49 protein-coding genes and 1 pseudogene (1 of these 50 cut by a window edge) are annotated in these 56,134 nt (G+C 68.4%); 26 read left to right on the top strand and 24 right to left on the bottom strand.

Going from position 1 to position 56,134, the window contains the following annotated elements; all coding sequences use genetic code 11:
- Positions 1–540, bottom strand: the 5' portion of a protein-coding gene (locus AC1DQJ_RS07370) for a TonB-dependent receptor plug domain-containing protein (RefSeq protein ID WP_477601766.1). 2,397 nt of this gene lie to the left of the window's left edge; the window shows 540 of its 2,937 coding nt (coding positions 1–540); the start codon lies at positions 538–540; the stop codon falls past the left edge of the window.
- A 309-nt stretch (positions 541–849) separates the two neighbouring features.
- Entirely contained in the window at positions 850–1,857 is a 1,008-nt protein-coding gene (locus AC1DQJ_RS07365) for a threonine aldolase family protein (protein ID WP_477601764.1), read from the bottom strand.
- Between the two features lie 91 nt (positions 1,858–1,948).
- Between AC1DQJ_RS07365 and AC1DQJ_RS07360 the strand changes: the two genes are divergently transcribed.
- On the top strand, positions 1,949–4,261 hold the full coding sequence (locus AC1DQJ_RS07360; protein ID WP_477601762.1) for a PAS domain-containing hybrid sensor histidine kinase/response regulator: 2,313 nt from the start codon (positions 1,949–1,951) through the stop codon (positions 4,259–4,261).
- 122 nt (positions 4,262–4,383) lie between these two features.
- Here AC1DQJ_RS07360 and AC1DQJ_RS07355 read toward each other — a convergent pair whose 3' ends face one another.
- Together AC1DQJ_RS07355 and AC1DQJ_RS07350 are read right to left on the bottom strand one after the other, a co-directional pair.
- Positions 4,384–5,532: an epoxide hydrolase family protein gene (locus AC1DQJ_RS07355; RefSeq protein ID WP_477601760.1), complete on the bottom strand. Its 1,149-nt coding sequence runs from the start codon at positions 5,530–5,532 to the stop codon at positions 4,384–4,386.
- A 193-nt stretch (positions 5,533–5,725) separates the two neighbouring features.
- Positions 5,726–6,331, bottom strand: a complete 606-nt coding sequence (locus AC1DQJ_RS07350; protein WP_477601758.1) for a TetR/AcrR family transcriptional regulator — start codon at positions 6,329–6,331, stop codon at positions 5,726–5,728.
- A gap of 82 nt (positions 6,332–6,413) precedes the next feature.
- Here AC1DQJ_RS07350 and AC1DQJ_RS07345 point away from each other — a divergent pair, with 82 nt between their 5' ends.
- From AC1DQJ_RS07345 to AC1DQJ_RS07330, 4 genes are all read left to right on the top strand, one after another.
- Positions 6,414–7,463: a DUF2855 family protein gene (locus AC1DQJ_RS07345; protein WP_477601756.1), complete on the top strand. Its 1,050-nt coding sequence runs from the start codon at positions 6,414–6,416 to the stop codon at positions 7,461–7,463.
- A 23-nt stretch (positions 7,464–7,486) separates the two neighbouring features.
- Entirely contained in the window at positions 7,487–8,875 is a 1,389-nt protein-coding gene (locus tag AC1DQJ_RS07340; protein WP_477601754.1) for a carotenoid oxygenase family protein, read from the top strand.
- A 188-nt stretch (positions 8,876–9,063) separates the two neighbouring features.
- Entirely contained in the window at positions 9,064–10,044 is a 981-nt protein-coding gene (locus AC1DQJ_RS07335) for an NADPH:quinone reductase (RefSeq protein ID WP_477601752.1), read from the top strand.
- Positions 10,041–10,415 carry a nuclear transport factor 2 family protein gene (locus AC1DQJ_RS07330; RefSeq protein ID WP_477601750.1) on the top strand — a complete coding sequence of 125 codons (375 nt, stop codon included), beginning with the start codon at positions 10,041–10,043 and terminating at the stop codon, positions 10,413–10,415. The genes AC1DQJ_RS07335 and AC1DQJ_RS07330 overlap by 4 nt, the downstream gene beginning before the upstream one ends.
- Here the strand turns inward: AC1DQJ_RS07330 and AC1DQJ_RS07325 are convergent, their stop codons facing one another.
- Genes AC1DQJ_RS07325 through AC1DQJ_RS07315 form a run of 3 tightly spaced genes read right to left on the bottom strand, consistent with a single transcriptional unit; the run spans position 10,416 to position 13,961 of the window.
- Positions 10,416–11,168 carry a carbon-nitrogen hydrolase family protein gene (locus AC1DQJ_RS07325; protein WP_477601748.1) on the bottom strand — a complete coding sequence of 251 codons (753 nt, stop codon included), beginning with the start codon at positions 11,166–11,168 and terminating at the stop codon, positions 10,416–10,418. It lies immediately after the preceding gene.
- Between the two features lie 52 nt (positions 11,169–11,220).
- The gene (locus AC1DQJ_RS07320; protein ID WP_477601746.1) at positions 11,221–11,925 is read right to left on the bottom strand and encodes an energy transducer TonB; all 705 of its coding nucleotides are present in this window, start codon (positions 11,923–11,925) and stop codon (positions 11,221–11,223) included.
- A 2-nt stretch (positions 11,926–11,927) separates the two neighbouring features.
- Complete coding sequence (locus tag AC1DQJ_RS07315) at positions 11,928–13,961, bottom strand: TonB-dependent receptor domain-containing protein (RefSeq protein ID WP_477601744.1); 2,034 nt, start codon at positions 13,959–13,961, stop codon at positions 11,928–11,930.
- 188 nt (positions 13,962–14,149) lie between these two features.
- Between AC1DQJ_RS07315 and AC1DQJ_RS07310 the strand changes: the two genes are divergently transcribed.
- Both AC1DQJ_RS07310 and AC1DQJ_RS07305 read left to right on the top strand, forming a co-directional pair.
- Entirely contained in the window at positions 14,150–14,941 is a 792-nt protein-coding gene (locus AC1DQJ_RS07310) for a DUF4198 domain-containing protein (RefSeq protein WP_477601742.1), read from the top strand.
- A gap of 3 nt (positions 14,942–14,944) precedes the next feature.
- A complete protein-coding gene (locus tag AC1DQJ_RS07305; RefSeq protein ID WP_477601740.1) occupies positions 14,945–15,406 on the top strand; it encodes an EF-hand domain-containing protein in 462 nt (153 codons plus the stop codon).
- Between the two features lie 2 nt (positions 15,407–15,408).
- Here AC1DQJ_RS07305 and AC1DQJ_RS07300 read toward each other — a convergent pair whose 3' ends face one another.
- The 4 genes from AC1DQJ_RS07300 to AC1DQJ_RS07285 all read right to left on the bottom strand — a co-directional run bounded on the left by AC1DQJ_RS07300 (position 15,409) and on the right by AC1DQJ_RS07285 (position 22,031).
- A complete protein-coding gene (locus AC1DQJ_RS07300) occupies positions 15,409–16,896 on the bottom strand; it encodes a serine hydrolase domain-containing protein (RefSeq protein WP_477601738.1) in 1,488 nt (495 codons plus the stop codon).
- Between the two features lie 70 nt (positions 16,897–16,966).
- Positions 16,967–17,770 (bottom strand): class I SAM-dependent methyltransferase, encoded by an 804-nt coding sequence (locus AC1DQJ_RS07295; RefSeq protein WP_477601736.1) that lies wholly within the window; start codon positions 17,768–17,770, stop codon positions 16,967–16,969.
- Between the two features lies 1 nt (position 17,771).
- On the bottom strand, positions 17,772–20,534 hold the full coding sequence (gene secA, locus AC1DQJ_RS07290; RefSeq protein WP_477601734.1) for a preprotein translocase subunit SecA: 2,763 nt from the start codon (positions 20,532–20,534) through the stop codon (positions 17,772–17,774).
- A 324-nt stretch (positions 20,535–20,858) separates the two neighbouring features.
- Positions 20,859–22,031, bottom strand: a complete 1,173-nt coding sequence (locus AC1DQJ_RS07285; protein WP_477601732.1) for an acetyl-CoA C-acyltransferase — start codon at positions 22,029–22,031, stop codon at positions 20,859–20,861.
- A 149-nt stretch (positions 22,032–22,180) separates the two neighbouring features.
- Here AC1DQJ_RS07285 and AC1DQJ_RS07280 point away from each other — a divergent pair, with 149 nt between their 5' ends.
- Both AC1DQJ_RS07280 and argJ read left to right on the top strand, forming a co-directional pair.
- On the top strand, positions 22,181–23,182 hold the full coding sequence (locus AC1DQJ_RS07280; protein WP_477601730.1) for a peptidylprolyl isomerase: 1,002 nt from the start codon (positions 22,181–22,183) through the stop codon (positions 23,180–23,182).
- Positions 23,179–24,600 carry a bifunctional glutamate N-acetyltransferase/amino-acid acetyltransferase ArgJ gene (gene argJ, locus AC1DQJ_RS07275; protein ID WP_477601728.1) on the top strand — a complete coding sequence of 474 codons (1,422 nt, stop codon included), beginning with the start codon at positions 23,179–23,181 and terminating at the stop codon, positions 24,598–24,600. Before AC1DQJ_RS07280 ends, argJ begins: the two co-directional genes overlap by 4 nt.
- Before the next feature lie 148 nt (positions 24,601–24,748).
- Here the strand turns inward: argJ and AC1DQJ_RS07270 are convergent, their stop codons facing one another.
- Positions 24,749–26,239, bottom strand: a complete 1,491-nt coding sequence (locus AC1DQJ_RS07270) for a DEAD/DEAH box helicase (RefSeq protein ID WP_477601726.1) — start codon at positions 26,237–26,239, stop codon at positions 24,749–24,751.
- 320 nt (positions 26,240–26,559) lie between these two features.
- On the opposite strand from AC1DQJ_RS07270, the gene mutT reads away from it, so the two are divergent.
- From mutT to AC1DQJ_RS07245, 5 genes are all read left to right on the top strand, one after another.
- Positions 26,560–26,970: an 8-oxo-dGTP diphosphatase MutT gene (gene mutT / locus AC1DQJ_RS07265; protein WP_477601724.1), complete on the top strand. Its 411-nt coding sequence runs from the start codon at positions 26,560–26,562 to the stop codon at positions 26,968–26,970.
- A 186-nt stretch (positions 26,971–27,156) separates the two neighbouring features.
- Positions 27,157–28,227, top strand: a complete 1,071-nt coding sequence (gene rsgA, locus AC1DQJ_RS07260) for a ribosome small subunit-dependent GTPase A (protein WP_477601722.1) — start codon at positions 27,157–27,159, stop codon at positions 28,225–28,227.
- 373 nt (positions 28,228–28,600) lie between these two features.
- Positions 28,601–29,686, top strand: a complete 1,086-nt coding sequence (locus tag AC1DQJ_RS07255) for a sensor histidine kinase (RefSeq protein WP_477601720.1) — start codon at positions 28,601–28,603, stop codon at positions 29,684–29,686.
- Positions 29,683–30,465, top strand: a complete 783-nt coding sequence (locus AC1DQJ_RS07250) for a LytR/AlgR family response regulator transcription factor (protein WP_477601718.1) — start codon at positions 29,683–29,685, stop codon at positions 30,463–30,465. Before AC1DQJ_RS07255 ends, AC1DQJ_RS07250 begins: the two co-directional genes overlap by 4 nt.
- Positions 30,449–31,321, top strand: a complete 873-nt coding sequence (locus AC1DQJ_RS07245; RefSeq protein ID WP_477601716.1) for a kinase — start codon at positions 30,449–30,451, stop codon at positions 31,319–31,321. The genes AC1DQJ_RS07250 and AC1DQJ_RS07245 overlap by 17 nt, the downstream gene beginning before the upstream one ends.
- 52 nt (positions 31,322–31,373) lie before the next feature.
- On the opposite strand, the gene AC1DQJ_RS07240 is transcribed toward AC1DQJ_RS07245, so the two are convergent.
- A complete protein-coding gene (locus tag AC1DQJ_RS07240; protein WP_477601714.1) occupies positions 31,374–31,754 on the bottom strand; it encodes a DUF4168 domain-containing protein in 381 nt (126 codons plus the stop codon).
- Positions 31,755–31,922: 168 nt separating this feature from the next.
- Positions 31,923–32,834 carry a methyltransferase domain-containing protein gene (locus AC1DQJ_RS07235; protein ID WP_477601712.1) on the bottom strand — a complete coding sequence of 304 codons (912 nt, stop codon included), beginning with the start codon at positions 32,832–32,834 and terminating at the stop codon, positions 31,923–31,925.
- On the opposite strand from AC1DQJ_RS07235, the gene AC1DQJ_RS07230 reads away from it, so the two are divergent.
- From AC1DQJ_RS07230 to AC1DQJ_RS07210, 5 genes are all read left to right on the top strand, one after another.
- A complete protein-coding gene (locus AC1DQJ_RS07230; protein ID WP_477601710.1) occupies positions 32,833–33,618 on the top strand; it encodes a ComF family protein in 786 nt (261 codons plus the stop codon). The genes AC1DQJ_RS07235 and AC1DQJ_RS07230 overlap by 2 nt on opposite strands.
- Positions 33,619–33,651: 33 nt before the next feature.
- On the top strand, positions 33,652–33,909 hold the full coding sequence (grxC, locus tag AC1DQJ_RS07225; protein WP_477601708.1) for a glutaredoxin 3: 258 nt from the start codon (positions 33,652–33,654) through the stop codon (positions 33,907–33,909).
- Positions 33,910–33,941: 32 nt separating this feature from the next.
- Positions 33,942–34,775 (top strand): carbon-nitrogen hydrolase family protein, encoded by an 834-nt coding sequence (locus AC1DQJ_RS07220; protein ID WP_477601706.1) that lies wholly within the window; start codon positions 33,942–33,944, stop codon positions 34,773–34,775.
- Positions 34,772–35,203: a DUF1178 family protein gene (locus tag AC1DQJ_RS07215; RefSeq protein WP_477601704.1), complete on the top strand. Its 432-nt coding sequence runs from the start codon at positions 34,772–34,774 to the stop codon at positions 35,201–35,203. Before AC1DQJ_RS07220 ends, AC1DQJ_RS07215 begins: the two co-directional genes overlap by 4 nt.
- A gap of 73 nt (positions 35,204–35,276) precedes the next feature.
- Positions 35,277–36,689, top strand: coding sequence for a M20/M25/M40 family metallo-hydrolase (locus tag AC1DQJ_RS07210; RefSeq protein ID WP_477601702.1), 1,413 nt, complete (start codon positions 35,277–35,279; stop codon positions 36,687–36,689).
- 123 nt (positions 36,690–36,812) lie between these two features.
- Here the strand turns inward: AC1DQJ_RS07210 and AC1DQJ_RS07205 are convergent, their stop codons facing one another.
- Entirely contained in the window at positions 36,813–38,129 is a 1,317-nt protein-coding gene (locus AC1DQJ_RS07205; RefSeq protein ID WP_477601700.1) for an OmpP1/FadL family transporter, read from the bottom strand.
- A 145-nt stretch (positions 38,130–38,274) separates the two neighbouring features.
- Between AC1DQJ_RS07205 and AC1DQJ_RS07200 the strand changes: the two genes are divergently transcribed.
- Positions 38,275–40,509 carry an arylsulfatase gene (locus AC1DQJ_RS07200; RefSeq protein ID WP_477601698.1) on the top strand — a complete coding sequence of 745 codons (2,235 nt, stop codon included), beginning with the start codon at positions 38,275–38,277 and terminating at the stop codon, positions 40,507–40,509.
- Positions 40,510–40,683: 174 nt separating this feature from the next.
- Complete coding sequence (gene clpB / locus AC1DQJ_RS07195; RefSeq protein ID WP_477601696.1) at positions 40,684–43,266, top strand: ATP-dependent chaperone ClpB; 2,583 nt, start codon at positions 40,684–40,686, stop codon at positions 43,264–43,266.
- Positions 43,267–43,439: 173 nt separating this feature from the next.
- On the opposite strand, the gene AC1DQJ_RS07190 is transcribed toward clpB, so the two are convergent.
- A complete protein-coding gene (locus AC1DQJ_RS07190; protein ID WP_477601694.1) occupies positions 43,440–43,979 on the bottom strand; it encodes a hypothetical protein in 540 nt (179 codons plus the stop codon).
- An 80-nt stretch (positions 43,980–44,059) separates the two neighbouring features.
- Positions 44,060–44,692, bottom strand: coding sequence for an alternative ribosome rescue aminoacyl-tRNA hydrolase ArfB (gene arfB, locus AC1DQJ_RS07185; RefSeq protein ID WP_477601692.1), 633 nt, complete (start codon positions 44,690–44,692; stop codon positions 44,060–44,062).
- On the opposite strand from arfB, the gene AC1DQJ_RS07180 reads away from it, so the two are divergent.
- Positions 44,691–45,176, top strand: coding sequence for a GNAT family N-acetyltransferase (locus tag AC1DQJ_RS07180; protein WP_477601690.1), 486 nt, complete (start codon positions 44,691–44,693; stop codon positions 45,174–45,176). The genes arfB and AC1DQJ_RS07180 overlap by 2 nt on opposite strands.
- Here AC1DQJ_RS07180 and AC1DQJ_RS07175 read toward each other — a convergent pair.
- Positions 45,173–45,655 carry a Fur family transcriptional regulator gene (locus tag AC1DQJ_RS07175; RefSeq protein WP_477601688.1) on the bottom strand — a complete coding sequence of 161 codons (483 nt, stop codon included), beginning with the start codon at positions 45,653–45,655 and terminating at the stop codon, positions 45,173–45,175. The genes AC1DQJ_RS07180 and AC1DQJ_RS07175 overlap by 4 nt on opposite strands.
- Positions 45,656–45,799: 144 nt before the next feature.
- Here AC1DQJ_RS07175 and AC1DQJ_RS07170 point away from each other — a divergent pair, with 144 nt between their 5' ends.
- The 4 genes from AC1DQJ_RS07170 (at position 45,800) to AC1DQJ_RS07155 (ending at position 51,404) form a co-directional block, all read left to right on the top strand.
- Positions 45,800–47,776, top strand: a complete 1,977-nt coding sequence (locus AC1DQJ_RS07170) for a TonB-dependent receptor (protein ID WP_477601686.1) — start codon at positions 45,800–45,802, stop codon at positions 47,774–47,776.
- 158 nt (positions 47,777–47,934) lie between these two features.
- A complete protein-coding gene (locus AC1DQJ_RS07165; protein ID WP_477601684.1) occupies positions 47,935–49,092 on the top strand; it encodes a PepSY-associated TM helix domain-containing protein in 1,158 nt (385 codons plus the stop codon).
- Positions 49,089–49,268: a hypothetical protein gene (locus AC1DQJ_RS07160; RefSeq protein ID WP_477601682.1), complete on the top strand. Its 180-nt coding sequence runs from the start codon at positions 49,089–49,091 to the stop codon at positions 49,266–49,268. The genes AC1DQJ_RS07165 and AC1DQJ_RS07160 overlap by 4 nt, the downstream gene beginning before the upstream one ends.
- 21 nt (positions 49,269–49,289) lie before the next feature.
- Positions 49,290–51,404, top strand: a complete 2,115-nt coding sequence (locus AC1DQJ_RS07155) for a TonB-dependent siderophore receptor (RefSeq protein WP_477601680.1) — start codon at positions 49,290–49,292, stop codon at positions 51,402–51,404.
- A 45-nt stretch (positions 51,405–51,449) separates the two neighbouring features.
- On the opposite strand, the gene AC1DQJ_RS07150 is transcribed toward AC1DQJ_RS07155, so the two are convergent.
- From AC1DQJ_RS07150 to AC1DQJ_RS07125, 6 genes and pseudogenes are all read right to left on the bottom strand, one after another.
- Positions 51,450–52,244 (bottom strand): class I SAM-dependent methyltransferase, encoded by a 795-nt coding sequence (locus AC1DQJ_RS07150; RefSeq protein ID WP_477601678.1) that lies wholly within the window; start codon positions 52,242–52,244, stop codon positions 51,450–51,452.
- Between the two features lie 124 nt (positions 52,245–52,368).
- Entirely contained in the window at positions 52,369–52,587 is a 219-nt protein-coding gene (locus AC1DQJ_RS07145; RefSeq protein WP_477602195.1) for a hypothetical protein, read from the bottom strand.
- Between the two features lie 681 nt (positions 52,588–53,268).
- Positions 53,269–53,451: pseudogene (locus AC1DQJ_RS07140) on the bottom strand (DUF4167 domain-containing protein); the annotation flags it as partial.
- Between the two features lie 267 nt (positions 53,452–53,718).
- Positions 53,719–54,588, bottom strand: a complete 870-nt coding sequence (gene prmC, locus AC1DQJ_RS07135; RefSeq protein WP_477601676.1) for a peptide chain release factor N(5)-glutamine methyltransferase — start codon at positions 54,586–54,588, stop codon at positions 53,719–53,721.
- Entirely contained in the window at positions 54,585–55,361 is a 777-nt protein-coding gene (locus tag AC1DQJ_RS07130) for an MOSC domain-containing protein (protein ID WP_477601674.1), read from the bottom strand. Before AC1DQJ_RS07130 ends, prmC begins: the two co-directional genes overlap by 4 nt.
- Positions 55,362–55,401: 40 nt before the next feature.
- Positions 55,402–56,134 (bottom strand): alpha/beta hydrolase family protein (locus tag AC1DQJ_RS07125; protein WP_477601672.1); only part of this gene is annotated, 733 nt, incomplete at its 5' end.

Genomic DNA, 56,134 nt, shown 5'->3' with positions numbered 1-56,134 from the left:
GGTCCCGACTTGGCCCTCGATCTGGAAGCCGTCGTATTCCTTCTTCATGATCAGGTTGACCACGCCGGCGATGGCTTCGGAGCCGTAGACCGCCGAGGCGCCGCCCGCGACCGTTTCAACCCGATCGACCATCATGGCCGGCAGCAGGTTCAGGTCGACGGCGGGCGAGGAGGCGTCGGAGAACACGATCCGACGGCCGTCCTGCAGGACCAGGGTGCGCGTCGGGCCGAGGCCGCGGATGTCGGCGCGGGCCTGACCAGCCAGGAACAGCGTGCTGGAGGTGTTCTGGGCGTTGCTGGCCGCGTTGATCATCGGCAGGTCGAGCAGCATGTCGCCGAGCGAGACGTTGCCGGAAGCGACGATCTGGGCGGAGTCGACTACGGAGACCGGCACCGGGGCGTTGAAGGTGTCGCGGCGGATGCGCGAACCGGTGACGACGATCTCTTCGACGTTCACTTCCTGGGCGGAAACTAGGGTTGGCATGGCGACACTGGCCGCCGCCACCGAACCGAGCAACGCGGTTCGAAGCGTGTTCTTCATTAAAATGTTCTCTGGCCCCCCGGCCGCTAGTTGAGACAACAAGACGCCGGGTGGGGCCCGGCGTCGGCGCCGTGACACGCATCGTTCGCGGATCGTCTGTGCTCAGACGACCTAGTGTGCGTGTCGTTACGGCGAAGCCCCACGCTGTCACGCGGCTGTTACATCGGCAACGGAAAATGACCGATGTGTAATCAGTTTGTATCGGCGTTCGCGTGAGAGGTCATATGTGCGCCCCACAGGTCACACCTTCGCGCCGAGGCAGAAATTTCTGCCTCGGTTATGACGGAATGGCGGAGAATTTGCCGGGCGTCAGACGATGGCGCGGAGCGCGGCGCCCAGTTCGTCGACGCTCTCGGCCGTAACAGCCCAGGAGCACATGAAGCGCACCGAACCATCGAGGAATCGGTAGGCGAACCAGCCGGCGGCGTGCAGGCGGGCGAGGGCCGCGTCGTCCATTTCCACGAAGACGCCATTGGCTTCGACCGGGTGGCGCAGCGGGAACGGCGAGAGGTCGGCCAGTCGCCGGGCCATGGCGTTGGCGTGGGCGGCGCGGTCGAGGAAGGCGCCGCTCTCGAGCATGCCGATGAATGGCGCGGCGTAGAACCGGCCCTTGGACGGCAGTTGCCCGGCCTGCTTCAGGCGGGCGTCGAATCGGCGGGCGAGCTGGCGGTCGAAGATCACCACCGCCTCGCTGGGGGTCATGCCGGCCTTGGTCCCGCCGACCACCAGGATGTCGACGCCGAGCCCGGCGATTCCCGTCAGGTCGAAGCCGGCCGCCGCGGCGTTGGCCAGGCGCGCCCCGTCGAGGTGGACGCCCAGGCCCTTGGCCTTGGCCGGCTCGATCAGCGCCTTGAGGGCGGCGTTCGAATAGACGGTGCCGTACTCGGTGGCGTTGGTCAGCGAGAGCGCGGCCAGCGACTGGCGGTGGGAGACGTCGGGCTGGGCCAGCGGCGCGGCGAGCGCCTCGGGATCGATGCGGCCTGACGGGCCGGGCAGCGGCGCCAGGCCCAGGCCCTGGCCGAAGAAACCCGGAGCGCCGGTCTCGTCTGTGCAGATGTGAGCGTGCTCGTGGGCCAACACCGCCTCGAACGGTCGGCAGAGGGCGGCGAGGGAAATGGCGTTGGCCGCGGTGCCGGAGGCGACGAAGCGCACCTCGGCGTCGGCGTCCAGCAGGGCGCGGACGGCGTCGGCGGCGCGGGCGCTGACCTGGTCGGTCCCATAGCCGGAGGTGAAGCCGCTGTTGGCGACGATCAGCGCCTCCAGAGCCTCGGGCGCGGCTGGGGCGGTGTTATCGGATGCGAAGTCGTAGCGAGCCATGGGGCCTTACTAGCTCGACCTTGCCCTGCGACGAAGGGGGCGAGTGCTTTCTTCATAGAAGCGGACCATCCTGATCCTCCAGGGGAAGTGGATGGGCGATTCCAGTACAGCAGACCTCACGTCACGCCTGGCGAGCGTCGCCCGCCTGACGCCGCATTCCGTGGTGCTGTGCGATCCGATCGGCCGCATCGACTGGGTCAATGACGGCTTTACCGCGATGACCGGCTACCGGTTGGCCGAGATCAAGGGCTGCACCCTGGCTGGAGTGCTGCGGTGCCCCGAGGCCGATCCTCAGACCCTTGCGATGATGGCTGCGGCGGTGGCCGCCGGCGAGGGCTTCCGCGTCGAGGTCATGAACCAGACCAAGGACGGGCGACGGATCTGGGTCGATGTCGACATGCGCCCCAGCTTTGCGGAGGACGGGACCCTGGACGGCTTCATCGCCATCCAGGCCGACGTGACGTCCGCCTACGAAACACAGGGTCGGCTGAACGCGACGTCGCTGGCGCTGAAATCGGCCGGACGGCTGGCGCGGCTGGGCGGCTGGGAAGTCGACCTGGACGAAGAAGTGGTGCGCTGGAGCCCGGAACTAGGCGAGCTGTTCGGCCGCCCCAGCCTGGTCGAGAACCACGTGGCCTCGCTCGCGGTCTATTTCGAGGAAGACCGTGAGGAGGTGCTGGCGCATGTGCGCCGCGCGATCGAAACCGGCGAGCGGCTGGAGTTCGAGGCCCGGGCGCTGACCGGAGCCGGAGAGCCCATCTGGCTGCGGGTGATGGGCGAACCGCGGATGGTCGATGGCCGCTGCGTAACGCTGCATGGGGCCAGCCAGGACGTCACGGCTCAGCGCAGCGCCGTGGCGGAGCTGCGCGAGTCCGAGCGGTTCGGCCGGGGGGTGATCGACGGCCTGGCCGCGCTGCTGACCGTCATCGACGAGACCGGCGCGATCATCGCGGCCAACTCTGCGTTTAAGGAGCTCGGCGTCGAGCTGGTGAAGGCCGACGTCTATCCGATGGGCCGCAACCTGTTCACCGTGTTCGAGCGGCTGCCTGGCGGGCGCGGCAAGCACCTGACCCGCGGCGTGAAGTCGGTGCTGGAAGGCCGGGCCGAGACCTTCGTGCGCGCCTACCAGGCGATGAGCGGCGAGTGGTTCCGCCTGACCGCGGCGCGGTTCCAGGGCGAGGGCCCGGTGCGCTGCGTGGTCATCACCCAGTCGATCGAGGACGTGAAGCGCACCGAGCGGCGGCTGAAGCTGAGCAACGCTTCGCTGAAGAAGGCCCGCGACGAGGCCAACGCCGCCAACGTCGCCAAGTCGGCCTTCCTGGCCACCATGAGCCACGAGATCCGGACGCCGCTGAACGGGGTGCTGGGCATGGCCCAGGCGATGAGCCGCGATGAGCTGACTCCGCGTCAGCGCGAGCGGCTGACCGTGGTGCGCCAGGCGGGCGAGACGCTGCTGGCGCTGCTCAACGACCTGCTGGACCTGTCGCGGATCGAGGCCGGCCGGCTGGAGTTGGAGAACGGTCAGTTCGACCTGACGCAACTGATGCAGGGGGTCCAGGCGACCTTCATCACCCTGGCCAGCGAGAAGGACGTCAGCTTCGACCTGGAGCTGGATGACAGCGCCGACGGCGTGTGGGCCGGCGACCCGACCCGGGTGCGCCAGATCGTCTACAACCTGGTCTCCAACGCCGTGAAGTTCACGGCGCGGGGGAGCGTCAAGGTGCGCGCGGGCTATGAGGCCGGCCAGCTGATCTTCGAGGTCGCCGACAGCGGGCCGGGGATCGCGCCGGAGCGGTTGGGCTCGCTGTTCGAGAAGTTCGTGCAGGAGGACGCTTCCACCACGCGGCGCTATGGCGGATCCGGCCTAGGGCTGTCGATCTGCCGCGACCTGTCCGAGCTGATGGGCGGGGCGATTTCCGTGCGCTCGACCCTCGGCGAGGGCTCGGTGTTCACCGTCCGGCTGCCGCTGTCGCGCGCCAGCGGCCCGCGCGCCGCCGCCCTGGACCAGGAGCTGGGGGTGGCCCGCACGGACCTGCGGGTGCTGGCCGCCGAGGACAATCCGATGAACCAGCTGGTGCTGAAAACCCTGCTGGCCCAGCTCGGCGTCGAGGTGCGCTGCGTCAACGACGGCCAGGCCGCGGTCGATGCGGTTCACGCCCAGGAGTGGGACGTCATCCTGATGGACGTGCAGATGCCGGTGATGGACGGCCCGACCGCCACCCGGCTGATCCGCGAGCGCGAAGCCGCGGAGGGACTGCGCCGCACGCCGATCATCGCCCTGACCGCCAACGCCATGTCCCACCACGAGGCCGAGTACGCTAAGGCCGGCATGGACGTGCTGGTGCCTAAGCCGCTGCAGCTGGAACGGCTGATCGGCGCGATAGCGGCGGTGGTCGAGGACTAGGGAAGCGTCATTGCTCCCCTTGTGGGGGAGCTGTCAGCCGAATTTGAGGGGGACCGCCGAGTCAGCAAGTCCCCTCCGTCTCGGCGCATTGCGCCGATCCACCTCCCCCAGGAGGGGAGGAACTAAGCGCCGTGGTTTCGCCCCCAGGCCTGGACGTCGGCGACGAACAGGTCCGGCTCCTCCATGGCGGCGAAGTGGCCGCCGCGGGGCTGGTCGCTCCAGCGGACGATGTTGTAGGCGCGCTCGGCCCAGCTGCGCGGCGGCGCGGTGTATAGCGGCTCGCCCGGAAAATTGGCGAAGCTGGTCGGCGTCTCGCAGCGCTGGCCCTCGGCTAGGGCGACGCCGCCCTCCTCGAGAAAGCCGCGGTAGTACCAGGCGCCGGTCGCGAAGCTGTCGGTCATCACATAGAGCATGATGTTGGTCAGCAGCCGGTCCTTGGGGTGGACCTGTTCGAACGGCTTCTCGCGCAGGTCCGACCAGTCGTGAAAGCGCTCGGCGATCCAGGCGGCCTGACCGACCGGGTTGCCGGCGCCCATCCAGGCCAAGGACTGCGGCTTGGAGGCCTGGAGCCGGAAGTAGGCGCCCATCATCTCCATCATCGCGCCCTGGCGGGTGATCCAGGCGATCTCGGCCTCGTCCTTGGGACCGCCGTGGGGCCGGAACGCCATCATGTTGAGGTGGATGGCCGAGACGTGTTGGCCGTGGTCCTGGCCGAGCCAGGAGGTGACCATCGAGCCCCAGTCGCCACCCTGGGCGAGGTAGCGGTCATAGCCGAGCACCTGGGTCATCAGGGTGTTGAACAGCCGCGCGGTGGTGCGCTGGCCGATCGGCCGCACGGGCTTGGACGAGAAGCCGAAGCCGGGCAGGGACGGTATCACCAGGTCGAAGGCGTCCGCGGGCGATCCGCCGAAGCGGGTGGGGAAGGCCAGCTTCTCGATCACGCCCCAGAACTCGTAGTGCGAGCCCGGCCAGCCGTGGGTCAGGATCAGGGGCCGCTTGCCGCCAGCCTCGCCGACCACGTGCAAGAAGTGGATGTCGTAGTCCTCGACCTTGGCGACGAACTGCGGATAGCGGTTGAGGTCAGCCACCGCGGCGCGCCAGTCATAAGCCTCGGTCCAGTGGGCGCAGAGGTCCTTGAGGTAGGCGCCGTCGCAGCCATAGGCCCAACCGTCCGGAACTTCCGGGATCGGCGGCCAGGGATAGGCGCGGACCTGGTCGAGCACGGCCTGAACGGCGGCGTCGCTCCAGGCGACCTCGAACGGTTGGACCATGCGACGCTCCCTCTCCCTTATCGTTGATAAGGAAGATGGCGGCCTTGCCCCTGGGGACGTCAAGCGCCACGCGTGTCATCCCGGAAGACGCGCAGCGGCTATCCGGGACCCATTCGCGCCGAGAAGGGGAGTAGGCGCTGCCGCTGCTTGCGGGGTCCCGGTCTTGCTTCGCAACCGGGATGACACTCGAGCGCTAAGCCCCGGGGCGCAGGCCCTTGGCGAGGGCGCCGTTCAGGTGGTGGTGCAGAGTGCGGGCGGTTCCGGCCGGGATCTTGCCCGACAGCTCCAGGACCACGGAGCCGTGGGCCGCGGCCCAGAACATGCGGCCGATTTCTTCCGGGTCGCCGACCAGGACCCCGTCAGCCACCAGATCCTCGACGTACTGGGTCTGGGTCGCTCGGGCGCGCAGGGCGGCCGCCACCAGCTCGGGATAGTTTTCCTCGTGCGGCTGGTTGAGGTCGAACATCGCCTTGTAGGTCTGCGGATGCTCAAACGCGAAATTCAGATAGGCCTCGCCGACCGCTGCGCCGCGGGCGCGGGGGGGCAGGCTGGCCGCCCCGGCATAGGCCTGCTCAAGCGCCAGGGCGAAACGGTTGAAGCCGTTGGCCCGCACGGCGGCCAGGATGTCTTCCTTGTCGGCGAAGTAGCGGTAGGGGGTCATCGGGCTGACGCCCAGCTCGGCGGCGAGCTGGCGCATGGTCACAGCGTCCGGCCCCTTCTCGGCGAACAGCTTCTCGGCGGCGTCGCAGAGGCGTTCGCGGAAGTCGGCGACGTCGGATTCGGACAGGACGCGGGGCATGGACGAAACTCGATGGAATAAAGTGCTTGTCCTGGGTTAGCTCTTACGCAATAAATTTACAACGTAAAAAGGCGAGGATGCGATGTCGCACTGGGATGTGCTCGTTGCGCGGGACGATCTGAGCAAGGTCGAACTGCGCCATGCCGCCGATAAGGCGCCGCTGACCGAAGGGGAGGTCCGGCTGGAGGTCGAGCGCTTCGCGCTGACCGCCAACAATATCACCTACGGCGCGATGGGCGACGCCTTCGGCTATTGGAAGTTCTTCCCGGCGGAGGGCGGCTGGGGCCGCATCCCGGTCTGGGGTTTCGCGCGGGTGGTGGAGAGCCAGGCGCCGGACGCGCCGGTGGGCCTGCGGCTGTTCGGCTATCTACCGATGTCCAGTCACATGACCGCGCGTCTGAAGAAGGGCCGTGGCGGCTATGTCGACACCTCGGCCCACCGCGCCGAGCTGCCGCCGACCTACAACGCCTATTCCGAGGCGCCCGAGGACGAGCTGGACGACCACCGCGCGCTGCTGCGGCCGCTGTTCATGACATCGTGGCTGCTGGACGACTTCCTGGCCGAGGACGCTGGGCTCAAGGCTCTGGTGCTGTCGAGCGCCTCGAGCAAGACCGCGATGGGCCTGGCCTGGTTCGCGCGGCGGCGTGGCGTGGAGGTGGTCGGCCTGACCTCGCCGGCCAACGCCAAGGTGCTGGAGGGCCTGGGGCTCTACGACCGCATCGTGCCCTATGCGCAGGCGGCTGAGCTGAAGACCGCGACGCCGGCCGCCTATGTCGATTTCGCCGGCGATCCGAAGGTGACGTTAGACGTCCATACGGCGCTGGGCGAGGAGCTGGCGCGCAGCGTCATCGTCGGCGGCACCCACTGGCAGGCGGATCGCACGCCGCGACAGCTGCCTGGTCCGACGCCGGCCTTGTTCTTCGCCCCCGACCAGATCCGCAAGCGGGCGGCCGAATGGGGACCCGAAGCGCTCGACGAACGGTTCATGAAGGCGCTGCGCGAGTTCGCCGACGCGGCGAGTTGGCTGAAGCTGAAGCGGCAGTCGGGCCCGGACGCGCTGCTGGCCGCCTATGCCGAGGTGCTCGAAGGCCGTGCGCGGCCGGACGAAGGTATCATCATCAGACCGGTCTGAGGCCGGCGAACAGGGAGGTCACCATGGACGGCGAAGTTCGCATCAATCCCTATCTGGCCGGCAATTTTGCGCCGGTGCGCAGCGAGGACGACTACGAGCTCACGGTGAAGGGCGAGATCCCCAAGGAACTGCGCGGGACGCTCTATCGTACCGGACCCAATCCACAGTTCGAACCGCGCGGCCAGTACCACTGGTTCGCCGGCGACGGGATGATCCACGCCTTCCACGTCGAGGACGGCAAGGTCACCTATCGCAACCGCTATGTGCGCACGCCCAAGTGGGAGCTGGAGAACGCCGCCGGCCAGTCGCTGTTCGGATCGTTCGGCAACCCGATGGCCACCGATCCCAGCGCGATCGGCAAGGACAGCGGCGTGGCCAACACCAACATCCTGTTCCACGCCGGCAAGCTGCTGGCCCTGGAAGAGGGCCACATGCCCTTCGAGATGCAGCCGCGGACCCTGGAGTCCAAGGGCTATGTCGAGCAGTACCAAGGCCGCACGACCGCCCACCCGAAGATCGATCCGAAGACTGGCGAGATGGTCTGGTTCGGCTATGGCGTCGGCCCGATGCCGTTCGCCAAAGGGGTCAGCTATGGCGTCACCGACGCCAGCGGCAAGGTCGTGCGGCGCGACGACTTCGAGGCGCCGTTCTCCTCGATGATCCACGACTTCCTGGTGACCGAGAACTACGTGCTGTTTCCGATCCTGCCGCTGACCGGCAGCCTGGAGCGAGCAATGAGCGGCCTGCCGCCCTTCGCCTGGGAGCCCGACAAGGGCAGCCACGTGGCGGTGATGCGCCGCGACGCCGACGTTTCCACCATCCGCTGGTTCAACGCGCCGCCGTCCTATGTCTTCCACCCGATGAACGCCTGGGAGGAGGACGGCAAGATCGTCGCCGACGTGTTCCGCTACGACTCCGCGCCGCTGTTCCCCAACGCTGACGGATCGCCCGGCGACAAGTCGGCCGCGCGACTGGTGCGCTGGACCTTCGATCTGGCCGGCGATTCCGACGCCATCAAGGAAGAGGCGATCGACGACCTGGACGGAGAGTTCCCGCGCTTCGACGAGCGCCAGGCAGGGCTGGCCTATCGGCACGGCTGGTACGCGGCCGATCCGGGCGGGGCCAAGACCATCAAGCAAACCGCCATCGCCCACCTCGACCTCAAGACCGGCAAGCGCCAGGTCTATGCGCTAAGCGGCGGGGACATGACCTCCGAACCGGTGTTCACGCCGCGCGCGGCGAGCGCCGAAGAGGGCGACGGCTGGCTGACCGCGGTGATCTGGCGGGCGGCGGAGAACCGCAGCGACTTCGTGGTGTTCGACGCTCTCGACGTGGCCAAGGGGCCGATCGCTGTCGCCGAACTGCCGCGTCGGGTGCCGTTCGGCTTCCACGGCAACTGGGTGGCTGAGTAGCCTCCTGGATGCTCCCCCGCTGGAGGAGCTGTCAGCGAAGCTGACTGAGGGGGCTTGAGGCAGTCCCCCTCCGTCTCGCCATCGGCGATCCACCTCCCCCAGAGGGGGAGGATCTGTTCCTGCGGAGGCTGACTGACCGTACCTTTCGCTCTAGACCTGTCGCCCACGACGAAGAGCGGGAGTGACCCATGCGGGCGATCTGGTACGACCGGACAGGACCGGCGCGCGAGGTGCTGCAGCTTGGCGATCGGCCGACGCCGACGTCGGGTCAGGGCCAGGCCCTGGTCCGGATCAAGGCCTCCGGGGTCAATCCGTCCGACGCCGGGATGCGGGCGGGTCCAGGGCCCATGGCCTATCCGCGCATCACGCCCAATAGCGACGGGGCGGGGATCGTCGAGGTGGTCGGACCAGGCGTCGCCGAGGCCTGGGTCGGCAAGCGGGTCTGGTTCTACAACGGCCAGCGCAACGGCCGGGCCTTCGGCTCGGCGGCCGAGTATATCGAGCTGGACATCGACCTGCTGAGCGAGCTGCCGGACGAGGTGTCGTTCGCCGAGGGCGCGACGCTGGGCATCCCGTGCATGACCGCGCATCGCAGCCTGTTCCTGGCCGGGTCGGTGCAGGGGCGCACCGTGCTGGTCACCGGCGGCGCGGGCGCGGTCGGCCACTACGCCGTCCAGCTCGCCGCCTGGGCCGGGGCGAGCGTGATCGCCACGGTGAGCTCGGAGGACAAGGCCGAGCGCGCGCGGAAGGGCGGCGCGCACCACGTGATCGACTATCGCCGCGAGGACGTGGCCGCACGGGTCCGCGAGCTGACCGGCGGGCAGGGCGTGCATCATGTGGTCGAGGTCGACTTCGGCGGCAATCTGGCGGCCACTCTGGCCAGCGTTCGCCAGAACGGCTCGATCGCCTACTACGCCACCAAGGGCTCGCGGGAGCCCGTCGTCCCTGCTGGGGCGGCCATGGGACTGAACCTGCAAATCAACGGAGTCTACCTGCCGGTCTCGCCGCATGAGGCGCGGCGGCGGGCCCAAGCCGACATCACCCGCTGGATCGGGACGGGCAAGCGGATGCTGTCGGTGGCCGGCCGCTTTCCGCTGGAGGACTGCGCAGGCGCCCACGAGTTGGTCGAGGCCGGCGGCAAGGTCGGCACCGTGGTGGTCGAGCCATGACTGCGCCAGAGGACGCCATCCGCGCGCGCCGCAAGCTGACCAACAAGCTGATCGCCGCCCACGATGCGGCGCGCCTGCGTCCGTTCTTCGAGCCGAAGGCCAACCTGATTTCCGGCGAGGGCGGGCTGCTGATGGGCGCGGGCGCGATCATCGCCGCCTTCGAGGCGCAGTTCGCCGATCCGAGCTTCGTGACCTATCTGCGGACCACCGAGGCGGTGACGCTGGACGCAGACGAAAGCCGCGCGGCCGAGACCGGATCCTGGATCGCCACGTGGAAGGACGCCACCGCCACCGGCCCCTACCTGGCGGCCTGGAAGAAGGTCACCGGCCAGTGGGTGATCGAGAGCGAGACGTTCGTGACGGTGGGCTAGCTACGTCGCCGGACGTGGGTTGCTCGGCAAATCGAAGACCAGCAGTCCGGGCGATCCCAGCGGCAGTTGCGCCACGACTTCGCCGGCCGGATTTAGGACAGCGGTGGGCCCCCAGGCGACGGCGCCGTCGCGCTCGCCGGTGACGTCGGCTGAGATCATCCAGAGGCTGGTCTCGCGGCAGCGATCGCCGCGCACGGCGTTGTGCGCGTCCTTCCAGGTCTCGGCGGTCTGGCGGGGAAGCATGTTGTTGGCGAGGCAGACGATCAACTCGGCGCCTCCGTCGGCGACCTTGCGGGCCGCCTGCGGGAAGTTGGTGTCGTAGCAGATGTTGATCCCAAACCGCAGGCCGCCCACGGCGAAGGTCGGGCTGTCGGCGCCCGGCGTGAACGCCCGCTCGCGGCCGAGCAGATGGGTCTTGCGATAGCGGCCGAGCAGCGCCCCCCGGTGCAGCACGACGGCGGTGTTGTAGAGGCGGCCGCCTTCTATCTCCATTAGGCCCATGACGAACGTCGGACCGGTCCGCGGCAGGCGGTCGAGCAGGGCGGTGAAGGCTGGCGAGCCGAGGTCGAGCGCGTGTCGACGGGCGCTGTCCTCGTCGGTCAGGTAGCCCTGGAGAAAGCCTTCCGGCAAGCACAGCAGGGCCGCCTCCTGGGCCTCCGCCTCGGCGATCAGGCCGCTCAGCCAGCCGAGCGCCCCGTCGACGTCTTCAAGAAATTCAGGGGTCTGGGCGGCGGCGATGCGGGTGACGGCCATGGCCGACGATAGCAACGCTTCGGAGGCGCCGCCACGCCGCCGGGTGAAGGCCCTAGCGCTGCAGGAAGAACTCTACCGGGGTGGAGACTTCGATCCGTTCGCCGCGGACCGTGTGCGGGGCGCCAGGGAACGGGTTGGAGCGGTCGAGCATGGCCAGGGCTTCGGCGTCGAGGCTGGCGTAGCCGGAGCTGCGGACCACGTCGCCGCCGAGCAGCCGGCCCTGGCGGTCGACCGAGAAGTGGACGTGGACCACGCCTTCCTCGCGGCGCATGCGCGCTCGCTTGGGGTAGGTCTTGTGCGCCTCCAGCCAGGCGCGCAGGCGTGAGGCGTAGTCGGGGCTGGTCCCGTTCTTGGCGTTGATGTCGAGGCCCTCGCGCGTCCCCTGACGCTGGGCGGGCTCGGCCGCGTACGGCTGGGCGCTGGGTGCGGCGGCGACCAGCTGAGCCGGCGCGGGAACCGTGGCCGGAGGGGTTGGAGCTGGCGAGGGCGCAGCTTGCGCGGGCGTCGGGACGGGTTGTGGTGACGGCTGAGGGGTAGTCGTCGGCGCAGACTCCCGAGGAGGGGAGGAAGGAGCCTGCGCCGACGGGGCCGGGGCGTTGTTCGCGCCGCCCCGGACTTGGACCAGTTCCGCCATGACGACGGTTTCGTCCCACACGGGCGGCGCCTCGGCCCCGGTGCGCATCACCAGGACGATGAGGCCGAGGTTGAGGGCGGTCGAGAACGCCGCCGCCGCCGCACGTGTGGGCGTGAGCTTCATCGTCAGAAGGTCCGCGCCAGGGTGAGCTTGAACGTGCGGCCCTCGGCGTCGAGCGAAGCTAGGTGGCGGCGGAACTGCTTGTTGAGCACGTTGTCGACCGCGGCCCGGACTTCGAGCCCCTGCAGGGCGCCGTCCTGCGGCGTCCAGGTCAGGAAGAGGTTGTGCACGCCATAGCCGCCGGTGCGCCGGCCGCCCGGACCGATGTCCTCCTGGTCGGCCGCGAACTCGCCGCGCCAGCCGGCCGAGAGGTCGAGGTCGGAGAAGCGCCAGCCCAGGGTCACGTCCAGCTCGTCGGCCGGGATGGTGTTGAGGGCTGCGCCGGTCAGGCGGTTCTCGCCTTCGATCTGCGAATAGCCGGCGCGAGCGAAGAGGTTGCGCGAGGCGTATTCGGCCTCGACCTCGACGCCCTCGAAGCGGGATTCGCCGACGTTAATGAAGTAGGGCGCGCCGACCGTGCCGCGGGTTATCAGGTTGGAGACGTCGTTGCGGAAGGCGGTGACCTTGGTGCGCGCGGCGTCGCCCTGCAGGATCACGTCGTCGAAGGACAGCGTGAAGCCGGCCTCGTAGTTGTCCGACTCCTCGGGCTTCAGGTTGAGGCTGAAGTTCGAGGCGGTGGCGCTGGTGCGGCTGAAGATCTCATCCAGCACCGGCATGCGCACAGTGCGGGCGACCGAGCCGAACACCGAGAAGCTGTCGGTGAACGCGTGGAGCACCCCGATCTTGGGCGAGGGGGCGCTATCCTTGATCACCTTGGTGGTGGGCACGCCGGCGCCGGGCTCGAGCTTGGTCCAGTCCATCCGCACCCCGGGGATGATGGTGAGCTTGTCGGTCCAGATCAGTTCGGCCTGGGCGTAGAGGCCGTACTTCTGCATGTCGCCTTCGGGGTGGGTGGCGGCGCCGGGGGTGGTGGTTCCGCTGGCAGTGAGGCGCGGGTTGCGGCGTTCCTGGCCGTAGGCCTGGGCGCCGACGAACAGGAATCCGGTCCAGTCCGGACCCCAGTCGAAGCGCGAGGTGTTCTGGATGCGGCCCTGCCAGGTCTCGTAGGCAAACTCCGAAAAGACCACGCCGGGCAGGAAGGTCGTCTCGCGCTGCTCGACCTTGGAGTTGGCGTAGGAGAGTTGGGCCTCGAGGTCGAACAGCTTGGAGCCGCCGAAGTCGTTCTCGTAGCCGAGGGTGGCGGTGATGTCGTCGACCTTGCGGCGGACCGGCGTCGTGCCGAAGGCCTCAGCCTGATCGTAGATCTGGGTGCTGTCGGAGAGCCAGTTCTGGTAGCTGGCCCAGATGCTTTGGCTCTGATCGCCGCCGACATAGTAGCGTCCCTTCAGCAGGTAGGAGCTGGAGGTGACGGCCGAAGGGATGACCGTCGCGCCGTCGCCGCTCTCGTAGTCGTCGGTGTCGCGGCGGGTGTACATCGCCAGCAGGTCGAGGTTTTTCACCGGCTGGCCGACCACGATGGCCGTGCCGAAGCCGCCCGAGGCGTTGGTCTCGAGCCCGGCGCGCAGGCGCACGCCGAAGCGGTCGCCATCCTGCAGGAAGTCCGAGGCGTCCTTGGTGGTGAAGTTGATCACCCCGGCCAGCGCGCCGGCCCCGTAGAGCGTGGAGGAAGCCGGGCCGCGCAAGACCTCGACGCGCTTGTACATGTCCGGCTCGCTGAACAGCGCGCCCATCCGGTACTGCTCGTAGAACTTCGTCACCCCGTCGATCTGGGTGAGGATGCGGCTGTCGGAGTCGGCAAGGCCCGTGCCCATGCCGCGGATGTTGAAGCCCTGGCCGAGGGCCGAGACGCCGCCGACCACGCTGACGCCAGGAATGGCCTCCAGCAGGTCGCCCATGGTGTTGGCCTGGGCGTCGTCGATGTCTTCCTGGTTCAGCGCGGTGACCGCTTGTGGCGTGTCGATGGCGACCTTTTCGGCGCCGGCGGAGACCACGATGCGGCCGAGGGAAAGCTGCGCGGCGGCGCTGTCCTTGACCTCCTGCGCCTGGACCGCGCCGGACAAGATCAGCGCCGAGGCGCCCGCGAGAAGCCCGCTCCGCATACGCTGTACGCCACGCCCCATTGAACTCTCCGATATATTATGCAACTGCGAGTCAATCGCATTTTACTCGCAAGCGACGCCCCCGTGGCGGTCAGCGAAGCGGTCAATGCAGCATCTGAATGTCAATTGCAAGTGACTCGCAATTGCACTAATCGACCAAGGATCAGAATGTTCCAGAAGGGGGAGCGATGAGACGGATTGGAATGGCGGCGCTGGCCGGGCTGCTGGCCGCGGCGCCGGGGGCGGCGCTGGCGCACATGCCCTACATGCTGCCCAACATGTTCGACCTGACCGACCGCGACCACGTCACGGTCCAGGCGAGCTTCGCCGAGGACGCGTTCGTCCCCGAGGTGGTGATGAAGTCGGACGCCTGGCACACCCGTGGGCCGGACGGGGCGACGACGCCGATCAAGGACGTCACCTATCTGCGCGACCTGACGGTGTTCGAGGCGCAGGCCCCGGCCAAGGGCACCTATCGCGTGTCGTCGGGCGAGCGGTTCGGCCGCAAGGGCAAGATGTACCGCGCCCCTGACGGTCAGTGGGTGGTCAGCGAAGGCAAGGACAAGCCGGCCGGGGCCGAGCTGGTCGAGGTGCAGAGCATGACCCTGGCCGAGGTCTATGTGACCCGCGGCTCGCCGACCAAGGACGCGCTGGCGATCACCGGCAAGGGCCTGGAGCTTATGCCGATCACCCACCCGAGCGAAATCTTCGCCGGCCAGGCCGCCAGCTTCGAGCTGCTGTTCGAGGGCAAGCCGGTGAGCGGGGCCCATGTCGAGGTCTTCCGCAGCGCCGGGGTCTATGACGGCAAGAAGCAGGTGGCCGGTCAGATCAAAACCGACGCCGCCGGCCGCTTCTCGATCACCACACCGGACGCCGGGACCTATCTGGCGCTGATCCGCCACCGCACCGCCGCGCCGGCCGGGGCCGAGACCCCCTACCGCAGCTACTCCTACACCCTCACCTTCGAAGCCACGGAATAGACCATGAGCAGCTTTCGTCTTCCCCTCGCCATGACCGCAGCGCTGCTGGCGCTGGGCGCGGCCAGCGCCCACGCCGCGCCGCACGAGCACTCGGCCTTCATCGTCGACTACGACCTCGACAAGGACGGCAAGGTGACGCCGGCCGAGTTCAAGACCGTGCGGGACCAGCGCTTCGCCGCCACCGACGCCGACAAGGACGGCGGCCTTACCGAAGCCGAATACGTCGGCGAGTACCAGGCTCGGCTGGAAGCCCAGCTCAAGGCCTCGGACGAGACCGCCGAGCGTAAGGAAGAGCAGCGGGGGCGCCAGATCCGCCAGGCGCATGTGCGCTTCGGCGTGCTCGACACCAACAAGGACGGCAAGGTCGCGCCGGCCGAATACGACGCTTCGGGTCAGCGAGCCTTCGCCGAACAGGACGGCGACGGCGACGGGGTGATCACGCCCGGTGAGAAGAAGGCCGAGTAGCCCTATTTGATCGCGGCCAGGCCGAAGCTCTGAATCGTGGCCGGTCGGGTGGGCGCCAGCAGCACATAGGCGCTCATCCGGCCGCGCTGGCAGTCGAACACCGCCGTCGCCGACATGGCGGTGTCGGAGGTGACGACGGCGGGAGCCTCGCAGGCGCCGAGCTCGGTCTTCAGCTTGGCTAGGGCGGCGTTGCGGCGGGCCGCGTCGGCGTCGAGCAGGACGTTCATCGCCAGGGCGTCCTTGGCGGCCATCACGTCGCCCTTGGCGTAGATCTGGCCGATGGCCTTCATCGCGCCCTGCAGATCGGGGCTGGCCGGCGGCGCACGCGGCGGGAAGGCGCCGGACTTCACCAGTTCGATCGCCGCCTCGCGCACGAAGTCGGAGGCCGGGGCGTAGGTGACGTTGGCGAAGGCGAACACCGCAAGGCCGCGCTCAGGCATGAACAGCACGTTGGAGCCATAGCCCGGCAGCCCGCCCGAATGGGTGAAGTAGGGGCCGAGCACGCAGTCGGCATAGGAAATCATCGCCATGCCGTAGACGCGGGCGCGGTCGCAGCCGGCGGGATCGGTCTTGTCGGCGCGGCTGACCACGGCCGGGAAGTTCGAGCCCTCGACGATTTCGCGGCGGGTGCTGCGCTTCAGGATCGGACCGTCGGCGCCGTCGCGCGGCGGCCAGGCGTCGAGCACCCAGGCGACATACTTCGCATAGTCGTTGGCGCTGACCGCCAGCCCGCCCATGGCCCCGAATACGCCGGGCCCCAGCGCCGGGGCCTCGACCCAGGCCTCGCCGATGTGGCTGTAGCCGAGAGCGCGGTGCTCGGCCGGGATCGCGCGCGCGTCATAGGCCGAGGCGGTCATGCCCAGCGGCCGCAGGATGCTGTCCTGGATGTAGGCGTCGTACGACTTCCCGGAGACGTTGGTGACGATCCGGCCGAGGAGGGCGTAGCCGGTGTTGGAATATTCCATCGCCATGCCCGGCGAGCGGGAGAAGGGCAGGCCGCCGGTCAGCAGCTTCGAGAAGTCCGCTTCGCTCATGTCGAGTTGGCGATCGCCCCAGGGATCGTCGGTGACGAAGCCGCCAGTGTGGTTGAGCAGGTCACGGACCCGGATCCTGCGGCTGTCGCTGGTCGGGTAGGCGAGGGCCTTCAGTTCCGGGATCAGGCTCTCGGCCGGCGCGTCGAGCGACAGCCTGCCCTCGTCGCGCAGCTTCAGCACCGCCAGGGCGGTGAAGTTCTTGGACATCGAGGCGATGCGGAAGACGCTGTCGGCGGTGACCGGCCGATTTGATGCGGTGTCCTGCACTCCGATGGCGCCGACATAGGCCAGCTTGCCGTCGGCGACGACGCCGTAGACCACGCCCGGCGCATGCTTTTCGGCCGCCAGCCGCGCGAAGATCGGGTCGAGCTTTCCATAGGCAGCGGCCGGATCGGCGGCCTGGGCCATTCCTGCGCCGAGCAGGGCAGCCATCATCGCCGTTAGAAACACTCGCATCGCCGCCTCCAGCCTACGCCTTGGGTAGAGTGGGTGGCTTGACCAGTAGTTCGTCAATGGCGATGGGCGGTCAGCCGAACAACTTGCCCATCCAGCCGGCCTTCCTGACCTCTCCCGTCGGCGGAATGTCGCCTGAGAGGTCGGGGAGCGGTGCTTTGCGCGATACGAGGACCTCGATGTACTCGGCGCGGATGCCGCGGCCGATGTCGTCGATGGTGAAGATGGTGGTCGAGAGGCCGCTGGCGGCGTCCCAGACCGCGGCGATGTCGTAGCCCCAGTCGACGGTGACCAGGGCGCCGTCCGCGCTCATCGGGTTGCCGTGATAGACCGGTTCCAGGAAGTGCTCGACCGAGCCGTCGGCGCGGCGTCCAGCGCGGCGGACGGACGGAGCGTCCTTGTTGATGATCGGCACCGTGCAGATGTGCAGGCCGCCCGGCTTCAGGGTACGGGCGATCTCGCGCATGGCCAGGTCCGGCGCGAACACGTGTTCCATGACGTCCTGGGTGACAACCAGGTCGAAGCTGGCGTCGGCGAAGGTCTGGCGTTCGAGGTCTTCGCTGCGCCAGCCGCGGGTCTTGTGGACGGAGCCCCAGGGGATCGACGGGTCGTACTGGCTGGCCCGATAGCCGCGCGCCTGGTCGGCCAGGCGGTTGCTGGCCGCGGTGCCGGGCGAGCTCTCATGGATGGCCAGATCGCGCCAGTTTGGGCGCAGCTGGGTCAGCACCGAGAATAGCGCCCGCTCGCGCGGCTGCGAGTTGCAGGCCAGGCAGAGGAAGTGGTCGCGCAGCCAGGGATCCCTGGCCACGAAGCTCGTCTTCTGCTCGCAGACCGGACAGAAGCCGTCGACGCTGAGGACGACCGGGCTCTCGGCCACGCTAGATCAGCGCCCCGTGGCAGTGCTTGAACTTCTTGCCGGAGCCGCAGGGGCAGGCCTGGTTGCGGCCGGTGTGCTCCCAGCCGTCCGGCAGCGAGGTGATCGGCAGGGCTTCGCGCTGCTCGGCCGAGAGGCCGTCCGGCAGGAAGCCCATCTGCGCGACGTTCTCGCCGGTCAGCGGGTCCATGTGCACTTCGGTCAGGCCGGCGAGCGGGGCGACCGGTTCCGGCTCGGCGAACTGGAACTCCACCGTCATCAGCCAGCGGGTGACGTTCTGGCGCAGATCGACCAGCAGCTTCTCGAATAGCGAGAAGGCCTCCGTCTTGTATTCGTTCAGCGGATCGCGCTGGCCGTAGCCGCGCAGGCCGATGACGTTGCGCAGGTGGTCGAGGTGCATCAGGTGCTCGCGCCACTGCAGATCGATCATCTGCAGCAGGAAGCTCTTCTCGATGGTCCGCATCTGATCGGGGCTGATCATCTGCTCGCGCTCGGCGGCGCGGGCGTCGGCGGCCTTCTGCAGACGCTCCTGGATCTCTTCGTTGGCGATGCCTTCTTCCGCGGCCCAGGCGGCCAGCGGCAAGTCGAGGCCCAGCAGTTCCTGGACGCGCTCGTTCAGGCCGGCGATGTCCCACTGCTCGGCATAGACCTTGGGCGGCAGGTGGCGCTCGACCAGGTCCTCGATGGTGTCCTGACGCATCTCGGCGATGATTTCCGAGAGGTCGGCGGCGGTCATGAACTCCGCGCGCTGCTCGAACACGGCCTTGCGCTGGTCGTTCACGACGTCGTCGTACTTGAGCAGGTTCTTGCGGATCTCGTAGTTGCGCTGCTCGACGCGCTTCTGGGCCTTCTCGATGGCGGCGTTCAGCCACTTGTGGGTGATCGCCTCGCCTTCCTGGACGCCGAAGGTGCGCATGATCGCGTCCAGGCGTTCGCCGGCGAAGATCCGAAGCAGGTCGTCTTCGCAGGACAGGAAGAATTTCGAGTGGCCGGGGTCGCCCTGACGGCCGGTCCGGCCGCGCAGCTGGTTGTCGATCCGGCGGCTTTCGTGGCGCTCAGTGCCGAGCACGTAGAGGCCGCCGGCGGCCAGGGCCGTTTCCTTCAGCGCCTTGGTGTCCGCCTCGATGCGCGCACGCTCTTCGGCGGCGGACTCGGGCGTGACCTCGATGCCCAGGCCGCGCTGCTCTTCGCGCCACTTCAGCACGCGAATGTCGATGTTGCCGCCCAGCTGGATGTCGGTGCCGCGGCCGGCCATGTTGGTGGCGATGGTCACCGCGCCGGGCACGCCGGCGTCGGCCACGATCATGGCTTCCTGCTCGTGGTAGCGGGCGTTCAGCACGTTGTGCGGAATGCCGTTCTGCTTCTTGCCGTCGTGCTCGAACTTGTGGGCCTTCAGCAGCTCGGACAGCTGTTCGGACTTCTCGATCGAGACGGTGCCGACCAGGATCGGCTGGCCACGGACGTAGCACTCCTCGATCTGCTGGATGATCGCGCCGTTCTTCTCGCGGGAGGTGCGGTAGACCTCGTCGTCGTCGTCGATCCGGGCGACCGGGCGGTTGGTCGGGATCTCGGCCACATCCATCTTGTAGATGTCGCCGAACTCCTGGGCCTCGGTCGCGGCGGTGCCGGTCATGCCCGAGAGCTTGGAGTAGAGGCGGAAGTAGTTCTGGATCGTCACCGAGGCCAGGGTCTGGTTCTCGGGCTGGATGCGGGCGCCTTCCTTGGCCTCGATGGCCTGGTGCAGACCTTCCGATAGGCGGCGGCCTTGCATCATGCGGCCGGTGAACTCGTCGATCAGGATCACCTCGCCGTCGCGGACGATGTAGTCCTTCTCGCGGGTGTAGAGGACGTTGGCGCGCAGCGCCTGGTTCACGTGGTGGACGATCGAGACGTTGGCGGCATCGTACAGGCCCGCGGTGTCGGCTTCCAGATGACCGCCGGCGGCGAGCATCTCCTCGACCTTCTCCGAGCCCTCCTCGGTCAGGATCACCTGCCGCTGCTTCTCGTCGTGGTCGAAGGTGGTCGGATCCTGGATCAGCTCCTTCACGACCAGATCGATGGTCTTGTAGAGCTCGCTGCGGTCCTCGGTCGGGCCGGAAATGATCAGCGGGGTGCGGGCTTCGTCGATCAGGATTGAGTCGACCTCGTCGACGATCACGAAGTGGTGGCCGCGTTGGACCATCTCGCTGGCGTCGTAGACCAGGTTGTCGCGCAGGTAGTCGAAGCCGAACTCGTTGTTCGTGCCGTAGGTGATGTCGGCCTGGTAGGCGTCCTGGCGCTGGCCCTGGCTGAGGCCGTGGACGATGACGCCGGTGCTGAGGCCGAGGAAGGCGTAGACCTGGGCCATCCAGTCGCCGTGCAACTGGGCCAGATAGTCGTTGACCGTGATGACGTGCACGCCCTTGCCGGCGAGCGCGTTGAGATAGACCGGCGAGGTGGCGACCAGGGTCTTGCCTTCACCGGTGCGCATTTCGGCGATGCCGCCGTTGTGCAGCACCATGCCGCCGACCATCTGGACGTCGAAGTGACGCTGGCCGAGCACCCGGCGGGACGCCTCGCGCACCACGGCGAAGGCTTCCTCGAGGATTTGGTCCAGGGTCTCGCCCTTGGCCAGGCGGTCCTTGAATTCCTGGGTCTTGCCGCGCAGTTCGGCGTCGGAAAGCGCCTGCATCTTGGGCTCGAACGCGTTGATCTTGGCGACCCGTGCGTTCATGCCTTTGACCTTGCGGTCGTTGGAAGAGCCGAAGAAGCGTTGGAAGATGCTCAAGGGAAATCGTTCCGGATATGCGGGAGGGCCCAGCGGAGGCGCCTACAGCCTGCTCGCCTGCCCGGAAATTCCGCTCTTTTCAGGGCGCGGGAGACTTAAGCAGCGGCCATGCCAGTGTCAACGCGGCGAGGTTGACGGGTGTGTGAGACGTCGGTGTTTCGCCTGCCAAAAGAAAAGGCCCTCCCAGGTGGGGAGGGCCTCGTAGTTCAAGGGCTGATCACGCGATCAGTAGATCTCGATCAGGCCGGCCGCGCCCGCCGAAATCGCGTGAGCGATTTCGGTCACATTCAAAGTGATGGGCGCTGACGGTCGATCTCATTGAAATTAATAAATTTCAATGAGACCTGCAGCGCCCATGCCGCCGCCGATGCACATGGTGACGACGCCCCACTTGGCGCCGCGGCGCTTGCCTTCCTGCAGGATGTGGCCGGTCAGACGAGCGCCGGTCATGCCGTAGGGGTGGCCGATGGCGATCGAGCCGCCGTTCACGTTGTACTTTTCCGGGTCGATGCCGAGCTGGTCGCGCGAGTAGACGCACTGCGAGGCGAAGGCTTCGTTCAGTTCCCAGATGTCGATGTCGTCGATCTTCAGGCCGTGACGCTCCAGCAGGCGCGGAACGGCGAAGACCGGGCCGATGCCCATTTCGTCGGGGGCGCAGCCGGCGACGGCCCAGCCGCGGAAGGCGCCGAGCGGCTCGACGCCGGCCTTGGCGGCGGCCTTGGCTTCCATCAGCACCACGGCGGCGGCGCCGTCCGACAGCTGCGAGGCGTTGCCGGCGGTGATGAACTTGCCTTCACCGCGGACCGGCTGGAGCTTTTGCAGGCCTTCCAGGGTGGTTTCCGGACGATTGCATTCGTCGCGATCGACCAGGTAGTCGACGATGCTCTCTTCCTTGGTTTCCTTGTTGACGACCTTCATCTTGGTCGCCAGCGGGACGATTTCGTCCTTGAACTTGCCGGCCTGCTGGGCAGCGGCCATGCGGCGCTGGCTCTCCAGGCTGTACTCGTCCTGGGACTCGCGGCTGACCTTGTAGCGCTCGGCGACGATGTCGGCGGTGTCGATCATCGGCATGAAGATCGCCGGGTACTGAGCGTAGAGGGCCGGGTCGTTGTTCTCGCGCGGGCCAGCGCCGCCCGGGAAGGACAGGGACTCGACGCCCGCGCCGATGGCGACTTCAGCGCCGTCGTTGCGGATGTAGTTGGCGGCCGTGGCGATGGTCTGCAGACCCGAGGAGCAGAAGCGGTTGACGGTCTGGCCCGAGGTGGTGATCGGCAGGCCGGCGAGCAGCGAAGCCTGGCGGCCGAGATTGCCGGAGCCGTGCGCGACGTTGCCGAGGATCACGTCTTCGACGCTGGCCTTGTCGATCCCGGCGCGGTCCACGGCGTGCTTGATCGCGTGGGCGGCCATCGTCACGGTGGGGGTCATGTTGAAGCCGCCACGTTGCGACTTGGCCAAGCCCGTCCGGGCATAGGAAACGATTACGGCTTCACGCGTCATGAAATGATTCCTCCAAAAAATGAGACCGCCACGGCAGTTATCCGATCCGTACGGTATTTGAGCGGGCGCGACCTTTGCATCCCCGCGCCGAGTTGGCTAGGGACGGGCAACCGCCCGCGAGTTCTTTTCGCACACGAGGTACGTCCCGAATGACGAACTCCACCTTCCGCCGCGTTCCCAACGCCTTGGCGCTGACGGCCGTCATGCTGACAGCCTGCGTCATGCTGGTCGCGTGCGGGGATCGTGGCGGCACGGAAGGCGCGCCGGCCCCGGGCGACACCGCGGTGGCGAAGGTCGACGGCAAGACCGTCTGGGCGTCGGACGTCAAGCGCGAGGCGGTGGCCCAGGGCCTGATCGGCGAGGGCGAGCCGCTGGACGTCTCCTCGGACCTGTTCCGCCGGGTGTTGGACGAGGTGGTGGACCAGAAGCTGCTGGCCGCCGAGGCGATCAAGCGCAAATTGGACAAGGACCCGGTCGCCCAGAAGCGGCTGGCCGCGGCGCGCGAGCGCATCCTCGGCGACATGCTGGTCGAGAGCGTGGTCTCGGACGCCGTCACCGACAACGCCGTCCGCGGGCTCTATCAGGAGCAGCTGAAGCTGGCCAAGCAGTCGGAGGAGATCCGCGCCCGCCAGATCGTGCTGGCCAACGAGGCCGAAGCCCAGGCGGTGCAGAAACTGGTCGCTACCGGCGCCTCGTTCGAGGCCCTGGCGATGGAGCGCTCGACCGACGCGGCGACCCGGTTCAACGGCGGCGACCTCGGCTACTTCACTACCGACGTCATGCCTGACGTCTACGCCGCCAACCTGAAGACCGCCAAGGTCGGCGACATCGTCGGGCCGTTCGCCGTCGAAGGCGGCTGGGCGATCCTGAAGGTCGAGGACCGGCGGCTGGAGCAGCCGATCACCTTCGACGCCGCCCGCCCGCAGATCGTCCGCTTCCTGACCTATGACCAGGTCCGCGACCTGCTGGAGAAGCTGCGAAGCCGCGCCAAGGTCCAGACCTTGATCGGCCAGCCGCAGGACGTCCCCGGTCAACCCAAGGAGCCGGCCGACGCGCCCAAGGCCGCGCCTGCCGCGCTCGCTGTTCCCGCCCCGACGACGAAGGCCGCTCCGGCCGCGTCCGCCGCCCAAGCCAAGACCGTGACGCCATGAGCAAGAATCCCGTCAAGCCGGCCGCCGCGCCGAAGAAGTCCACCGCCGGCAAGGCGCTGGAAGCCGCCGCCAAACCGGTCGAGGCGCTGGCCGGCGCGCTGGATCCGCTGGCCACCGCCATCAAGCGCGCGACCACCAAGAAGCCCGAGCCGGCGCCGGAGCCGGCCAAGCCGGCCAAGGGCGCGCTGCCGGTCTCGCCGCTGGCCGTGCCGTTCCCGAACATCCCGCCGATCGCCGGGGTGCAACTGGCGACCGGCCGGGCCGGCTTCTACAAGCAGGATCGCGAAGATCTGATGGTCATGCGCTTCGTGCGCGGCACCTCCGGCGCGGGCGTGTTCACCCGCCACGGCATCGGCTCGGCGCCGGTGGACTGGTGCAAGAAGCATCTGGAAATGACCAAGGGCGCCGACGTGCGCGCCCTGGTGGTCAACGCCGGCTGCGCCAACTCCTTCACCGGCAAGCCGGGCGCCGATGCGGTGCGCCGGGTGGCCTCGGCCGTGGCCAAGCGCTTCGACTGCCGCCAGCGGGACGTGATGGTCGCCTCGACCGGGGTGATCGGCGTGCTGCTGGACGACGCCAAGATCACCCATCGGCTGCCCGACGTGGAAGCTAAGCTGGTCGACGACGGCTGGGCCGGCGCGGCCCGGGCGATCACGACCACCGACACCTTCCCGAAAGGCGCCTACGCCGAGGCGACGATCGACGGCGAGAAGGTTCGCATCGCCGGGATCTGCAAGGGTTCGGGGATGATCGCGCCGGACATGGCGACCATGCTGGCCTTCGTGGTCACCGACGCGGCGATCTCGCCGACCGCGCTGCAGACCCTGGCCAGCCTCTACACCCGCTCGACCTTCAACAGCGTGACGGTGGACGGCGACCGCTCGACCAACGACACCCTGCTGCTGTTCGCGACCGGGCAGTCGGGCGCGCCGAACATCAGCCGCGCCGGCGACCGCCGGCTGGCCGACTTCCGCGAGAAGCTGGAAGCGGTGCTGATGGACCTGGCGCTGCAGCTGGTCCGCGATGGCGAAGGCGCCAGCAAGTTCGTGAAGATCAACGTGACCGGGGCCGAAAGCCAGGCGAGCGCTCGCAAGATCGCCCGGACCATCGCCGAGAGCCCGCTGGTCAAGACCGCCTTCGCCGGCGAGGACGCCAACTGGGGCCGGATCGTGATGGCCGTGGGGCGCGCCGACGAGCCGATCGACCGCGACCGCGTGAAGGTGATGTTCGGGCCGCTGATCGCCGCTCAGGACGGCCTGATCTCGCCGACCTACGACGAGGCCAAGATGAGCGCTTACATGAAGAACCAGGAGCTTGAGGTCTCGGTGGACGTCGGCGTCGGCCGCGGGACGGCCAGCGTCTGGACCTGCGACCTGACCAAGCAGTACGTCGCGATCAACGGGGATTATCGGTCGTAGGTTTGGAAGACTGCTCCTCCCCTCATGGGGGAGGTGGATCGGCGCATAACGCCGAGACGGAGGGGGACCGCTCTAAGAGTCAAAGTCCCCCTCAGTCAGCCGTTCGGCTGACAGCTCCCCCAGAAGGGGAGCAACTACTCAGCGTATCTTAGTCCAGCGGGGTCCAGCGCTTGGCGGCGCCTTGGCCGCCTTGGCCGGCTTGGGCCTTGTCGCGCTTGGGGCCTTTGAACTGCGACTGGTCGATCGCCTTGGTCGAGGCGCGTTCGCCTTGGACGCGCGCGCCGTGCGGGTGACGGTCGCCGCTAGCCTGGCCCTGACGCTGACCGCCGCCGCCTCCGGCCTTGGCCGGACGGTTACGTTGCTTGCGCAGGCCCGGAGGCAGCTCGCTGCGGCCCTGGGGCTTGCGCCCGCCACCGCCGCCACCACCGCGTTCGGCGTTCTTGCGACCGGCTTCGGCGCGTTCGGCGGCCACTTCCGGCATCGCCTGGGTCATGACATGCAGACCACGGTCGTTGCGGCGATCGAAGGCCGGAATGGTCTGGCGGGTGACCTTCTGAATGTCCTTCAGCAGGTTGCGTTCGTCGTCGGCGCAGAACGCCACGGCCGAGCCGTCGGCGCCGGCCCGGGCGGTGCGGCCGATCCGGTGGACATAGGCTTCCGGCACGTTCGGCAGCTCGTACTGGATGACATGGCTGACCGCGTCGATGTCGATGCCGCGGGCGGCGATGTCGGTGGCGACCAGGGCGCGGACTTCGCCGGCCTTGAACGCCGCCAGAGCGCGTTCGCGCTGGCCCTGGCTCTTGTCGCCGTGGATCGCGGCGGCTTCGACGCCGGCAGCTTCAAGGGACTTGGCCACGCGGTCGGCGCCGCGCTTGGTGCGGGTGAAGACGATCACGCGCTTGAAGTCGCGCTCGGCGAACATCTCGCAGAGCAGGGCGCGCTTGCGGGCGGTCTCGACGAAGATCACCTGCTGCTTGATGCGCTCGACCGTGGTGGCCTGCGGGGTCACCGAGACCTTGGTCGGGTTGGGGCGCAGCAGCTCGCTGGCCAGCTTCTCGATCTCGCCCGGCATGGTGGCCGAGAAGAAGAGGTTCTGACGCAGGCGCGGCAGGTGCTTCACGATCTGACGGATCGGCAGAATGAAGCCCATGTCGAGCATCTGGTCGGCTTCGTCGAGGACGAAGATCTCCACGCCCTGGAGCGTGATGGTCTTTTCCTGCAGGTGGTCGATCAGACGGCCCGGCGTGGCGACCAGGACGTCGACGCCCGGCGCCATGGCGCGCATCTGGCCGCCGTACTTCACGCCGCCGAAGATCACGGCGACCGACAGGTTCATATGCTTGCCGTAGGTCTTGAAGCTTTCGGCGATCTGGGTGGCCAGCTCGCGGGTCGGCGAGAGCACCAGCACGCGGCAGCCGCGGCGCGGCGCGGGCTTCTTGTCGGCGGCCAGCCGGTGGATGATGGGCAGGGCGAAGGCGGCGGTCTTGCCGGTGCCGGTCTGGGCGATGCCGAGCAAGTCCTTACCGGCCATGACGCCGGGGATGGCCTGGGCCTGGATCGGGGTCGGCTTCTCGTAGCCCTCGTCGTTGAGGGCCTTGAGCAGCATCTTGTCGAGGCCGAGGTCGAGGAATTTGGTCAAAACGTATGTGTCTTTCACAGATGCGCCGAATGCGGCCGCTCGCATGTGACGAGGGTCGCGAAGACGCGGGTCATTTGTGGAAAGCCCCCGCGTGGCGGGGCGATCTATGCGATCTCTTCAGGGCGCTCGACAGCTGGGTCCGACGATGCGGAACCATCACGCGGCTGGAGCGCCGATAGCGCCACAAATGTTGCGGCGCAGCAGGGATATGACGGGCGAAACGCCGAAAGTCAAGTTTCGCAAGGATTTGCTCCGCCCCTGCGCAGCGGGGGAGGAGAGCGACGCCTTGACCTCGCGCTTTCCGCCCGCGAGGAAACGGCATGTCCGACTCCAAGCGCATGGTCCTCGTCGCCGCCGCGGCCCTGATCGATTCCGACGGCCGGGTGCTGATCTGTCAGCGCCCGCCGGGCAAGCAACTGGCCGGGCTGTGGGAGTTTCCCGGCGGCAAGGTCGAGGCCGGCGAAACGCCCGAGCAGTGCCTGATCCGCGAGTTGGACGAAGAGCTTGGCATCCAGGTGTCGCACGCTTGCCTGGCGCCGTTCGTGTTCGCCAGCCACACCTACGAGGACTTCCATCTGCTGATGCCGCTGTATTTGGTGCGGCGATGGGACGGCTTCGTCACGCAGAAGGAGCACTCCGGCCTGGCCTGGGTGAAGCCGGCGAAGCTCGGCGACTACGAGATGCCGCCGGCCGACGCGCCGCTGGTGGCCTGGCTGCGCGACCTGGTCTGAGTTGACGCTGACGCGGAGCGGGCCTAGCCTCCATCCATCGATCACGCGACCCGGAAAGGAGGGATGCGACATGACTGTGCTCATCGCCAAACCCTTCGCCGCGCCCGCCGATCTGGTCTCCTGACAACCCAAGGAACGTTCTCGGCGGACGCCTGACCAGGCCTTCCGATCGAAGGATGTCCAGCCTTGCTCGACACCTATGGCTGGAGCCCCGCGCTCCAGCAGCAGTTCCATGACCACGCCGCCGAGGGCCTGACGCCCGGCCGCGTGATCGTCCAACATCGCGGTCTCTACCGCATCGCCACCGACGCCGGGGATCTCTCCGCCGAACTCTCCGGACGCTTCCGCCATGAGGCGCTGGAGGACGAGGTTCCGGTCACCGGCGACTGGGTCGCCGCCGCCGTCCGCCCGCAGGAGGGGGCGGCGACGATCCATCATCTGATGCCGCGCTCGAGCGTGTTCATCCGCCGCGCCTCCGGACCCGGCGGCGGATCGCAGGTGGTGGCGGCCAATGTCGACTTCGCCCTGCTGGTCGGCTCGCTGAACCGCGACCTCAGCCTGCGGCGGCTGGAACGCTATCTGGCCACCGCCTACGAGAGCGGAGCTCAGCCCATCGTCGTGCTGACCAAGGCCGACATGTGCGACGAGGTCAAGGAACTGGTCGCCGAGGTCGAGGCCATCGCCTTTGGCGTGCCGGTGCATGCGGTCTCGGCGGTGAGCGGCGAGGGGATCGAGGCCCTGGCCGCGCACCTGGCCCCTGGAACCACCGCCGTGCTGCTGGGATCGTCCGGCGTGGGCAAGTCGACCCTGGTCAACGCCCTGGCCGGGCAGGAGCTGATGGACACCGGGGCGATCCGCGAAGACGACGCCCGCGGCCGCCACACCACCACCCATCGCGAGCTGATCGCTCTGCCGAGCGGCGCGCTGGTGCTCGATACGCCGGGCATGCGCGAACTGGGTCTCTGGAAGGCCGAGGAGGGCCTGTCGGCGACCTTCGCCGACATTGAGGGGCTGGCCGAGGAGTGCCGCTTCCGCGACTGCGCCCACCAGTCCGAACCCGGCTGCGCGGTGCGGGCGGCGCTGGAGAGCGGCGAGCTGACTCCCGAGCGCTGGCGAAGCTACGGCAAGCTGCAGCGCGAGCTGGCCCACCTGCAGAGGCGGGAGGACCCGCAGGCCCGGATCGAGATGCGCAAGGTCTGGATCCAGCGCAACAAGGCGGTGCGCCGCTATATGCAGGAGCGCCATCGCGAGGACTGAACGGAAAAGGCCCGCGGTGAGCTCGGATCACCGCGGGCCTGTCTTTGGTGTCGAGGTCGCTTCGACACCCTCCAGCGCGCTTCGCGCCACCGGACGGTTCAAGTTGCGCCCGAGTCTGTGGTTGGCGCCAGTCTCGATAACGCCGGTCTGTCAAAATGTCGCACCCCTAGTGACGGTGCGTCCCCGGCCCAGTTCTCAGTCCGAGAAGATGAGGCTACCGTATTCGCATGCGACCTTGAGACGGTTTCGCTGCCGGGCCATTCGGATCCGGGCGCAAGCGGAAGGAGATTCCGTCGCGCATTAGTCCTGATTGGTCGTCGAGCGCCGCGTGGCGCCTATGGTGAAGCGGACAGGAACGCTATCGATCATTGCAATGCTGACGGCCATCCGCGCGCTTCCCTGGAGATCCCGCCAGGCCCTGACCCTGACCCTGGTGGTGTGGGCGTTCTGCTTCGTGCAGTTCGTCACGGTGCTCGCCGTCTGGGGCCACGGCGAGCCGCCGCCTTGGACGGCCTCGTTCCTGGCCATGGCGCTCGGCGCGGGCATGGTCAGTTCAGGCCTGCTCTACATGGTCTCTCGCCTGACCGAGGGGCAGCGGCCTCTGCTGCGCTGGCCGGTGCTGGGGCTGGCGGTGCTGGTGCTGGCGCTGACCCAGGCGCTGATCGACCACCTGTCGTTCCGCCTGGCCAGGGGGCAGATGGACCGGGAGTTCGTGTACCAAGACCTCGCCGGCCTTGTCCTGAACGCTCAGATCTATGTCTGGCTGTTCGGCCTTTATGCCGTGGCCCTGCAACTGCTGAAGACGTTGGAGGAGGAGCGCACGCGCAGCCGCCAACTGGCCGAGGCGCGCGAGGCGGCGCAGGAGGCCAAGCTCGAGGCGCTGCGCTTCCAGCTCAATCCCCACTTCCTGTTCAACACCCTGAACGCCATCTCCGGGCTGGTGATCAACAACCGCAACGCCGAGGCCGAGGTAATGACCGGCAAGTTGGCCAGTTTCCTGCGGACCACCTTCGACACCGACCCCAAGGAACTGATCCCGCTGGCCGACGAACTGGCCACCATCGAGGCCTATCTGGAGATCGAGATCGTGCGCTTTGGCGAGCGGCTCCACGTCAAGATCGACTGCCCGCCGACGCTGCTGGAGGCCAAGGTGCCGAGCTTCATCCTCCAGCCCCTGGTGGAGAACGCGGTGAAGTACGCGGTCGCGCCCTCGCGCCTGGGCGCGACGATCAAGGTCTCGGTCAGCGCCCGCGGCGGCGATCTGATCCTCTGGGTGGAGGACACCGGCCGGAGCGGCTCGGCGGCCGCGAACACCGGGACCGGCGTGGGCCTGCGTAACATCCGCGCCCGGCTGGCCACGCTCTACGGAACGGCGGCGGAGCTGGAGACGCAGGCCCGGGACGAGGGTTTCCGCGCCAGGATCCGCTTGCCGCTGCGTCTGGACCTGGAGGCTGCATGACCCCCTTGCGCGTACTGCTGGTCGATGACGAGCCGCTGGCGTTGGAACGGCTGGAGGCGCTGATCGCCGACATCCCCGACGTGGAGGTCGTCGGCAAGGCGCTGGACGGCGTCGAGGCCGCACAGAAGATCGAGGCCGATCCTCCCGACCTGGCGCTGCTGGACATCCAGATGCCGCACCGGGACGGCATGTCCCTGGCCAAGGCCCTGAAGGGGGCGCCGGAGACCGACGTTGTGTTCGTCACCGCCTTTCACCAGTTCGCGGTGGAAGCGTTCGATGTCGATGCGGTGGACTATCTGCTCAAGCCCGTCGAGCCGGGCCGGTTGAGATTGGCCCTGGATCGCACCCGTCGCCGGCGCGACGCCGGTCCTCGCCCGGAGGCGACCTTCGAGCCGGGAGAGCCGGCCGAGCCGCCGGAAGCCGAACCTTACAGCGGCACCGTCTGGGTGCGCCGGCCGCGCGGCCTGGTGCGGGTTGAGCTGACCGACGTGGAGTGGATCGAGGCGGCGCGCGACTATGTGCTGCTGCATACGCTCAGCCGCTCGCACATGTACCGCACCACGATGGAAGCGCTGTCGCGGCGACTAGATCCGGTGCTGATGGTGCGCGTCAGTCGCTCGGCCTTCGTGCGGCGCGACGCGGTGGTGCGGGCGCAGCGCCGCGGCCGCGGTTCGCTGGTGCTGGAGCTGACCGACGGGGCCGAGGTTCCGGTCGGCAACACCTACACCCACGCCGTCAGTCGCGAGTTCGGCATGAAGATCTATGACGAAGGCGATTGAGCCCTGGCTCGCCGGCTTCCTCGCCGCCGAGCGGCTGCCGACCGCCTATGCTCAGTTCGTGGCCGAGGTCGCCGCCCCTTTGGCCGACCGCATCGCCTCACGCACCCGGGGCGGCGGCGTCGTTGTCGGCATCTGCGGATCGCAGGCCAGCGGCAAGTCGACCCTGACGGCGGTGTTGCGACGGCTGCTTGAGGCCAGGGCCCTGCGGGTAGCGGCGTTCTCGCTGGACGACATCTATCTGACCCGGGCGCAACGTCAGCGCCTGGGGGAAACGGTGCATCCGCTGCTGGCCACCCGCGGCGTTCCCGGAACGCACGACGTCGGGCTGGGCCTGACGCTGCTGCGCGACTTGCGCAGGCCCGGAGTGGTGGAACTGCCGGGCTTCGACAAGGCCAGCGACGATCGCACGGCCGGCGGGAGTTTCGAAGGGCCGGCCGATGTGGTGCTGTTCGAGGGCTGGTGCGTCGGCGCGCGGGCCCAGCCTGTCGAGGCCCTGGCCGAGCCGGTCAATGCGCTGGAGCGCGACCGCGACTGCGACGGCGTCTGGCGCGCCTATGTGAACGCCGCGCTGGCCGGGCCCTACAAGGCCCTGTTCGGCGAGCTTGACCTACTGGTGCTGCTGCAGGCGCCCGGGTTCGAGGTGGTGGCCGACTGGCGCATCGAGCAGGAGCGCAAGCTGCGCGAGCGGCTCGCCCGCGACGGCGGCGACGCCTCGCGCGTCATGAGCGACGAGCAGGTGCGAGGCTTCATTGCCCACTACGAGCGGCTGACCCGCTGGATCCTTCAGGAGATGCCGCGGCGGGCCGACATCGTGATCGGCCTGGACGCGGCGCGGCGGTCCATGCCCGGCGCATGAAAAAGGCCGCCCCGGCGAACCGGAGCGGCCCAGATCTCTGCTGAGGTCCGCCTTAGACGGCCGGCTCGGCGTTCAGCACTTGGGTCAGGCGCGTGCGCAGGGCGGCGTCCTTCTGAACCGCGGCCGACATGTCGTTGTACTTTTGCGGCGACAGGCCGCTGGCCTGCACGGCCGCGCCCATCTTGCCGATCATTTCCTTCTGGACCTCGGCCTTGGTCGGGCCGTCGGCCCCAGCCATCTTCGGCGTGTACTCGCCGCTGATCTTCTGGATCTCGGTCATCGCCGTGCCGAACGCCATGAGGTCGGCGTCGGAGAAGGCTCCGGCGGCCGAGGCTACAGCGGCCGGAGCGGCGGCGGGGGCGGTCTGGGCTTGGGCGGACGCAGCGAAGACGGTGGCGCCGAGCAGGCCGGCGGCCAGGATAGCGATACGCATTCAGGGAGGTTCCTATGGCAGTTGCAGATCGAGCCGAGAGCGACCTTAGAGCCCGGTCGCGGCCAAAATACGACCCGGCTTGGCCGTTGCCCGCGTCAAGCCGGCTTGGGCGCCCCCAGTTCGCGCAGTTCTGGCGACAGTTTGTAACGCCTGAATGCGCAGCAGGCCCTAATCCTCGTCCCGCGGCAGCGGGTTCTCGACCACGCCAAGCGCGTCGGCCAGGCGCATCTTGGCCGAGCCGGGCTTGAGCGGCTTCTGCTGGCTGGGGTCGGGCGCCCAGCCGGTGAGGGTGAGGATCTCGAAGGTCGCTGGGAAGCGGCCGTCCGGTTCGGCGAAGCGCTCGGCATAGATCTCGAAGGCTCGCGTCAGCACCGCGCGGGTCAGGCGTTTAGGATGGCGCTCGGCCAGGACGCTGGTCTCGCCCATGGCACGCAGGTCGGCCAGCAGCTTCAGGGGGTGGGCGTAGCGGACGGTCACCCGGTCGACGTCGGCGACCGGCAGGGCGAAGCCCGAGCGCTGCAGCAGGGCCGCGGCGTCATAGGGGTCGGCGAAGGGGGAGACACGCGGCCCGGCGCCCCCGGTCAACTCGGCCTCGGCGGCCAGCAGCGACTGGCGCAGCTCGGTCAGGGTGGCGCCGCCCAGCAGCGAGCCGATGAACAGGCCATCCGGCTTCAGCGCCCGGCGGATCTGGATCAGGGCGCCGACCACGTCGTTGGCCCAGTGCAGGGACAGGGTCGAGACGATCAGATCGAGGCCGCCAGGAGCGAAGGGCAGGCGCTCTTCGTCGGCGACGACGCGCAGGCCCTCGCGGTCCTGCAGCATGCGCGCCGAGAGGTCGGCCTCGACCAGGAAGCCGACCCGGGCGGCGGCGTCGCTTTGCGCCAGCGCCTTGGCGAAGTGGCCGTTGCGCGCGCCAAGATCGACGGCGCGCGGGAACTCGCGCATGATCGCCTCGAGGCGCACGACCGCGTCCTCCGCGGCGCGGGCCTTCAGGAAGTCGGCGGCGGCGTAGCCGGGCGCTGCGCGGTCCAGGCGGGCGCGGAGCAGGTCGCGGTCGAAGATGCGGGGCGGGGCGGACATGGGCTATCTAGATGGCGATGCGGACGCCTGGTGGAAACCCGGGCCGCGAGCGAAGGCCGCGGTTCGTAGCGCGCTGGACCTGCTTTTCCCACCCCAATCGCTCGACGGCGACGCTGCGGTGCTGAGCGCCGGCCTGAGCGCCCAGGCCTGGAGCAGCATCCCGTTCATCGACGGACCCCTGTGCGACGGCTGCGGCCTGCCGTTCGAATATGATCTGGGCGCGGGCGTTCGCTGCGCCGACTGCATGGCCCGGCCGCGGGCGTTCTCGCGGGCGCGGGCGGCCTGCCTCTATGACGAGACCTCGCGCGGACCGATCCTGCAGCTCAAGCACGCCGACCGCACAGATCTGGCGCCGTTGCTGGCGCGCTGGATCAGCCGCTCCGCGAACGAGCTTCTGGCGCAGTCCGACGCGATCGTGCCGGTTCCGTTGCACCGCTCGCGTCTGCTGGGCCGCCGATACAACCAGGCCGCCGAGATCGCCCGGCCGCTTAGCCGGCTCGCCGCCAGGCCCTATCTGCCCGACGCCCTGGTGCGAGTGCGCGCGACCGGCACCCAGGGCGGCAAGTCCGCTACCGGCCGCCGGCGCAACGTGGCCGCCGCCTTCGCCGTGCCGCCCGCGCGCCGCACGCAAGTGGCGGGCAAGTCGGTGCTGCTGATCGATGACGTAATGACCACCGGCGCCACTTTGGAAGGCTGCGCCCGGGCCTTGCTGGCGGCCGGCGCCGTGCGCGTCGATGTCGCAGTCGTCGCCAGGGTTAAAGAAGCCTCAAGTCGCGCCATATAGAACCGAACCCGTCCCACACGCATTAGACGAGCCATGGCCGACATCACCATCTACACGAAGCCGTACTGCCCCTACTGCATCCGCGCGGTCTCGCTGCTGGAGAAGAAGGGCGTCGAGTTCACCGAGATCGAGGCGTCCCACGATCCCGAAAAGCGCCAGGAAATGATCCAGCGCGCCAACGGCCGTGCGACCTTCCCGCAGATCTTCATCGGCGAGCAGCACATCGGCGGCTGCGACGACATGATGGCGCTGGAATACGACGGCAAGCTGGACGCGCTGCTCGCCGCTTGAGTACCAGCCCTGGCTGACCTATCGGGATAGCCATGACCCTGCGCGTCGGATTGATCCAGACCAGAACTCCCGCCACCCAGGCTGCGGCGTTGGCCCATGTCGCGCCGCTGGTGCGCGAGGCGGCGGGGAAGGGCGCGAGTTTCATCGCCACGCCGGAAGGGACCAACATCCTGCAGCGGGACAAGGCGGCGCTGCTGCCGCAGCTGACCCTGCTGGAAGACGACCTGGTAGTGCAGGGCCTTCAGGCCCTGGCCGCAGAACTGAACGTCGCCATCCTGATCGGCTCGGCGCTGGTGAAGCGGCCCGACGGCAAGGCCGCCAACCGCGCGGCCCTGATCGCGCCCAGTGGCGAGATCACCGCCACCTACGACAAGCTGCACATGTTCGACGTCGACCTGCCGACCGGCGAGACCGCGCGCGAGAGCGAGACCTACGAGCCGGGCGCGCGGGCGGTGGCCGTGCGCGAGCGCGACCTGAAGCTTGGCCTGACCATCTGCTACGACGTCCGCTTCCCCGCGCTCTACCGGGCCCTGGCCTTGGCCGGCGCCGAAGTGATCGTTACCCCGGCCGCCTTCACCCGGCCGACCGGCGAGGCGCACTGGGAGACCCTGTTGCGGGCCCGGGCGATCGAGACTGGCTCGTTCGTGTTGGCCCCGGCCCAGGGCGGCTTCCATGAGGACGGCCGCGGCACCTGGGGGCGCACCCTGGCCATCGGCCCGTGGGGCGAAATGCTCGGCAAGCTGGACCACGACGAACCCGGCGTGCTGATCGCCGATCTCGATCTCGGCGCCGTGGCCAAGGCGCGGGCGTCGATTCCCGCCCTGCCCAATGCGCGGGCGTTCGAGGCGCCTATATCCATCCTATGATCCGCTACGCGCTTGCCTGCGAGCACGGCCACGAGTTCGAGGGTTGGTTCGGGTCGTCCGGCGACTTCGACGACCAGTCCGAACGCGGCCTGGTCGCGTGCCCGGTTTGCGACAGCCGCGCCGTCGCCAAGCAGATCATGGCGCCTGCGGTATCCGGCACGAAGAAGAGCCCCGCCACCGACCTCACGCCGCAGATGCGTTCGATGGTGATGGAGGCGATGGGCAAGGTCCGCGCCCACGTCGAGGAGAACTTCGACTATGTCGGCGACGCCTTCGCCAAGGAAGCGCGCGACATCCACGAGGGACGTTCCGAGGAGCGCGGCATCTATGGCGAGGCCAGCTCCGCCGAGATCAAAAAACTCACCGAGGACGGCGTGCCCATCGCGCCGCTGCCGCCCGCGCCGCCGAAGAAGTCGGACGTAAACTGACGTTCGACGCATAAGCGTTGCCGCACCGCGCGGCGGCCCATAGGGTCCGTCCCCAGTTCATGGGGAGCGTCTAATGATCCGTACGATTTCCGCCGCCGCGTTGGCGGCCGCCGCTGCGCTGGCCACTCCGGCAGCGGCCCAGACTGCGCGTCCCGACCAGCTCGCGTTCCGCGACCTCTACAAGGAGCTGATCGAGATCAACACGACGCTGTCTTCGGGCAGCTGCACCGCCGCGGCCCAGGCCATGGGCGCCCGGCTGAAGGCTGCCGGGTTCGCCGACGCCGATCTGCAGGTCATTGTCCCGAAGGATCGGCCCAAGGACGGCGCCCTGGTGGCGACGCTGCAGGGCTCGGACCCGAAGGCCAAGCCAATCTTGCTGCTGGCCCACATCGACGTGGTCGAGGCCAATCGCGCCGACTGGGAACGCGACCCGTTCAAGCTGGTCGAGGAGGACGGCTTCTTCTACGCCCGCGGCGCCAGCGACGACAAAGCCCAGGCGGCGGTGTGGACCGACACCCTGGCCCGCTTCAAGCAGGAGGGCTTCAAGCCGCAGCGCACGATCCGCATGGCGCTGACCTGCGGCGAAGAGACCCCCGACACCTTCAACGGCGTGCAGTACCTGATCGCCAACCACCGCGAGCTGATGGACGCGGCCTTCGTGCTCAACGAGGGCTCTGGCGGGCGGCTGGACGAGAAGGGCAACCGCATCTCGCTGGGCATCCAGGCCGGAGAGAAGGTCTATCAGGACTACACCCTGGAAGTGACCAACAAGGGCGGTCACTCCTCGGCCCCGATCCGCGACAACGCCATCTACCACCTGGCGGCCGGGCTCGAGCGCCTGGGCGGCTATGACTTCCCGGTGAAGCTGAACGATGCTGTGCGCGCCAACTTCGAGCGCATGGCGGTGATCGAGGGCGGTCCGGGCGGCGCGGCCATGGCGGCTGTGGCCAAGGACCCGTCCAACGCCGAGGCGGTGTCGGTCGTGGCCCGCGATCCGGGGCGCAATTCGATGATGCGCACAACCTGCGTGGCGACCATGGTCAACGCTGGCCACGCGCCCAACGCCCTGCCGCAACGCGCCCGCGCCAACGTGAACTGCCGTATCCTGCCGGGCGAGGGCGTCGAAGAGGTCCGCCAGGCCCTGGTCAAGGTGTTGGCCGACGACGCCATCAAGGTGACCACGGTTGGCGTGCCCAGCCCGGTCAGTCCGCCGCCGACCCTGTCGAAGTCGATCATGGGCCCGGTGGAGAAGGTCGCGGCCAAGCTGTGGCCGGGCGTGCCGGTGGTTCCGGTGATGGCCACGGGCGCCACCGACGGCCGCTTCCTCAATGCGGTCGGCGTTCCGACCTACGGGCTGAGCGGTTTGTTCGGCGAGCTGAGCGGCAACGGCGCCCACGGCCTGAACGAGAAGATGCGCGTGCGCTCGCTCTATGAGGCCCGCGACTTCCTCTACGAAGTGGTGAAGCTCTACGCGAACCAGAAGTAGGGCGCAGTCCCTCCCCCGCTGGGGGAGGTGGAAGCGCGACGGAGGGGGCCTGCCGACGTGGGTAGAACCCCCTCAGTCAGCCACGCGGCTGACCGCTCCCCCAGAGGGGAGCAATTGTTGGTCTCAGAACGTCTTCCGCACGCCCAGCGACATGACGTAGCCCTGGCCCTCGACCTCGCCGCGCAGGCGGGTGGTCGTGGCCGCGGCGGTGCCGCCGTAGAATACCGTGTCGTGGTGGATCTCCGACTCGTCGAAGGCAATGTACGCCAGGGCGGCGTCGAGCTTCATGCCCCAGGGAATGTTGGCGGTGCCCCCAACGCCGTAGAGCCAGCGGTCACCGTCCGGCACCCGTGCGGTGCGGTCGGCGTCCGGGGTCGGTGTCGGGTCGAACTGCACGCCGGCCCGCAGGGTCAGGGCGTCATTGACCGCATAGTCCAGGCCGACGCCGCCGGAAGTGACGTCCTCATAGCCCTGGAACAGTGTCTCGCCGCCGCCGGCGGCGAACGTCACGTCGATGGACTCGAACTCGCTCCAGCCGATGCGCTGGACTTGAGCGTTGAGGGCCAGCTTCTCGGTGGCTTGCCAGCGTGCGCCGAGCGTGGCGATCCAGGGCGTCGAGAAGACGGCCGAGCCATCGATCTCGCGATTGACCGGGGCCAGCGGCCCGACCAGTCCTGCGACCAGCACGCGGCCGTCCAGATCGTGCTCCATGGACGAGCGATAACTGGCGCCGACCGTCACGGATGATCCCAGCCGCGCCTGAGCGCCGAGCGTCCAGCCGAAGTCCCAGCCGTCGCCGCTGAGCTGCGAGACGCCGTCGGCCAGCAAGGGCGACAGGTTCGGATAGGCGGTGGAGAGCTTGGCCTCGGCGTATTGGGCGTTCAACCCGACCCCGACGTCGAGCCAGTCGGTCACCTGCATGGCGCCGGTCACCTGGACGTCGGCGGTGGTCAGGCGCGAGGTCAGCGCGTCATAGCGCGCCCAGGCGTTGCGCCGGTACTCGGTGGTGAAGTTGAACGGCGCTGCCACCGACAGGCCGACCGCGAAGCGATCGCCTAGGGGCATGGAGACGGCGAAGTTGGGCGCCACCCCGCTTTGGATCGGATTGAAGGCGCGTTGCTCGCCGCGCACCGGCAGGGTCAGTCCGCCGGGATAGGTGATGGTCGAGCCGGTGTCAGTCACCGTGGCGTCAACGAACACCCCGTGCATGCCCAGATAGGCCTCGCCCTTATTCTCGGCCTGGCCCTTTTCCTTGATGCCGACGATGGAGGCGGGATTCCACCAGAGCGAGGCGGCGCCCTTGTCGGCGACCTCGCCGGAATAGGCCCGGCCCGCGCCCTTCACCGACTGTTCCTGCAGATAATAGCCGGCGGCCTGGGCCTGCGGCGCGATCAGCGCGGCGGTCGCCGCGGTGGCTGCCAGAATCGTCACACGGGTCATGGGATTGGCCTTTTGGGAAAGGGGGCCGCATGCTCGGGCCGGTCGCCCCACAAACACCGCGACGTGCGGCTTGGTTGCAGAACCTCGGCTTGCCTTCCTACGACGGACGCGCGACAACGGCAGAAATTGGCATGGAGCATGTCATATGTCTGAAGCCCGCGGCAAGGTCGGCCGGACCCTGGCGGACTCGATCCCCTTCTGGCCGGAAGCGGTGAAGCCGCCAAAGGGCTCCCCGAACATCCTGGTGGTGCTGTTCGACGACGTCGGGTTCTCGGACTTCGGTTGCTATGGCTCGCCGATCCGCACGCCGACCATCGATGCGCTGGCGTCAGGGGGCCTGCGCTACACCGGCTTCCACACCACGGCGATGTGCTCGACGACGCGCGCGGCGCTGCTGACAGGGCGCAATCACCACTCGGTCGGCATGGGCTGCCTGGCCAACTTCGACTCCGGCTTCCCGGGCTATCGCGGCAAGATCGCGCCGGAAGCCGGGACCCTGGCCGAGATACTGCGCGCCAACGGCTATGGGACCTACATGGTCGGCAAATGGCACGCGACGCCGATCAATCAGACCGGTGCGTCCGGCCCCTATGACGGCTGGCCGCTGGGGCGCGGCTTCAACCGCTACTACGGCTTCATGGACGCCGAGACCGACCAGTTCGCGCCCGAGCTGGTGCGCGACAACACCCCGGTTGAGGCCCCCGGCAAGTACACCGACGGCTATCACCTGACCGAAGACCTGGTCGATGAGTCGATCCGCTTCGTCGCCGACCATATCGCCGACGCGCCCGAGCAGCCCTGGCTGCTGTGGCTGGCGCTGGGCGCCTGCCATGCGCCGCACCAGGCGCCGATGGACATCATCAGAAGCTATGACGAGGTGTTCAAGGACGGATGGGACTTCGAGCGCGAGCGTCGACTTGAGCGCCAGAAGGCGCTGGGCGTCGTGCCGCCTGACACCCGCATGCCGCCGCGCAACGACGGCGTCCGCGCCTGGGCAGATCACAGCCCCGACGAGCAACGGGTGTTCACCCGGCTGCAGAGCGCCTTCGCCGGCATGCTCGACCATTCCGACCGCCACCTGGCGCGGCTGGTCGCGTTCCTTGAGGAAGCAGGGGTGAAGGACGACACCCTGATCCTGGTGCTGTCGGACAACGGCGCCAGCCAGGAGGGCGGCCCGCTCGGCTTCGTCAACGCCATGGGTCCCTACAATCTGAAGTTCGAGCCGATGCCCGAGAAGCTGGCGCGGATCGAGGAGATCGGCGGGCCCGACAGCCATTCGAACTTCCCGCACGGCTGGGCCATGGCCTCCAACACCCCGCTGCGCCGCTACAAGCAGAACACCCATGGCGGCGGCATCCGCGATCCGCTGGTGATCAGCTGGACCAACGGCCTGTCCGCCCGCGGCGAGACCCGCAGCCAGTTCGCCCACGCCTGCGACCTGACCCCGACCTTGCTGCAGCTGATCGGCCTGACCTCGCCGGAGATCATTGCCGGTGTTCCGCAGTCGCCGATGGAGGGGACCAGCTTCGCCGCCTCGCTGGCCGATCCGGCTGCGCCCTCCAAGTCCGCGCCGCAGTACTTCGAGATGTTCGGCCACCGCGGCCTCTGGAAGGACGGCTGGAAGGCCGTCGCTTTCCACCCGCCCGGCGCGCCGTTCGAGAACGACGTCTGGGAGCTCTACCACCTCGATCGGGACTTCTCGGAAACCGAGGACCTGGCGCAGAGCGAGCCCGACCGGCTGCAGGCGCTGGTCGAGGAGTGGTGGGCCCAGGCCGAGCGCTGCAACGTGCTGCCGCTGGATGACCGCTTCGGCCCGCGCTTCGCCGAGAACGCCCTGCGCCATCAGGGCGGGCGCAAGCGGTTCGTGTTCCACAAGGGCATGGGCCACCTGCCCGGCGACTGCGCGCCCGACGTGCGCTCGCGCTCCTACTTCATCGAGGCCGACGTCAATCTGGCGCAGGGCGACGAGGGCGTGCTGGTCGCGCACGGCGACGCCACCAGCGGCTACACCCTGTTCGTCCAGGGCGGGCGGCTGCACCACACGCTCAATGTCGGCGGGCTGCGCGCCACGGTCAGCTCTGAGGCGCCGATCCCGGCCGGCCGGCGCAGGCTCGGGGTCCGTTGCCTCCAGGGCGACGGGCGCACCTTCACCCTGATGGTGGATGGCAAGCCGGCGGGCGAGCTCCACACCCACATGGGCTTCATGACCCTGATCTCTTGGTCGGGGCTGGACATCGGCCGCGACCGCGGCAGCCCGGTCGGCGACTATCCCGAGCCGTTCAAGTTCACCGGCGGCCTGAAGACCGTGACCGTGACCATGGACGCAGACCAGGACCTCGACGGCGATGCGGTCGGCGATGCGGAGATGGCCCGGCAGTAGCCATCCGGCGCAGACCCGATTGCGAACGGCGGGCGCGGCGACGACTTTCTGGACAGAAGCGGCTCGCCGGTGAGCTTTCGCCTTGTGTGGCGCATCGGCCACACTACATCCCATCGAGGCGAGGCCGTGCTTCCTGGAGGCGGCCTCGTCAAATCCGCCTATCGAGGGGACTGAATGAACATCGACCTCTATTCCGACCGCGCCAAGCAGGCGATCCAGTCGGCCCAGAGCCTGGCGCTTGCGCGGCGGCATCAACAGCTCGCGCCTGAGCACCTGCTGAAGGTGCTGCTGGAAGAGAAGGACGGGCTTTCCCGCGCGTTGATCCAGAGCGCCGGCGGACGTCCCGACGAGGCCGACAAGGCCGCCGACGCCCTGTTGGCCAAACGGCCCAAGGTCGAGGGCGGCTCGGGCCAGCTCTACATGGCGCCGGAAACCGCACGCATCTTCGCCGAGGCCGAGGCCGGCGCGAAGTCCGGCGGCGACGCCTTCGTCACCACCGAGCGGCTGCTGATCGCGATCGCCAAGGAAGGAGGCGAGGCCGCCAAGATCCTGAAGGACGCCGGCGCCAACGCCGCGGCCTTGGAAGAAGCCGCCAAGGCCATGCGCAAGGGCAAGACCGCCGACAGCGCCTCGGCCGAGGAAGGCTATGACGCGCTCAAGCGCTACGCCCGCGACCTGACCCAGGCCGCCCGCGACGGCAAGCTCGACCCGGTGATCGGCCGCGACGAGGAGATCCGCCGCACGATCCAGGTGCTGAGCCGCCGGACCAAGAACAATCCCGTGCTGATCGGCGAACCGGGCGTCGGCAAGACCGCCATCGTCGAGGGCCTGGCGCTGCGCATCGTCAATGGCGATGTGCCCGAAAGCCTGAAGGACAAGCAGCTGCACGCCCTGGACATGGGCTCGCTGATCGCCGGCGCGAAATACCGCGGCGAGTTCGAGGAGCGGCTGAAGGCCGTGCTCGGCGAGGTGACCGCGGCCGAAGGCTCGATCGTCCTGTTCATCGACGAGATGCACACCCTGGTCGGGGCGGGGAAGACCGACGGGGCGATGGACGCCTCAAATCTGCTCAAGCCCGCCCTGGCGCGCGGCGAGCTGCACTGCGTCGGCGCCACGACGCTGGACGAGTACCGAAAGCACGTCGAGAAGGACGCGGCCCTGGCCCGCCGGTTCCAGCCGGTGTTCGTCAGCGAGCCGACCGTCGAGGACACGGTCTCGATCCTGCGCGGCTTGAAGGAGAAGTACGAAGTGCACCACGGGGTGCGCATCTCCGACAGCGCCATCGTCGCGGCCGCGACCCTGTCGAACCGCTACATCACCGACCGCTTCCTGCCCGACAAGGCCATCGACCTGGTCGACGAGGCGGCCAGCCGCGTGCGCATGGCTGTCGACAGCAAGCCCGAGGAGCTGGACGAGATCGACCGGCGCATCGTGCAGCTGAAGATCGAGCGCGAGGCCCTGTCGAAGGAGTCGGACGCTGCTTCCAAGGCGCGGCTGGAGAAGCTGGAGGACGAGCTCGACGACCTGGAAGGCCAGTCCGCCGAGATGACCGCCCGCTGGAAGTCGGAGAAGGAAAAGGTCGGCCAGGCCGCCCAGGCCCGCGAGGCCCTGGACCGGCTGCGCGCCGAGCTGGTGACCGCCCAGCGCCGCGGCGACCTGCAGCGCGCCTCGGAGATCGCCTATGGCGAGATCCCATCGCTTGAGCGCCGCCTGGCTGAGGAAGAGGCGGTGGCCGCCGAGAACCCGATCTCTCCGGAGGTCGTCGACGCCGAGCAGATCGCCGGCGTGGTCAGCCGCTGGACCGGCATTCCGGTCGACAAGATGCTGGAAGGCGAGCGCGAAAAGCTGCTGAAGATGGAGGACGCCCTGCGCGGCCGCGTGGTCGGACAAGAAGAGGCGCTGGTCGCTGTGTCCGACGCCGTCCGCCGCGCCCGCGCCGGCCTGCAGGATCCCAACCGGCCGATCGGCTCGTTCCTGTTCCTCGGCCCCACGGGCGTGGGCAAGACCGAGCTGACCAAGGCCCTGGCGGAGTTCATGTTCGACGACGAGAGCGCCATTACCCGCCTCGACATGAGCGAGTACATGGAGAAGCACTCCGTCAGCCGCATGATCGGCGCGCCTCCCGGCTATGTCGGCTACGACGAGGGCGGAGCGCTGACCGAGGCGGTTCGGCGCCGGCCCTATCAGGTCGTGCTGTTCGACGAGGTCGAAAAGGCGCACCCGGACGTGTTCAACGTGCTGCTGCAGGTGCTGGACGACGGTCGCCTGACCGACGGCCAGGGGCGCACGGTCGACTTCCGCAACACGATCCTGATCATGACCTCGAACCTCGGTTCCGAGTTCCTCGCCAACCAAGCCGAGGGCGAGGACGTCGAGGAGGCGCGGCCGATGGTCATGGACGTGGTGCGCCGCCACTTCCGGCCGGAATTCCTGAACCGGATCGACGAGATCATCCTCTTCAAGCGGCTCGGCCGCGGCGAGATGGACAACATCGTCGGCATCCAGCTGCAGCGGGTCGAGAAGCTGCTAGCCGACCGCCGCATGTCGATCGCCCTGGACCAGGCCGCGATGCATTGGCTGGCCGAGAAGGGCTACGACCCGGTCTACGGCGCGCGCCCGCTGAAGCGTGCGATCCAGAAGGAGCTGGTCGACCCCATCGCCCGCAAGCTGCTGGCCGGCGACCTGGAGGATGGATCGGTGATCCAGGTCGGCGCCGACGCCGACGGCCTCGAGATCGGCAAGGCCAAGGTCCACTAGACCCTTTCCGGTTCAGGTGGAAGCACCTGAACCGGGCAAGAAGGTTCGATCTTCAAAAGCTTAGAGCGTGACGATCGCTTCAACCGGCTCCCACTTGAAGCTGTCACGCTCTAACGAAAAACGCCCCGGAGATCGCTCTCCGGGGCGTTTTGCTTTTCAGATTGCGAGGTCGTCTACAGCTCGACCTTCACGGCCCGGCCGTTGCGGATCTCGACGCGGCGCATCACCGCGATGTCCGGGCCAGCGCCCCCGACCGCCTTGGCCACCGTGATCACGTACCAGGCGCCGTTGGCCAGGCCCGAGAAGCTAAAGCTGCTGTTGGCGTCGCAGACGGTGCGTTTGACGAAGGCCGAGTAGTCGCCGCTGGGCGCCGAGGGGGTGCGGGCGCGGACCTGGTCGGCCGGCAAGGCGGCACGGTCGGGCGAATTGTAGAGGATGGTCATCCGCCGCCGGGTCCACAGCGTCTCCGGCGTCAGCACCACGCCGGCGCCCGTGCAGGTGTAGTGGGTCTGACCCGACTTGAAGACCAGGCGGCCGTCCACCCGGCCCGTACCGGGTACGGCCGACCACGAGAAGTCCTCGGCGCGGAACACGCCGGCGGACGGCGGGCCGCCCGTTCCGGGGGGCGGAGGCGGCGGAGGACCCATGGTCGGGGCGCAGGCGGCGACCAGCAGGAGAGCGGCGGAAGCGGAGATCAGACGGATCGATGACATGGCGTGCGCACCTTACGCATCGGCGCGCCCTGCCGCCAAGGGTTTACCCCTAGAGCGTGACCGTTTCCTAGGCGCCGGCCCTAGTCGTCGCCGCGCACCTTGCCGCGCGTGGCCTTGACCCCGCCGCGGCGGACCTTGGCCTCCACGCGACGCTTCTTCGAGGCCAGGGTCGGCTTGGTCTTCTTGCGCGGCGGCGGCGGCGGTTCTGCCGCCTTGCGGATCATCTCCAGCAGCCGTTCCTGGGCGTCGGCGCGGTTGCGCTCCTGCGTGCGGTGGGTCATCGCCACCAGCACCAGAACGCCGTCCAGGGTCAGCTTGCGCCCGGCCAGCTTCATCAGCCGCAGCGCCACGTCGTTGGGCAGGGAGGGCGAGCGGCGCACGTCAAAGCGCAGCTCCACGGCGGTGGAGACCTTGTTGACGTTCTGACCGCCGGGACCGGCCGCGCGGATGAACCGCTCGGTGATCTCGTCCTCGGAGATGCTGATGGCAGGGGTGACTTCGATCACCGGCTTTTCCGATTCCCTCGTTTGACCTAAGCTTAGCCCATGCGCGCCGTCGTAATCCTTATGCATGTGACCTTCACCGCCCAGGCCGGGCCGGTGCGAGATGTCGTGCGCTAGAGGATAGCCGCCCGCTTCGAACACCAGCCCCGCCGGCGACGGACGGGGCTTTTTCTTTGGCCCCTCCACCGGCTTACCGAGAGAGAAGGCCATGAGCGAAATCCTCATCCGGGCGTCCGAGCCCGAGGACGTCTCCGACCTGACGGAGGTCCTGAACCAGCCGCGCGCCGTCTGGGGGACCATGCAGGTTCCGTTCACCAGCGTGGCGCAGCGCCGCCGCAAGTACGAGTCGCGGCCCGACACTCATCTGGTGGCCGTGATCGAGGGCAAGGTGATCGGAACCCTTGGCCTGGTCCGCCTGGACGGTCGGCGCGGACATGCGGCGACGCTGGGCATGGCGGTGCACGACGCCTATGCCGGCCGCGGCGCCGGGACCGAGTTGATGGCCGCTGCGGTGGAGCAGGCTGACCGCTGGCTCAACGTCTCGCGCCTGGAGCTGTTTGTCTGGACCGACAACGTCCGCGCCATCGCCCTCTACGAACGGTTCGGCTTCGAGCGGGAAGGGGTGTTTCGGCGGTACGCCTGGCGTGACGGCGCCTATGCCGACGCAATCAGCATGGCGCGGCTAAGAGCCTAGTTCGCCTGGCAGGCCGAGCAGCGGCCGCGGGCTTCGAGGGTGATGGTCGCGACCTCGTAGCCCGCCTTCTGCGCGGCGGCGAGTTGGGCCGTGAAGTCCGGCTCGAACTCCTCCGCCGCACCGCAGCAGTCGCAGATCAGGAAGGCGGCGCGATGCCCGACGCCGACGTTTCGGCAGGGGACGTAGGCGTTCAAGCTTTCAATCCGGTGCGCGAAGCCCAGGCGCTCGAGGAATTCCAGGGCGCGGTAGACGGTGGGCGGCTTGGCCGGCTCGCCGTGCTCGCCGAAGGCGGCGATCAGGTCATAGGCCTTCTGCGGGGCGTCGGATTCCAGCAGTAGTTCCAGCACTCGCCGGCGTGGGGCGGTGAGCCGCTCCTGGGTCGCCGCGCAGCGGTTCTCGGCGCTGCCCAAGGCTTGAGCAAGGGCGTGGCCTTTCAGGCCGGGATGCGCGCCGTCTTCGTGGTGACACTCGGTTCCCATGACTCTTGGCTATCCGCCTCTCGTGCGTCGTGCAAGCAAAGCTGCTTGACGCGTGGTTACGTTATCTCATAACAGACATGTGTTATTTCGTAACAGCGTCGCGGCCATTCAAGGGGGCGGGCGCGTGACATTCAGGGCGTGCGTATGACCAGGACCCATCTCCTCGCGGCGACCGGCGCTGCGGCCCTTCTCGCCGGATCGGCTCACGCCGAGGCGCCCAAGGATGTGGCGGAGGTGGTGGTCACCGGCGCGCCCTACGTGGTCTCGATGGACTCGACCACGACCAGCGTCGATGTGGTCAAGCGCGACGAGCTGGACACCGCCCCGGCCGCCGGCATCGGCGATGTGCTCTCGGGCCTCCCGGGCGTTCGCTCGACCTTCTTCGGCCCTGGCGCCAGCCGGCCGGTGATCCGCGGTTTGGCCGGTCCGCGGGTGTTGGTGCTGACCAACGGCGTCGGCATGATCGACGCCTCGGCGCTGTCGCCGGACCACCAGGTCGCCACCGACCCGCAGGAAGCCGAACGGATCGAGGTGCTGCGTGGCCCTTCTGCGCTGGCCTACGGCGGCTCGGCGATCGGCGGCATCGTCAACATCATCGACGACCGCATCCCGCATCAGGTGGTCGACGGCGTCCACGGCCGCATGCTGGCCACCGGATCCAGCGGCGACGAGGGGCGGATGGCCTCGGCGGCCTTCAAGGCCGGGTTAGGCAACTGGGTGTTCAGCCTCGACGGCCTGCGGCGCACCAGCGAGGACTACACCGTCCCGGTGGCGCAGACCTCCCGCCGGCTGGCCGCCGTCGAAGGGCTTGAGCCGCCGCTGCGCGACGAGACCGAGGTGGTCAACAGCGCCGTCGAGCTCAACGCATACGGCGCGGGCGTCTCCTATGTCGGCGACCGCGGCTATGGCGGCCTGTCGATCAAGAAGACCGACACCAACTATGGCATCGCCGCCGAAGAGGACGTGACCATCGGTCTGGAGCAGACCCGGGTCGACGCCCAGGGCGAGTACAATCTCGACGCCGGCCCGTTCTCCAAGGTTCGTTTCTCCGCCGGCTGGGCCGACTACACCCACACCGAGTTCGAGGGCGAAGAGGTCGGCACCACGTTCCTTTCCGACGGCTGGGAAGGCCGCCTGGAATTCGTCCAGCCCGAGCGGGGCGGTTGGCAGGGGGCCGTGGGCGTCCAGGCCCTGCAGCGCAACTTCGACGCCATCGGCGAAGAGGCGCTGGTCCCAAAGACCAAGATCACCGAGCAGGGGATCTTCACGCTGCAGCGTCTGGACAAGGACAGCTGGGGCGTCGAGGGCGGCCTGCGCCTCGATCACCGGACGCTCGACAGCGTGCCGGCCGAGCGCGACTTCACCAATGTCTCGGCTTCGATCGGCGCGTTCCTGCGCCCGGCCGAGGGCTGGTTCATGGGCCTCAGCGTCTCGCGCACCAGCCGCGCCCCAACCGAGGAGGAGCTGTTCTCCGAAGGGCCGCACCCGGCGACCCAGCAGTTCGAGCGCGGCGATGTGTATCTCGACGAGGAGATTTCCTACTCGTTCGACGCCACCCTTCACTACGGGGCCGGCCCCTGGTCGATGGACCTGCACGGGTTCGCGGTGAAGTACGACGGCTTCATTGACCAGCAGGCGACCGGCGAGATCGACGAGGAGTCGGGCTTCCGCGTCTATGACTTTGTGCAGACCGACGCGACCTTCTATGGCGCGGAGTTCGAGGGCTCCTACCGGCTCTGGGAAGACGGCGAGCGCAGCTTCAGCATGGAAGCGGCGGCCGACTATGTGCACGGCGAAACCGACCTGGGCGTTCCGGCACGCATCCCGCCGTGGTCGGTGACCGGCCGCGCGGTGTTCGACGGCGGCTGGTGGACCGGAAATCTGGAGCTGCGCAAGGTCGCCGAACAGGACCGGGTGGCGCCGTTCGAACTGCCGACCGACGGCTATATGATGCTGAACACCACGGTCTCGGCCACGCCGTTCGCGGACAAGAATTTCAAGGTCTTCGCCGAGGCTCGCAACCTCAACGACACCGAAGCGCGCGAGCACGCCTCGTTCCTCAAGGACTTCGCCCCGCTGCCCGGCCGCAACTTCCGCCTGGGCGTCGGCTACCGGTTCTAGACACCGCCAACCCAGGGCCTCCCGAGCGCTGCTTGAGAGGCCCTGCGGCGGCCCGCCGCAGTTACGGTCTAGGTTGCAAATAACATTGCCACCGCTTTCCTCAGCCTCTAATCGAGAATAAATCGCAGTCGCATTCTGAACTGGCTTAAGCCGTCGCCATGACCCGCAACGCGGTCCGCACCTGGTATCTGGTTCACAAGTGGACCAGCCTTGTCTGCACGGCGTTCCTGCTGATGCTGTGCCTGACCGGGCTGCCGTTGATCTTCCATCACGAGATCGACGAGGCCATCGGCGCCCATAGCGAGTTGCCGTCAGTGGCCGCGCCAGCCCGGCTGCAGGACCGCGACACCGTGCTGGCCGCCGCGCTCAAGGCCCGACCCGGCGAGGTCGGCCTGTTCATGAGCTTCGACGAGGATCGCCCGGTGGTGAACGTCACCACTGGTCCGAGCCCCGACGCGCCCGAGGCCAAGATGCACCTGGCCTTCTTCGACCAGCGCACCGCCTTGCCGCTGCCGCCGGCGCCGGCCGGCGGGGTCATGGACGTGATCCTGCGGCTGCACGTCGACATGTTCGCCGGGATGCCGGGGATGCTGTTCCTGGGGTTGATGGGCTTCCTGTTTTTCATCGCCGTGGTGTCCGGCGTGGTCCTCTACAGCCCGTTCATGCGCAAGCTGGACTTCGGGGTGCTGAGGGTCGGCCGCTCCTCGCGCCTGAAGTGGCTCGACTATCACAACCTGCTGGGCGTGGTGACGGTGGCCTGGGTCAGCGTCGTCGGCCTGACCGGGGTGATCAACACCCTGTCGAGCCCGATCATCCAGCTCTGGCAGATCGGCCAGCTGGCCGAGATGACCGCGCCGTACAAGGACGAGCCGCCGCCGCCTCCAGGCCAGCTGACCTCGATCCACCAGGCGGTGCAGACGGCGCAGAAGGCGGCCCCCGGGATGCGGGTGCAGTTCGTGGCCTTCCCCGGCGGGTCGTTCTCAAGCAAGCACCACTATGCGGTGTTCATGCAGGGCGACACGCCGCTCACCAAGAAGCTGCTGACCCCGGCCCTGATCGACGCGCGCACCGGCGAGTTGACCGCCATGCGCAGCATGCCCTGGTACGCGCAAGGCCTGCTGCTCTCCCAGCCGCTGCATTTCGGCGACTACGGCGGCCTGCCGCTGAAGATCCTCTGGGCGGTGCTCGACCTCATCACCCTCGTGGTGCTCGGCAGCGGCCTCTACCTGTGGCTCGGCCGTCGCCGCGCCTCGGTCGACAACCACGTCAGGGAAGTCGAGGGCGGCGGCCAGCCGTTGCAGGCCGCCGCCGAATGAGCCGCAAGCCCTCGCTCGGCCGCACCTTCGCCGCGCCTCTCTTCATTGGTGTCGCCAGCCTGGTCGGTCTCGTCGCCGCCCTGCTCGGCGATGGCCTCAACAACCTCATCTCCTGGATTGGCCTCGCCGTCCCGGTCCTGGCGATCGCCTGGGCCTGGGCGCGCCGCAGGTCCTGACAACCGCAACAAGGACGCCTGATGCATCTGCCCGTCTCCCTCCGCCGCCTCGCCCTGGCGACGGCGAGCTTGACCGCCCTGGCCGCGCCGGCCGCCGCGCAGGAGGTGTCCGAGCTCCTTGTGACGGCGCCCAACTACGTGCCCACCGGCGAGGTTACCGCCAGCAAGAGCCAGATCCCGCTGGTCGAGACGCCGCAGTCGGTGACGGTGATCACCCGCGACCAGATTGACCTGCTGGGCTGGAGCACGCTTGGCCAGACCGTGCGCTACACCGCCGGCGTCACCGGCGAGAACTACGGCCCTGACGAGCGCGTCGACTGGCTCACCATGCGCGGCTTCAACCCAGTGCAGTATGTCGACGGCCTGCAGTCGGCGATCGGCTCGATCACCAATACCGGCCTCGACCTCTACGGCGCGGAGTCGGTGGAGCTGCTCAAGGGCCCGTCCTCGGTGCTCTATGGCCAGACCCCGCCCGGCGGCATCGTCAACGTCACCAGCCGCCGCCCCACCTTCGACACCAGCGGCGAGATCGGCTTCGCGCTCGGCAACAACGACCACAAGCAGGCCAATGTCGACGCCAATTGGGTGGCGTCGGATTCGGTGGCTGGCCGGGTGACGGCGCTGTTCCGCGACCGCGGCACCCAGGTCGACGGCGTCAATTCCGACCGCCTGTACGTGGCTCCGGCCCTGACCTGGCGCGCCTCGGACGACACCAAGATCACCCTGCTCAGCTATCTGCAGAAGGACGAGGTGAGCGGCGACGGCGGCGGCTTCCTGCCGGCCTACGGCGTGCTGCTGCCCAACCCGCTCGGCAGCGTCTCCTCGAGCACCAACCTCGGCGAGACCAGCTACAATCGCTTCAAGCGCACCCACTACGGGATCGGCTACGAGGCCACCCACCGCTTCAGCGACGCTTGGTTCCTGCAGCAGAACCTGAAGGTCACCCACCTGGAGGGCGATCAGCGCGGGGTCGGCGGCGGCGGCCTGCTGGACGCCGACTTCAACGGCGTGCCGGACGATTATCGCACCGTCACCCGCTACAGCTTCTCGTTCGCCGAGGACGTCGACACCTTCGCCGTCGACACCCGTCTGAACGGCCAGTTCACGACCGGCTCGCTCAGCCACGACCTGCTCTTCGGCCTCGACTTCCGCCGCTACGACTATGTCGGCAAGAGCGCCTTCGCGTTCGGCATGCCGACCATCGATCTGTTCAACCCGGTCTATGGCGTGGCGATCGCGCCGCTGGCCCCGGTGACGTTCTCCGACCAGCTGCAGACCCAGGCCGGCCTCTACCTCCAGGACCAGATCAAGCTCGGTCAGTTCATCTTCACCGGCGCGGCGCGCCACGACTGGGTCGAATCCGAGGACCGCGCCTTGGGAAACACCGTCGACGACGCCGAGTTCTCCTATCGCGCCGCCCTGAGCTACGAATTCGACAACGGCGTGGTGCCGTACCTGGCCTGGTCGCGGTCGTTCCAGCCGACCCAGGGCGCCGACTTCGCCGGCAATCCGTTCGAGCCGACCGCCGGCGAGCAGACCGAGCTCGGCGTGAAGTACGACGCGCGCAACGCCCCGGCCGGCGTGAAGATGTTCGCCACCGCAGCGGTCTACCAGCTGACCCAGCAGAACGTGCTGACCACCGACCCGGCCAATTCGTTCTTCCAGGTGCAGACTGGCGAGGTCGAGGTGCAGGGCGTCGAGCTGGAGTTCGTCGGCCGCTTCCAGGAGCGGCTGAGCCTCAACGCCTCCTACACCTACACCGACTCCGAGGTGACCGAGAGCGAGGGGCCGGACCTCGGCAATCGCCTGCCGGTGACGCCGCGCCACAAGGCTTCGGCCCTGGTCGACTACACCTTCCAGGACGGCGCCCTTGCCGGTCTCGGGGGCAGCCTGGGCGTGCGCTACACTAGCGACAGCGCCGGCAACCTGGCGGCCAGCTACCAGCCGGTGGTGTTCATCAACCCGTCCGTGACCCTGTGGGACGCCAGCGTGCACTACGACGTCGCCGACTGGCGCCTGGCGATCACCGCCTCGAACCTGTTCGACGAGGAATACGTGGCGCGCTGTTACTCGGCGGCCAACTGCTTCTTCGGCACCCGCCGGGTGGCCGTGGCCAGCGCCACGCGCCGGTTCTAAGGGGATGAAGCCTACCTTCTCCCCTAGCGGGAGAAGGTAGCGCTCTCAGGCCTTGGCGGTCACCACCATCGCCTGGCCCTTCGCTTTGAACGGCCCCTCGCCAAAGCGGTCGGTCAGGACCTTGGTCACCGCCGCGACCACGCCGTCCAGGTCCGCCCGCGCCTCGATCTCGCCGCGCAGGGGCGAGCCCGTGCACAGGCCGCTGGCGGCGTCGGCGGCGGAGGCTGTGGGCAGGTCCAGGGTGACGGTCTCGATCGTCACGTCGCTGAAGCCGCCCTTCTCCAGACCGGCCCGGATGGCCGCCTCGTCGTTGTAGCCGAACGGGGTGCGGGCGAGGAACTGCGGCGGGTCGTCGGGCATCAGGGCGCCGACCGCATCGTGGATCGCCTTCGACACCGGATTGTGGTCCAGCCGGTCCCAGACGCTGAACACATAGCGGCCGCCTGGTTTCAGCACCCGGTGGGCTTGCGCATAGCCGGCGTCCTTGTCCGGGTAGAACATCACCCCGAACTGGCAGACGACGGCGTCGAAGCTGCCGTCTGCGAACGGCAGCGCCTGGGCGTCGGCCTGTCTCCACTCGACCTCCAGGCCCGGCGCCAACTCAGCCGCCTTGCTCAGCATCGCCTCATTGAGGTCGGTGGCTGTCAGGGTCGCGCTGGGAGCCATCTCCCGCGCCAGGGCCCGGGTTACCCGGCCGGTGCCGGCCGCGGTCTCCAGGACTGCGCCGTCGAAACCCTTGAAGCGGGCGGCCAGGTCCTGGGCGAAGGGTTCGAACAACATCGGTCCGAGGCAGCGGTCATAGACCTCGGGGATCGAGCCGGTGAAGGCCGCGTCCGCCATTGGCGTTCCTCCGAATTTGCCGGGGAAGCCTAACACGGAGGAGCGATGGGCCGTGCAGAAAGCGCCCAACGAAAAACCCCTCCCGCGAGGGAGGGGTTGATCGGTTCGGCCTTGGAGCCTGGTCTTAAGCTTCTTCGGTTTCGTTCGAAGAGGCCTCGCCGCCTTCGAAGCTGCGCGGGGCGCGGCGACGGCGGGGCTTGGGCTTTTCTTCGCCTTCGGCGGCGGCCGCGGCTTCCGGCTTGGCCGGACGCGCGGTGCGCGGAGCCTTCAGGAAGGCCGGGGCGTGGCTTTCGCCGCCGTCCTCGTCACGCAGGACGGGGGAGGCGCGCTGCTCGGTCGGCACCAGCGGGGCGGCTTGCGGCTCGACGACGGCCAGCGGATCGCGCTCGGGGCGGTCGCGGCGGCCTTCGAAGCGTTCGCCGCGCGGGCGGTCGTCGCGGTCGCGCTGACGCTCTTCACGCGGACGTTCGTCACGGGGACGTTCGTCGCGCGCTTCACGCGGACGTTCGTCACGGGGACGTTCGTCGCGCGCTTCACGCGGACGTTCGTCACGCGGACGTTCGTCACGGGGACGTTCGTCACGAGGGCGCTCGTCGCGATCGCCGCGGGGACGGTCGTCGCGCTGGCGGTCTTGGCCTTGGCCCTGATTCTGGTTCTGACCTTGGCGGTCGTCGCGGTCGCGCCAGCGGTCGCGGCTCCGGCCTTCGAAACGATCGCCGCGCGGGCGGTCGTCGCGTTGGCGGTCGTCCCGTGGACGATCGTCGCGCTGACGGTCCTGGCGGTCGTCGCGCGACCAGCGCTCGGCGCGGGGCTGATCGCCGTCGCCTTCGGACGTGTCGCCGTCGTTGGTGGCGTTGTCCGCGGCTTCAGCGGCCGCCGCCTGGGCGCCGCTCTCGTCCTCGAAGTCGATGTCGAAGCCGCCGGAGATGTTGTCGCGGCCCAGGATCTCGGCCGCCGGCTTGGTCGGTTGCATGGCGCGCACGACCCGGAAGTAGTGTTCGGCGTGCTGCAGATAGCCTTCCGCCAGAACCCGGTCGCCGGCCGAAGAGGCGTCGCGCGCGAGTTGCTGGTATTTCTCGAAAACGTGCTGGGCGTTGCCGCGCACCTTTACGCCATCCGGGCCGTTCGAATCGAACGCCCGGTTCGCGTTCTGCTGCTGAGGCTTGCCGCCGCCGCCGCCGCGATTGCGGCCGCGCTGGCGCTTCATACCCTTGAAATCTCTCATTCTTTGTTGTCCGCCGACGGTCCGGGCTTCGCCGGAGTGCGCGCGGCCTATCCTCTCGCCTTGATCGGGCGTCTCGCCCGTTAAGTCCGTGTTGAAGACGTAAGTGTTCTCCGTCGTCCGCCCGAGCGTGAGGCGCGAGACACGCTGCCTGCGCGCCTTGCCGGAGCGGCTGCCCGTCCTGGTTTCTCAGGGCGGTCTAAACCTTTAGCACCAGCGAATTGGGTGGAGACGAGATAAAGACTTAGCGATTCACTTGCGGGTTTCCAAGGGGTTTTTCGTTCCCACAACGACGCGGTCGTGGGTGGACAAGTCCTTGATGGTCCAAACGTCGCTGGCGCCCGCAGCATTGAACAGCGCCTCGACCGCGTCCTTCTGGTCAAAGCCGATCTCGACGGCGAACGCGCCGCCCGGTTTCAGCACCCGCATGATCTCCGGGGCCAGGGTGCGATAGGCGTCCAGGCCGTCTTCGCCGCCGTCCAGAGCGACGCGCGGATCGAAGTCCTTCACCTCGGGCTCGAGGGTCTCGATGACCTCGCTGACGATGTAGGGCGGGTTGGAGACGACCACCTCGAAGCTCCCGTCGGCCAGGCCGGAGGTCCAGTCGCCGCGGGCGAAGGCGATTCGAGACGCCAGGCCAAGATTGGAGGCGTTTTCGCGCGCCACGGCCAAGGCGTCGTCGGAGATGTCGGTGGCCAGGCCCTTGGCGGCCGGGCGTTCCGCCAGGATCGACAGGATGATCGCGCCGGAGCCGACCCCCAGGTCGAGGATGTTGAACGCCATCTGCTCCGGGAACTGCTTGAGCACGTAGTCGACGATGACCTCGGTCTCCGGGCGCGGGGTCAGGACATCGGCGTTGACCGCCAGCATGACCTTCCAGAACCCCTTGCGGCCGAGGATGTGGCTGACCGGCTCCCGCCGTTCGCGCCGCGACACATAGTCCTCAAGCTTGGCTTCCTGCTCCGGCGTCAGGGCGCGGTGCGGATCGGTGACGATGTCGGCCCGGGTGGCGTCGGCCGCGGCCTCGACCAGCAGCCGCGCGTCGATCACCGGCCCCACCAGCCCGACGGCTTCCAGCCGCGCCTTCGCCGACTGCCAGGCTTGCAGGAGGGTCATCGTCATGCAGTGGGCTCCAGGGACGGCATGGTGGCGGCGTCTCCGACCGTGATCCGCCCCGAGTCGGTAACGTGGACATAGATGCCCAGGTTCATGTGCCCATAGTTGTCGTAAAGCGCCTTGACCACATCCATGTCGCGCTCGGCCGTGGTCGGATTCACGTGGGTGGCGGCGCAGCGCACGATCGGCTTGAACACCTTGGCGCGGGCGAACCCGACCATCAGGTGGCGATCGGTCCATTCGTTCTCGACCCAGGCCGGCCAGCCCTCGACATAGAGGTTGCCGCGGAAGCGCAGCGGGTCAACCGGCTGGCCGATCTTGGCCTCCAGGTCGCGGACGCTGGCCATGTTGATGATCGAGACGTCGCCCTTGGGGTGGTCCATGAACCGGTAGCCGGGGGCGTCGATGACCTTGAGATCGCCGCGCACCTCTTCGCCGAGTAGTGCGGTGAGCCAGGCCTCGAACGCGGCGCGGCCGGCGGGCTCGTTCAGCGAACCTTCGAATTCGGGATGGCCGCTGGCGGTGGCGTGGAGGATCCCGGTCGCCTCGTCGTACTTGGTGCGCGCCTTGGCGACCTCGGCGATGGCCATCAGCACGGTGAATTTCTGCTTGGAGATGTGGCTCGGCGCGGCCGGATCGAAGCCCGAGGGGCCGTTCTCCACGGCATAGAGGCGGTCGCAAGGAAACGGTCCGCCGGCCGCGAGATCGGCGTGGTCCAGCCGCTCGGGCGTGAAGCCTTTCACGGGGTGGCGATAGATCGCTGCGATGTAGCCGGTCATGATCCCCTCGGTGGGCGAGTTCCTGCGCCGCGCTGGCCGGTCAAGGTCTGGCTGGCGCCTCGGCCAGCCTCAGCGCCGCTCCGTAGCGCCCCGGCAGGGCTCCCGTCTTCGCATAGTCGATGACCGCCCGGAAGTAGCCGTCGGAATAGCGCAGGGACGTTCGTTCGCCGCCGGGCGTGGTCTCGAACTCGACAATGCCGTGATCGGCATTGGGGAACTCCAGCACGCTCACCGGACGCCCGGCCTTGGCCAGCGCCAGCAAGCGCCGCCGCGTCTCGTCCACCGGCGCCTCGCGGTCCGATCCGGCCAGGATCCAGAGCATCGGCGTGTCCAGCTTCTGCAGGACGGGCAGAGGCTCATAGTCCCAGGAGGTGCCGACGTCGGTCTTGCGGCCGACCTCGGTGGCGTCGGCGCGCGTGCGACGGAGAATCTCGCCGCTGTACTCGCCCTTGATGTCCTTGAACCAGGGCTCCTGCCCGTAGGACTTGCGCAGGGCGTCCAGTTCGTCCCAGCCCTGTTCGAAGTCGCTCGCCATGATCTGTCCGGTCACGTCGGTCACCTTGCGGGCCTTGGCCAGGATGTCGTCGCCATAGCCTTTTTCCTTCAGGCCCAGCAGCACCTCTCCGCGGTCCTCGGCCAGGGCGCTTTCGGCCATCCCGAAGCGCACGATGACGTAGTCGACCGGCGTCTGGCTGGCGGCCAGCGGCGCGATCCAGCCGCCCTGGCTGCCGCCGTCCAGGCCGACGCGGCCGGCGCGCGCGCCGGCCAGGCGG

This window comes from Phenylobacterium sp. P4_E10 (assembly GCF_056401675.1).
Note: the sequence above shows the minus strand (reverse complement) of the source record. Positions and strands in the feature narration are given on the sequence as shown.

Bases quoted from the DNA above. Each gene is read 5' to 3' on its own strand.
- mutT (WP_477601724.1), top strand. From the start codon at position 26,560: ATGTCCGACTCCAAGCGCATGGTCCTCGTCGCCGCCGCGGCCCTGATC.
- AC1DQJ_RS07300 (WP_477601738.1), bottom strand. From the start codon at position 16,896: ATGCGAGTGTTTCTAACGGCGATGATGGCTGCCCTGCTCGGCGCAGGA.
- AC1DQJ_RS07190 (WP_477601694.1), bottom strand. From the start codon at position 43,979: ATGTCATCGATCCGTCTGATCTCCGCTTCCGCCGCTCTCCTGCTGGTC.
- AC1DQJ_RS07170 (WP_477601686.1), top strand. From the start codon at position 45,800: ATGACCAGGACCCATCTCCTCGCGGCGACCGGCGCTGCGGCCCTTCTC.
- AC1DQJ_RS07240 (WP_477601714.1), bottom strand. From the start codon at position 31,754: ATGCGTATCGCTATCCTGGCCGCCGGCCTGCTCGGCGCCACCGTCTTC.
- arfB (WP_477601692.1), bottom strand. From the start codon at position 44,692: ATGGCCTTCTCTCTCGGTAAGCCGGTGGAGGGGCCAAAGAAAAAGCCC.
- AC1DQJ_RS07200 (WP_477601698.1), top strand. From the start codon at position 38,275: ATGTCTGAAGCCCGCGGCAAGGTCGGCCGGACCCTGGCGGACTCGATC.
- AC1DQJ_RS07180 (WP_477601690.1), top strand. From the start codon at position 44,691: ATGAGCGAAATCCTCATCCGGGCGTCCGAGCCCGAGGACGTCTCCGAC.
- argJ (WP_477601728.1), top strand. From the start codon at position 23,179: ATGAGCAAGAATCCCGTCAAGCCGGCCGCCGCGCCGAAGAAGTCCACC.
- AC1DQJ_RS07205 (WP_477601700.1), bottom strand. From the start codon at position 38,129: ATGACCCGTGTGACGATTCTGGCAGCCACCGCGGCGACCGCCGCGCTG.
- AC1DQJ_RS07220 (WP_477601706.1), top strand. From the start codon at position 33,942: ATGACCCTGCGCGTCGGATTGATCCAGACCAGAACTCCCGCCACCCAG.
- prmC (WP_477601676.1), bottom strand. From the start codon at position 54,588: ATGACGATGACCCTCCTGCAAGCCTGGCAGTCGGCGAAGGCGCGGCTG.
- AC1DQJ_RS07350 (WP_477601758.1), bottom strand. From the start codon at position 6,331: ATGCCCCGCGTCCTGTCCGAATCCGACGTCGCCGACTTCCGCGAACGC.
- AC1DQJ_RS07250 (WP_477601718.1), top strand. From the start codon at position 29,683: ATGACCCCCTTGCGCGTACTGCTGGTCGATGACGAGCCGCTGGCGTTG.
- AC1DQJ_RS07215 (WP_477601704.1), top strand. From the start codon at position 34,772: ATGATCCGCTACGCGCTTGCCTGCGAGCACGGCCACGAGTTCGAGGGT.
- AC1DQJ_RS07325 (WP_477601748.1), bottom strand. From the start codon at position 11,168: ATGGCCGTCACCCGCATCGCCGCCGCCCAGACCCCTGAATTTCTTGAA.
- AC1DQJ_RS07335 (WP_477601752.1), top strand. From the start codon at position 9,064: ATGCGGGCGATCTGGTACGACCGGACAGGACCGGCGCGCGAGGTGCTG.
- AC1DQJ_RS07280 (WP_477601730.1), top strand. From the start codon at position 22,181: ATGACGAACTCCACCTTCCGCCGCGTTCCCAACGCCTTGGCGCTGACG.
- AC1DQJ_RS07210 (WP_477601702.1), top strand. From the start codon at position 35,277: ATGATCCGTACGATTTCCGCCGCCGCGTTGGCGGCCGCCGCTGCGCTG.
- AC1DQJ_RS07155 (WP_477601680.1), top strand. From the start codon at position 49,290: ATGCATCTGCCCGTCTCCCTCCGCCGCCTCGCCCTGGCGACGGCGAGC.
- AC1DQJ_RS07330 (WP_477601750.1), top strand. From the start codon at position 10,041: ATGACTGCGCCAGAGGACGCCATCCGCGCGCGCCGCAAGCTGACCAAC.
- AC1DQJ_RS07355 (WP_477601760.1), bottom strand. From the start codon at position 5,532: ATGGTCCAACCGTTCGAGGTCGCCTGGAGCGACGCCGCCGTTCAGGCC.
- AC1DQJ_RS07255 (WP_477601720.1), top strand. From the start codon at position 28,601: ATGCTGACGGCCATCCGCGCGCTTCCCTGGAGATCCCGCCAGGCCCTG.
- AC1DQJ_RS07285 (WP_477601732.1), bottom strand. From the start codon at position 22,031: ATGACGCGTGAAGCCGTAATCGTTTCCTATGCCCGGACGGGCTTGGCC.
- AC1DQJ_RS07360 (WP_477601762.1), top strand. From the start codon at position 1,949: ATGGGCGATTCCAGTACAGCAGACCTCACGTCACGCCTGGCGAGCGTC.
- AC1DQJ_RS07245 (WP_477601716.1), top strand. From the start codon at position 30,449: ATGACGAAGGCGATTGAGCCCTGGCTCGCCGGCTTCCTCGCCGCCGAG.
- grxC (WP_477601708.1), top strand. From the start codon at position 33,652: ATGGCCGACATCACCATCTACACGAAGCCGTACTGCCCCTACTGCATC.
- AC1DQJ_RS07230 (WP_477601710.1), top strand. From the start codon at position 32,833: ATGGGCTATCTAGATGGCGATGCGGACGCCTGGTGGAAACCCGGGCCG.
- AC1DQJ_RS07305 (WP_477601740.1), top strand. From the start codon at position 14,945: ATGAGCAGCTTTCGTCTTCCCCTCGCCATGACCGCAGCGCTGCTGGCG.
- AC1DQJ_RS07235 (WP_477601712.1), bottom strand. From the start codon at position 32,834: ATGTCCGCCCCGCCCCGCATCTTCGACCGCGACCTGCTCCGCGCCCGC.
- AC1DQJ_RS07130 (WP_477601674.1), bottom strand. From the start codon at position 55,361: ATGACCGGCTACATCGCAGCGATCTATCGCCACCCCGTGAAAGGCTTC.
- AC1DQJ_RS07315 (WP_477601744.1), bottom strand. From the start codon at position 13,961: ATGCGGAGCGGGCTTCTCGCGGGCGCCTCGGCGCTGATCTTGTCCGGC.
- AC1DQJ_RS07365 (WP_477601764.1), bottom strand. From the start codon at position 1,857: ATGGCTCGCTACGACTTCGCATCCGATAACACCGCCCCAGCCGCGCCC.
- clpB (WP_477601696.1), top strand. From the start codon at position 40,684: ATGAACATCGACCTCTATTCCGACCGCGCCAAGCAGGCGATCCAGTCG.
- AC1DQJ_RS07175 (WP_477601688.1), bottom strand. From the start codon at position 45,655: ATGGGAACCGAGTGTCACCACGAAGACGGCGCGCATCCCGGCCTGAAA.
- AC1DQJ_RS07150 (WP_477601678.1), bottom strand. From the start codon at position 52,244: ATGGCGGACGCGGCCTTCACCGGCTCGATCCCCGAGGTCTATGACCGC.
- AC1DQJ_RS07340 (WP_477601754.1), top strand. From the start codon at position 7,487: ATGGACGGCGAAGTTCGCATCAATCCCTATCTGGCCGGCAATTTTGCG.
- AC1DQJ_RS07160 (WP_477601682.1), top strand. From the start codon at position 49,089: ATGAGCCGCAAGCCCTCGCTCGGCCGCACCTTCGCCGCGCCTCTCTTC.
- AC1DQJ_RS07310 (WP_477601742.1), top strand. From the start codon at position 14,150: ATGAGACGGATTGGAATGGCGGCGCTGGCCGGGCTGCTGGCCGCGGCG.
- AC1DQJ_RS07320 (WP_477601746.1), bottom strand. From the start codon at position 11,925: ATGAAGCTCACGCCCACACGTGCGGCGGCGGCGGCGTTCTCGACCGCC.
- AC1DQJ_RS07165 (WP_477601684.1), top strand. From the start codon at position 47,935: ATGACCCGCAACGCGGTCCGCACCTGGTATCTGGTTCACAAGTGGACC.
- AC1DQJ_RS07345 (WP_477601756.1), top strand. From the start codon at position 6,414: ATGTCGCACTGGGATGTGCTCGTTGCGCGGGACGATCTGAGCAAGGTC.